This window comes from Acidovorax sp. K2F, from assembly GCF_025246485.1.
GTDB lineage: Bacteria > Pseudomonadota > Gammaproteobacteria > Burkholderiales > Burkholderiaceae_C > Acidovorax > Acidovorax delafieldii.
This window is the reverse complement of record NZ_JAOBSQ010000038.1, coordinates 1-56,074: the sequence shown is the minus strand read 5'-3', so window position 1 is coordinate 56,074 and position 56,074 is coordinate 1. Positions and strand designations below refer to the sequence as shown.

Sequence of the window (56,074 nt, the reverse complement as noted above, 5' to 3'; positions counted from 1 at the left end):
CTGGACCCGGCCTTTCGCCAGGCCGCGCACGAACGCATTCGCCTGTCCGACCTGACTTTGCCGCACGCCATGGTGCGGGTGTTGCTCATCGAGCAGCTGTACCGCGCCTGGTCGGTGAACGCCGGCCATCCTTACCACCGTGAATGAAGCAGACCCTTTGCGATGATGGTCTGTACTACTCCTGTTTTGATAGCTGCTAGCGCTTGATTAATAAGCGTATGGGATGTCCTGCATCACTCCCTGCGGTCTGTGATAGCGCGGCCTCGGGCAGTCCGCTGCGTTGCTTTTCTTGCCAATAGCCCGGCTATTGGCTGCAAAAAGACGCCTTACGGCCTATCCCGATCCGCACTACCACCGACTTGCGAGGGTGATGCAGGACATCCCTAGCCGATTTTTATTCAGAATCCGTTCATGCCCGACTTCATCTACCTCGCCTCCCAGAGCCCGCGCCGTCGCCAGTTGCTTGAACAGTTGGGCGTGCGCCACGAACTGCTGCTGCCCAACGTGGATGGCGACGAGCCCGAGGATGCCGAGGCCATCGAGGTGGTGCTGCCTGGCGAAGCGCCCACAGCGTACGTGGAGCGCGTGACGGCCCTCAAGCTCGACGCGGCCGTGGCCCGGCGCGCACGGCGCCAGTTACCGGATGCGCCCATCCTGTGTTCCGATACCACCGTGGCCTTGGGCCGCACCATCTACGGCAAGCCCGACGATGCCGCGCATGCGGCACGCATGCTGGCTGAACTGGCAGGGCACGAGCACCGCGTGCTGACCGCCGTGGCTCTTCAGGTAGGCACCAAACGGCTGACGGCCCTGTCGGTATCGCGCGTCACTTTCGCGCCCATGGCACCTGCGCAGATCGAGGCGTATGTGGCTACGGGCGAGCCGCTGGGCAAGGCAGGCGCCTACGGCATCCAGGGCCGGGCGGCGGCGTATGTGGAGCACCTGGCGGGCAGCTATTCGGGCATCATGGGGCTGCCGATGTACGAGACCGCGCACCTGCTGCGCGCAGCGGGCTTTGCGATCTGAGCGACGCCAACCAAAGACAACAACAACGCCATGCAACAAGACATCCTGATCAATTGGTCCCCCCAGGAAACCCGGGTGGCCGTGGTGGAGCACGGCGCCGTGCAGGAGCTGCACATCGAGCGCACGCTGGAGCGCGGTCTGGTCGGCAATGTCTATCTGGGCAAGGTCTCGCGCGTGCTGCCAGGCATGCAGTCGGCCTTCATCGACATCGGGCTGGAGCGTGCCGCCTTTTTGCACGTGGCTGACGTGTGGCAGCGCCAGCCCGATGGCGAGCCGCCCGCATTTGCCCGCAAGAACGAGCCGCAGGTACCGATCGAAAAGCAGGTGTTCGAGGGCCAGGCGCTCATGGTGCAGGTCATCAAGGACCCGATTGGCACCAAGGGCGCGCGGTTGTCCACGCAGATCAGCATTGCCGGTCGCCTGCTGGTGTTTTTGCCGCAGGACGACCATGTGGGCGTGTCGCAGAAAATCCCTCCCGCCGAGCGCGATGCGCTGCGCGCGCGGCTGCAGGCGCTGGTGGGCGACAAGTCCACGGGCGGTGGCGGCGGCTTCATCCTGCGCACCAACGGCGAAGATTCCAGCGATGCCGAGCTGGCCGAAGACATCGCCTACCTGCGCAAGACCTGGGCGCGCATCAAGGAGGCATCGCTCAAGCTGCCCGCCATGTCGCTGTTGCACCAGGACCTGGACCTGCTGCAGCGCGTGCTGCGCGATCTGGTGGGCGACCACACGCAGACCATCCGCCTGGATTCGATGGAGCAGTTCCAGCGCCTGCGCGCGTTCGGGCAGGAGTTCATGCCCGCAGCCGCTGGCAAGCTGCAGCACTACAAGGGTGAGCGGCCGATTTTTGACCTGTACTCCATCGATGAGGAAGTGGCCAAGGCGCTGGGCCGCCGCGTCGATCTCAAGTCGGGCGGCTACCTCATCGTGGACCAGACCGAGGCGCTCACCACCATTGACGTGAACACCGGCGGCTACGTGGGTGCGCGTAATTTTGACGACACCATCTTCAAGACCAACCTGGAGGCCGCGCAAGCCATTGCGCGCCAGCTGCGTCTGCGCAACCTGGGCGGCATCATCATCGTGGACTTCATCGACATGGTGCGGGACGACCACCAGCAGGCCGTGCTGTCGGAGTTCAAAAAGCAGCTGGCCCGCGACAGGGTCAAGACCATGTCATCTGGCACCTTCTCGCAACTGGGTCTGGTGGAGATGACGCGCAAGCGCACCCGCGAATCACTGGCACACATGCTGTGCGAGCCCTGCGAGGTGTGCCAGGGCAAGGGCAGCGTCAAAACTGCGCGCAGCGTGTGCTACGACATCCTGCGCGAGATCCTGCGCGAAGCCCGCCAGTTCAACCCGCGCGAGTTCCGCGTGGTGGCGTCCGCGCGGGTGGTGGAGCTGTTCCTGGACGAAGAAAGCCAGCACCTGGCCGGCCTCTCGGACTTCATCAAAAAACCCATCTCGCTGCAGGCCGAAAGCGCAATGGGGCAGGAACAGTACGACATCGTGCTGCTGTAGCAGCAGCGTTGATCGACCGCGCGCTCAGAGGCTGAGAGTTTTTTAGCCAAGCCCGAAAGGCGCGCGAAAACGCCTCGGATCGAGGCGCAAAGCACAGCCATAGCTCGGGCTATGGCGAGCATTTGCAACGAAGAGCCGGGGCGTTTTGGCGTGCAAGGCGGGCATGGATAGAAGACTCTTAGCCTCTCAGGCCTCGATTTGCATCGCAGGGCGCGCCTGCACCCGCGCCAGCCACGCCTGCACATGCGGGTGTGCATTGACGGGGGCACCCAGGTACACGCTGTAGCCCAGCACCGAGCCCACCACCAGATCCACCAGCGAATAGTCCGCGCCCAGCATCCAGGGCTGGGCGGCCAGGCGGGCATCCAGCAGGGTGAGCAGGTCGTTCAGCCCCGCTGTGGCTGCCTGTGCATGGGCAGGGCTGCGCAGCGCCTCTTCGCCCTGCGTGGCCAACTGCAGGCGCACCAGCACCGTGCCATAGGTCACGTACGCCCAGGTGCACCACGACAGCGCCTGCAACGCCTCGGGCGTGCCGGCGGCAGGCCACAGGCCACGCTCGATGCCGTAGCGGTGGCCCAGCCACAGGTGGATGGCCAGGGCCTCGAACATGGGCGCACCGTCCACCGTCAGCGTGGGGACCTTGCCGTTGGGGTTCAGGGCGAGATATTCGGGGCGGCGCTGCTCGCCGGTGCGGATGTCGATCTTCACGCGCTCGTGGGGCACGCCCAGCTCGGTGAGTGCGCAGGCAATCGGGGTGGCGCTGGACATGGGGTGCCAGTAAAGGACGATGGACATGGAAAACTCCTTGGTCGTGGTGGAAGAAAAGGTGGAGTCACTGTAAGAACCATTGCGGACAATTTCAGTCCTCGATTCAACGTACAGTGGCGGCATGCTCAGTTCTTCCACACGCCTGTTGCGCCTGCTGTCCCTGCTGCAAACCCGCAGCCACTGGATGGGCCCCGAGCTGGCCGAGCGGCTGGAAGTGCATCCGCGCACGCTGCGGCGCGACATCGACCGCCTGCGCCAGCTGGGCTACCCGGTGCAGGCCAGCAGTGGCGTAGCGGGCGGCTATGCCTTTCGCGCGGGGCATGCGTTGCCCCCGTTGCTGCTCGACGATGAAGAAGCCCTGGCCGTATCGATTGCGCTGCGCACCGCCACTGCGGGCGCCGTGGGCGGCATTGAAGAGCCCGCTCTGCGCGCCTTGGTGAAACTGGAGCAGGCCATGCCCCTGCGGCTGCGAGAGCAGGTGAACGCGTTGCGCTCCACCATCCTGCCGCTGGACCGCACCGGGCCCGTGGTGGAGGCCTCGCTGTTGGCCACGCTGGCATCGGCCTGCCGCGACCAGTTGCGGCTTGGCTTCTCGTACGAAGACGGCAAGGGGCGCGCTACCCAGCGCTCGGTGGAGCCACAGGGCGTGGTGCACACCGGCATGCGCTGGTACCTGGTGGCGTGGGACTGCGACCGTGGCGACTGGCGCACCTTTCGCATCGACCGCATGGTGGCAAAGCCCGAAGTCGGCGCGCATTTTTCACCGCGCCCCGGGCCGGACGGCGGCGACCTCAAGGCGTATGTGTCCCGCTCCATCACCGCAGCGCCGCACCCCGACCAAGCGCGGGTGGTGCTGCATGCCCCTTATGCAGAAATGGCGCGGCGCATTCCGCAGTCGGCCGGTGTGGTCACAACGCTGGCCTATGGGCAGCAGTGCCAGCTGGCATGCGCCGCCAGCGATGCACTGGTGTTCTGGCTCATGGCGCTGGATGTGGAGTTTGAGGTGCTGGCGCCCGCGTCGCTGCAGGAGCGGCTGCGCGTGGCGGGGGAGCGGGCGTTGCGTTGCACTGGTGCGCGCAGTTCGTGAGTTGGCGTCAGGGTACGAACCGGTACCCGATACCCGCCTCAGTCCGCAAGTGCCGAGGCATGGAGGCGTTGTCCTCCACCTTCTTGCGCAGGTTGGCCATGTGCACGCGCACGTAGTGCGTGTCTTCAGCATGGCCTGGGCCCCATACGGCCTTGAGCAGCTGGGCGTGGGTGATGACGCGGTCGGGCTGGGAGGCCAGATAGGTGAGCAGCTTGTATTCGATGGGCGTGAGGTGCAGGGCCTCGCTGCCATCGCCTTCGCCATTGCTTTGCGTGCGGCGCTCCACCGTACGGCGGGCAAGGTCCACAGTGATGGGGCCGAACTGGATGACGGGTGTGGCTTCGGCGCCGGATGTCCTTTGGCTGCGCCGCAGCTGCGCGCGTACGCGGGCCATCAGCTCGCCGGAGCCAAAGGGTTTGACCAGGTAGTCGTCGGCCCCTGCGTCCAGCGCCGCGATCTTGCTGGCTTCGGCGCTGCGGGCCGAGAGCACGATGATGGGCATGGCCGACCAGGTGCGCAGGTCGCGGATCAAATCGACGCCATCCCCATCGGGCAGCCCCAGGTCCAGCACCACCAGGTCGGGGCGGCGGGTGCCGGCTTCGATCAGGCCGCGCTGCAGGGTCGCGGCCTCGTGCACGGTGTGGCCTTCGGTCTCCAGCGTCAGGCGCACAAAGCGGCGGATATCGGCTTCGTCTTCAACGATGAGGATGTGCGTGGGCAGGTCGGTCATGGCATGGCATGGATGCAAGGGTGTCAGGCGTCGGCGTCATCGCCCAAGTCGGTGGGCGGTGTGCCGCGTGGCAGCAGCAGCGTAAAGCGCGCACCTGTAGGCTGGCCCTGTGCGTTGTGGATCGTATCGCCCCGGATGCTGCCACCATGCGCCTGCACGATGGCGCGGCAGATGGCCAGCCCCAGGCCGACGCCGGGCGTCGCGCTCTCGCGGGCGCCGCGCTCGAACTTTTCAAACAGCAACTCTTCGCGCCCTTTGGGCAGGCCAGGACCTTCGTCGGTGAGGGTCAGTGCCACCGCATCGCTTTGGGGCTGCGCGCTGATATGGATGGTGGTGCCTGCAGGCGTGTACTTGGCGGCGTTTTCCAGCAGGTTGACCAGCACGCGCTCCATCAGCACGGCATCGATCTGCAGCAGCGGCAGGTCGTCGGGTAGAGTCACTTCGACCCGGTGCGCAGCGATGGCTGGGGCGCTAGCGGCCAGGGCGCTGCCCACCACTTCTTCCAGCGGCTGCCAGGCCTTGCTGAGTTGCACGGCCCCAGCCTCCAGGCGGGCCATGTCCAGCAGGTTGTTGACCAGTGCGCTCATGCGCTGGGCCGATTGCTGGATGGCGCCGGTCAGCTCTTGTTGATGGGCAGGCAGGGGCGGCTGCACCATGGCCAGTGATTCGGTCAGGCCGACCAGCGAGGCCAGCGGCGTGCGCAAATCGTGCGAGATGGCCGACAGCAGCGAGTTGCGCAGCCGCTCGGACTCGATCTGTACCGTGCTCTTTTGTGCCACGTCGATGTAGTGGATGCGTTCCAGCGAGATGGCCAGCAACGAGGCGCAGGTCTGCAGCAGGCGGCGCGGTTCCACCCCAGGCACCTCTCCTTGGGGCATGGCCACCACCAGCACGCCACGGATGCGCATGGGCGCCTTGAGCGGCAGCACCAGCGTGGGGCTGGAGTGCAAGGTGTCGGTGCCCCGGCCTGCGGGCTCGCCGCGCTCAAACGCCCATTGCGCCACGGCCATGTCCACGGGGGCGGTGCCTCCGGGCAGCACCTGCAGGCGGTTGTCATCGTCGGCCACCACCAGCGTGCTGCCTGCGCTGAACTCGCCCGTGATGAAGCGTGCGCCAATCTCGGCCACCTGTTCGGGCAGCAGGGCGGCAGACAGGTCACGCGCCATGTCGTACAGGCTGCGCACACGGTGTTCGCGGTCGGTGGCGGCCTCGGCCTGCACCTTGAGCCCGGCGGTGAGCTGGCCCACCACCAGGGCCACCACCAGCATCACCGCAAAGGTGACGACGTACTGCGCGTCGCTCACCGCAAAGTTGAAGCGGGGCGGCACAAAGAAGAAGTCAAAAAACCCCACGCCCAGGAACGCCGCCATGATGGCCGGGCCGCGACCAAAGCGCAGCGCCACCCCCACCACCACCAGCAAAAACAGCATGACGATGTTGGTCAGCTCCAGCACGTTGGCCAGCGGTGTGGCAATGACGGCGGCAATGCAGCAGGCCAGGGCGGCGGCGATGTAGCCGGGCCAGAATGCAGCGCGGGGGGCTGCGGTGCTGGTGCGGGGGGCTTTCCGGTCTGTGGCGGCGTCCCGGCTAGGCAGTGTGCCCACCTGCAACAGGTCCAGGTCGCTGGCACTTTGTCCGATCTGCTCGGCCAGCGTGGCCTGCCACGGCCAGCGCCGGGTGCTGCGCCCCATGACCACACGCACCAGGTTGTGTTCGCGCGCATAGCGCACCAGGGCCTGGGCGGGCTGGGCTGCGGGCAGCACGGCGCAGGCGGCGGCGCCCAGTTGCTGCGCGATCTTCAGCGTGCGCTCCACCTGCGGGTGCAGGGTGGCCGACTGGCCTTGCTGCTCGGGCGTTTCCACATGCACGGCGTGCCACGGCAGGTCGAGCTGGGCGGCCAGGCGGGCGCAGCTGCGCACCACCTTTTCGGCGTTGTCGCCCGTGCCCACGCAGGCCAACAGGGCTTCGCGGTTGGGCCACACGGCCTCTGGCGTGGTGGTGCTGGCGCGCCGGTAGGCGCGCATTTCGTCGTCCACCCGGTCGGCGGTGCGGCGCAGGGCCAGCTCACGCAGGGCCAGCAAGTTGCCTTTGCGAAAGAAGTTGGCAGCGGCACGCTCGGCCTGCTGGGGCAGGTAGACCTTGCCGGCTTTCAGGCGCGCCAGCAGCTCGTCGGGCGGCAGGTCGACCACCACCACTTCGTCAGCAGCGTCAAAAAACTGGTCGGGCACCGTCTCCCACACGCGGATGCCGGTGATGCCGCTGACGATGTCGTTCAGGCTCTCCAGGTGCTGTACGTTCATGGTGGACCACACGTCGATGCCTGCGGCCAGCAGCTCTTCGGCGTCTTGCCAGCGCTTGGGGTGGCGCGACCCGGCCACATTGCTGTGGGCCAGTTCGTCCAGCAGCACCAGGCCCTCGGGGTTCGCAGCGCCCCAGGCCAGGGCGGCGTCCAGGTCAAACTCGGGCAGGGTGCGGTCTTTGTAGGGCAGGGCGCGCAGCGGCAGGCGCGGCAGGTGGGCGGTCAGCGCCTCGGTGTCGGTGCGGCCATGCGTTTCGACCACGCCGATGGTGACGGGCAGGCCCTGCGCCTGCGCCGCCCGGGCGGCGGACAGCATGGCAAAGGTCTTGCCCACCCCGGCGCAGGCGCCAAAAAACACCTTGAGCCGCCCGCGCTGCTGCTGGGCCTGCTCTTGCTGGATGCGCTGCAGCAGCGCGTCGGGGTCGGGGCGATCCTGCATGGGCACAGTGTATCCACCAATTTGATGTCGAATAGGCCTCAAGCGCTAGTATCAATTGAGCTGATAGCTATTTATTTGATAGCGAATCGAGTGCCAGATTCAAGGCCAGAACGTTCACACGCGGCTCGCCCAGCAGGCCCAGCCAGGGGGTGTCGGTGTGCTGCTGCACCAAGGCTTGCACTTGTCCCACGGGCAGGCCCCTGGCACGGGCCACGCGTTCGCTCTGGTAGGCGGCGGCTGCCGGGCTGATGTGTGGGTCCAGCCCGCTGGCCGACGCGGTGACCAGGTCGACGGGCACGGGGCGGGTGTTGCCCGGGTCGGCGGCACGCAGGGCTTCAATGCGGGCTTTGACCGCTTCGGCTAGCGCCGGGTTGGTGGGGCCCAGATTGGAGCCACCCGAGGCCGATGCGTTGTAGGGTATGGGCGCTGTGGCCGATGGGCGGCCCCAGAAGTGGCCAGGCTCGGTGAACGACTGGCCGATCAGCTCGGAGCCCACTGCCTTGCCACCCTGGGTGATGAGGCTGCCGTTGGCCTGGTGCGGGAAGGCCGTTTGTGCGACACCGGTCACGGCCAGCGGGTAGAGCAGGCCGGTGACGATGGACAGCACGACGAACAGCGTGAGGGCAGGGCGCAGCAGGCCGCCTGGGCTGGCGGGCACGTCGTCGCGGGGGATACGGATAGGCATACGATTTTCCTTGTCAGTGATTAAGGCGCTGTGTTGGCGAATGGGCAGCGATCAGGTCAACCCGGCTGCGGCCAACACCATGTCAATCAGCTTGATGCCAATGAACGGCACCACCATGCCCCCCAGCCCATAAATGGCCAGGTTGCGGCGCAGCAGCGCGGCGGCACCCACTGCGCGGTAAGCCACGCCCTTCAAGGCCAGCGGGATCAAAAAGATGATGATCAGAGCGTTGAACACCACGGCGGACAAGATGGCCGACGAAGGGCTGGCGAGGTGCATGAAGTTGAGCGCCGACAGCTGCGGGTAGGTGGTGACGAAGGCCGCAGGGATGATGGCGAAGTACTTGGCGATGTCGTTGGCAATGCTGAAGGTGGTAAGCGAGCCGCGCGTCATCAGCATCTGCTTGCCGGTCTCCACGATCTCGATGAGCTTGGTGGGGTTGCTGTCCAGGTCTACCATGTTGCCCGCCTCCTTGGCGGCCTGGGTGCCGGTGTTCATGGCCACGGCCACGTCGGCCTGGGCCAGAGCGGGCGCATCGTTGGTGCCGTCGCCGGTCATGGCCACCAGCTGGCCATTGGCCTGGTAGCTGCGGATGAGCTGCAGCTTGGCCTCGGGTGTGGCCTCGGCCAGGAAGTCGTCCACACCCGCCTCGGCCGCAATCGCGGCGGCCGTCAGGCGGTTGTCGCCCGTCACCATCACGGTCTTGATGCCCATGCGGCGCAGCTCGGCAAAACGCTCCTTGATGCCGCCCTTGACAACGTCTTTGAGCTCCACCACGCCCAGCACATGGGCACCATCGGCCACCACCAGCGGGGTGCTGCCACGGCGCGATACATCGTCCACTGCGGTCTGTACGGCGGTGGGGAAGCGCCCGCCCAGGGCTTCCACATGCTTGCGGATGGCGTCGGCCGCGCCCTTGCGCAGCAGGCGGGCGCCGGGCAGGTCTACACCACTCATGCGGGTTTGCGCCGTGAACGGCACAAACACCGCCTGCAGGCTGGAGAGATCACGCTCACGCAGGTTGAACTTCTGCTTGGCCAGCACCACGATGCTGCGGCCTTCGGGGGTTTCGTCGGCCAGCGATGCGAGCTGGGCGGCATCGGCCAATGCGGCATCGGTCACCCCGGGCGCAGACACGAACTGGCTGGCTTGCCGGTTGCCCAGGGTGATGGTGCCGGTCTTGTCCAGCAGCAGCACGTCCACATCGCCCGCAGCCTCCACCGCGCGGCCCGAGGTGGCGATCACATTGGCCTGCATCATGCGGCTCATGCCCGCCACGCCAATGGCGCTGAGCAAGCCTGCAATGGTGGTGGGGATCAGGCACACCAGCAGCGCCACCAGCACCACCAGGCTCACAGGCTCGCCCGCGCCGCTGGCCTGCACGCTGAACAGCGAGAATGGCAGCAGCGTAACCACCACGCCCAGGAACACGATGGTCAGCGCCACCAGCAGGATGGTCAGCGCGATCTCGTTGGGTGTCTTGTGGCGCTTGGCGTTTTCGACCATGGCGATCATGCGGTCGACAAAGGTCTCGCCGGGGTTCACGGCCACGCGCACCACGATCCAGTCGGACAGCACGCGGGTGCCGCCAGTCACGGCCGAGAAGTCGCCGCCCGATTCGCGGATCACCGGGGCCGATTCGCCCGTGATGGCACTTTCGTCCACCGACGCCACCCCGTCGATCACCTCGCCGTCGGCGGGAATGGTGTCACCGGCTTCCACCAGCACCACGTCGCCCTTGCGCAGGTGGGCGGCCTCCAGCGGCAGCCAGGTCATGGCCGTGCGTGGGGTGGTGCGGTCAAACTGGCCGTCCAGCTTTTTGGCCCAGGTCTGCTTTTTGAGGCCGCGCAGCGAGGCCGCCTGGGCCTTGCTGCGGCCTTCGGCCATGGCCTCGGCAAAGTTGGCAAACAGCACAGTGAACCACAGCCACAGCGCCACGGCAGCGGTGAAGCCCTCGGGCTTGCTGGCGGCCAGCGCGGTGGTGAAGGCGCTGCCCACGTACACCACAAACATCACCGGGTTGCGCCATTGCACGCGCGGGTCCAGCTTCTTGAAAGCCTCCAGCAGCGCGGGGCGTACCAGGGCGGGGTCGAACAGGGTCAATGTTTTGCGAGTCATCACAATCTCCCAGCCATTTCTTAACGGGGTGTGAGCACGAGATGCTCTACCACCGGGCCCAGCGCGAGGGCGGGCACATAGTTCAGCAAGCCCACCAGCAGCACCACGCCCGCCAGCAGCGCCACAAACAGCGGGCCGTGGGTGGGCAAGGTGCCATCGGTGGCGGTAGCGCGCTTCTTGGCGGCGAGGGACCCGGCCATGGCCAGCACCGGTACGATCACGCCAAAGCGGCCCAGCCACATGGCCACGGCCAGCAGCACGTTGTAGAAGGGGGTGTTGGCCGACAGGCCTGCGAAGGCGCTGCCGTTGTTGTTGGCGGCAGAAGACAGCGCGTACAGCACCTGGCTGAAGCCGTGTGCGCCGGGGTTGGAGAGGCCTGCGCGGCCTGCCTCGCTCATCACCGCCACGGCGGTACCGAGCAATACGAGCAACGGCGTGACCAGGATGGCGATGGAGACGAGCTTCATCTCATGCGTCTCGATCTTCTTGCCCAGGTACTCGGGTGTGCGGCCAATCATCAGCCCGGCGATGAACACGGCCATGATGGCGAACACCAGCATGCCGTACAGGCCCGAGCCGACACCGCCAAACACCACCTCGCCCATCTGCATCAGCGCCATGGGCACCATGCCGCCCAGGGGTGTGAAGCTGTCATGCATCGCAATCACCGCGCCGCAGCTGGCCGCCGTGGTGATGACGGCGAACAGGGCCGAGGTGGCGATGCCAAAGCGCGTTTCCTTGCCTTCCATATTGCCGCCTGCCTGCAGGGCGCTGGCGGCCTGGTCCACACCCAGCGATGAAAGCAGCGGGTTGCCCTGCTGCTCGAAGGCGGTGGCTGCTACTACTGCGACCACGAAGAGCAGACTCATCGTTGCCAGAATCGTCCAGCCCTGGCGCTCATCGCCCACCATGCGGCCAAACACCAGGCACAGCGCGGCGGGGATCAGGAAGATCGCCAGCATCTGCAACAGGTTGCTCGCGGCCGAGGGGTTCTCGAACGGGTGGGCCGAGTTGGCGTTGAAGAAGCCGCCACCGTTGGTGCCCAGCATCTTGATGGCCAACTGCGAGGCCACGGGGCCCATGGCCAGCGTCTGGGTGGTTTGTGTGGCGGGCTCGGTGACCGGAGCGCCTTGTGCGTCGAGCACGGGATGGCCTGCGCTATCGAGCTTGGGGGCGTCGTAGTGCACGGGCTCCAGCGTCTGTACCTCGGTATAGGACGACAGGTTCTGAATCACCCCTTGGCCTGCAAACACCACGGCCAACACCAGCGACAGGGGCAGCAGCACCCACAGCGTGGCGCGGGTCAGGTCGGCCCACACATTGCCGATGGATTGTGCAGAGTGCCTTGCAAAACCACGCACCAGCGCAATGGCGACCACCAGGCCCGTGGCGGCAGACAGAAAGTTCTGCACCGTCAGCGCCAGCATTTGCGTGAGGTAGCTCATGGTGCTCTCGCCACCATAGCCTTGCCAGTTGGTGTTGGTGACAAAGCTGATGGCGGTGTTGAAGGCCGAATCGGGTGCCACCGCAGCCATGCCCTGAGGGTTGAGCGGCAGCACGGCTTGCCAGCGCTGCAGCGCATACACCGCCAGCACGCCCAGGCCATTGAACACCAGCAGGCCCAGCGCGTAGCGCAGCCAGCCAGTTTCTTCGTTGGGCCGCACGCCAGCCAGTTTGAACAGCGGCCCCTCCAGCCGCCGCCCTAAGGTAAAGCGGCCTGCCATCACGGTATCAATCCAACGCGCCAGCGGCCATGCCAGCGCCAGCAGCAGTGCGATAAACACTGCCAATTGCAGCCAGGCACCGGTGCTCATGAAAAGTCCTCCGGCCGCAGCAGCACGGCGATCAGGTACACCAAAAGCGCAGCGGCGAGCACGGCCGCCAGAATCATCCAGCCGCTGGTCATGACCGCCCCCCTTGTGCTTGGTGATGCAGCAGCGCGCAACCCTTGGCCAAGCCATAGACGGCCAGCCAGAGCAGGCCTCCCACCGCCATCAATATCCAGTCCATAGCGTCCTCCTTGAGACATGGACCGATGCTAGGAACGGCCGCATCAAGATGGGCGCAAGAGTGCGGTGTGGGGTATCAAGATCGCATCAAGATGCGCGGGCGCCAGGCTTGGTTGGCAGAAAGATGTATGGCAATTTGCTATTGAATTTATAGCTATACGCACATGATATTCAAGCGCTACAGACCATTTCTATTCAAAGTTTTGCCCTGTAGCGCGGGTTTGCCGGTTCTCGCACTGGTTGCGGGCGTCAGCACGCTCGGCAGGTGTGGCGCCCCTTGAGGTCTGTCCCTTCTTCCAACGGGTCATTAGAGAACGCTCACATTGGCCTGCAGCAAAAGCGCTCGCAAGCTGCGATCATCCCCACCCTGCATCACGCTTCTGTTCTCCATGACCCAGGCCACACCGCTCCGCCCCAGCGCTTCCAATCCGCTCGATTCCCTCGTCCCCCTGCTGTTTGTGGCGCTCTGGAGCACCGGCTTTATTGGCGCCAAGCTGGGGCTGCCGTATGTGGAGCCGCTGACCTTTCTGGCGCTGCGGTTTGCCATCGTCATCGTGCTCATGCTCGCGGTGGTCGCCGTGGCGCATGCGCCGTGGCCTCCTTCGGGCAGGGCCTGGCTGCACATCGGGGTGTCGGGCTTGCTGGTGCACGGTGTGTACCTGGGCGGGGTGTTCATGGCCATCGGGCACGGGCTGCCGTCGGGCATTACAGCGCTGGTGGTGGGCTTGCAGCCGCTGCTGACAGCCCTGGTGGCCGGGGCTTTGCTGGGCGAGAAGGTGCGGTCAGCCCAATGGGCGGGCCTGGCCCTGGGCTTCACCGGCGTGGCGCTGGTAGTGGCCGGCAAGGTGGCTACCGTGCCGGCGAGTGCTTTGCTGGGCATGCTGCTGCCGGCGGTGGTCGCGCTGCTGGGCATCACGGCGGGCACGCTGTACCAGAAGCGGTTTTGCCCCTCGTTCGACTTGCGCACGGGCTCGGTCATTCAGTACCTGCCCTGTGCGGTGGCCATGGCCGCCGTCGCCTACGCCACCGAATCCATGGCCATATCGTGGACCGGCGAGTTTGTGTTTGCGCTGGGCTGGCTGGTGCTTGTGCTCTCACTGGGGGCCGTGAGCCTGTTGAACCTGCTCATCCGCCGGGGCGGCGCGGTCAATGTGGCCAGCCTGTTCTACCTGACCCCGCCCACCACAGCGCTGATCGCCTGGGCGATGTTTGGCGAGACGCTCAGCGGCTGGGCGCTGGCGGGGATGGCGCTGGCGGCTGCGGGGGTGTGGCTGGCGCGGCAGACGAAGTAAGAGCCCTGGAGGGCCCTGCGGATCACAGCTTGCGCAGCCGCTCCAGCGCCGCCCGCAGCGTCTCATCCTTCTTGGCGAAGCAGAACCGCACCACACGCTGGTCAAACCCGTCGCCATAAAACGCCGACAACGGAATCGCCGCCACGCCCACCTCGCGGGTGAGCCACTGGCAGAAATCAGCCTCGTTCAAATCACTGATCGCCGAGATGTCCACGCACTGGAAGTAGCTGCCCGTGCTGGGCAGCAGCTTGAAGCGCGAGCCTGCCAAGCCCTCGCGGAACAGGTCGCGCTTGGCCTGGTAGAACGCGGGCAGCTGCAGGTAGGGCGTGGGGTCTTGCAGGTAGGCGGCCAGGCCGTGCTGCACGGGGGTGTTGACGGTGAACACATTGAACTGGTGCACCTTGCGGAACTCGGCCGTCAGTGCTGCAGGGGCGGCCACGGTGCCGACCTTCCAGCCGGTGACATGGAAGGTCTTGCCAAAGCTCGACACGATGAACGCACGCGCGGCGAGGACGGGAAAGCGCGCGGCGCTCTGGTGCTCGACACCGTCGAACACCATGTGTTCGTACACCTCGTCGCTGATGAGCAGGATGTCGGTGGGGGCGAGCAGGTCTTCCAGCTGGCGCATTTCCTCGGCCGTCCAGATGGTGGCGCTGGGGTTGTGCGGGCTGTTGATGAGGATGGCGCGAGTGCGGGGCGTGATGGCCGCGCTGATCTTGGCAAAGTCGGGGCGGAAGGTGCCGGGTGTGAGCGGCACGCGCACAGCCTTGCCGCCGGCCAGCTCGATGTTCGGCACATAGCTGTCGTAGCACGGGTCGAGCACGATCACCTCGTCGCCCGCGTGCACGATGGCCAGGATGGCGGTGATGATGGCCTGCGTGGCGCCTGCCGTGATGGTGATTTCGGTGTTGGGGTTGTAGGTGCGCCCGTGCAGCGCCTCGATCTTGCGGGCCACGGCTTCGCGCAGGGCGGGCACACCGGTCATGGGCGGGTACTGGTTGTGGCCGGCTTGCATGGCGGCGGTGACGGCGTTCACCAGCGCGGGCGCGCATTCAAAGTCAGGAAAGCCCTGGCCCAGGTTCACCGCCTTGTGTTCGGTGGCCAGCGCCGACATCACGGTGAAGATGGTGGTGCCGACGTTGGGCAGCTTGCTGGGGAAGGCGGGTGTGCGGGCGGTGGTGGAGGTCATGGCGCAGCAGCGTGGAAAACGAGGAAATTCTGGAAGGGTTCAGGGTGCTTCTCGGGCTGAACGGAGGTCACAGCTCGTAGTCGTTGACATGGCCCGTCATCGCGCGGGCAATCAGCTCGCGGCTCAGGCGGTCGCTGAGCAGCTCGGCAAACTTGTAGACAAAGTTGCGCAGGTAGGCGCCGCGCTTGAAGGCCACGCGGGCCACGCTCTGCCCAAACAGGTGGCCCACGGGGCGCACGGCCAGGTCGCCCACCGGGTCGTCGCGCATGGCCATCTCGGCCACGATGCCGATGCCCAGGCCCAGGCGCACATAGGTCTTGATCACGTCAGAGTCGATGGCTTCGAGCACGATGCGGGGCGTGAGCTTGCGCGCTGCGAAGGCGTGATCGATCTTGCCGCGCCCGGTGAAGGAGGGGTGGTAGGTGATCAGCGCTTCGTGCGCAAGGTCGTCCAGACCGATGCGTTCCTTTTGCGCCAGAGGGTGGTCGTTGGGCACCACCAGCACGTGCTGCCATTCGTAGCAGGGCAGGGTGACAAGTTCGGGGTAGTCGGCCAGGGATTCGGTGGCCATGCCGATCTCGGCCACCTCGTCGATGATCATGCGGGCCACTTCGTGCGGTGTGGCCTGGTGCAGGCTCACGTTGACCTTGGGGTAGGCCTCGCGCAGGCGGGCCACAGGCACCGGCAGCACGTAGCGCGCCTGGGTGTGGGTGGTGGCGATGCTGAGGGTGCCGCTGTCTTGCGCGCTGAACTGCTCGCCAATGCGCTTCAGGTTGCCTACCTCGCGCATGATGACTTCGATGCTTTTGAGCACATGCTGGCCGGGTTCGGTGATGCGCTTGAGGCGTTTGCCGTGCCGGGCGAAGATGTCCACGCCCAGTTCTTCTTCCAGCTCGATGATGGCTTTGGAGACGCCTGGCTGCGAGGTATGCAGGGCCTTGGCGGCCTCGGTCAGGTTGAGGTTGCGGCGCGCAGCCTCTTGAACGAAGCGGAATTGGTGCAGATTCATATCGAATATCGCCTAAAGGATTGCATCATTATGCTGCAATCGTCTAAGCGAATGAACCGCACCCCAGAAATTTCAGATCGGCGGGCTTTCGCAGGCGATATCTGCCATCAAGGCCGTCATGCGTGGATCCTCCCCGATGGCGGCCTGGACGTGGAATTGCACGGCGGGGTGGGCGGTGCGCAGCTCCTGCACCAGCAGGGGCAAATCCTCCCGGGCGTGCTTGCCGGTGCCCAGAAACATCGGAACCACTGTGACGGCGGTGGCCCCATCGGCCACCAATTGACGGACGGCGTCCGGCAGGGCGGGTTCACACAGTTCCAGGTAGGCACAGATGGCCCGGCGGTCCGGACTTTGCGCTGCAATGCGCGTTGCGACTGCCTCCATAGGGGCGCGCCACAGGGGGTCTCGGGACCCGTGGGCAAACAGGACGATGGCGTGGGTCATGGGGCGGGGCGAGGTCAGGGTGTCAGCGTCTCAGCACCAGCCAGCCAAAGGCCGCCAGCGAGAGCAGGGAGTAGATCAGGCCGGGCGCTGCCGCTGTCAGCCATGGCGACCAGTTTTGCAGGTTGCCTGCATAACCAAAGACGTTGTTGAGCAGGAAGAAGCTGATGCCCGCCATCACGCCGCCGAACACGTAGCCCGCGATGCCGCCCGAGCGGAAATGCAGGTACGCAAAAGGCAGCGCCAGCACCACCATCACCAGACAGCTCAAGGGGTAGAACACCTTGCGCCAGAACTCGATCTCGTACTTTTGGGCGGACTGGCCGTTGGCGTTCAGGTGCCGAATGAACTGAAAGAGGTCCAGGGTGGCCATGCGATCGGGCTTGAGCAAAGAGGCCGCCACCATGTCGGCACTGATCTTGGTCGGCCACTGCAGGGAGGGGCTTTCCAGGTGCTCCACGCGGGCCTCGTTCTTGTCGCTTTGCTGTTCAAAGTGACTGCGCTGCACCTTCTCCAGGGTCCACGCTCCATCCGAGCCGAACTGCCCTGACGCGGCCCGCGTCTGCGAAGCCAGGCGGCCCTTGTCGTCAAACTCGAAGATGCGCACGTCCAGCATGCCGCCATTGGGGGTGAGCGCGCGCACGTTGACGGCAAAGGAGTGGTCTTCCTGCCGCTCTTTGAGCCATGCGCCCGTGGCGCCTGCTGTCAGCCGCCCCAGGTAGCGCACCTTGATGAGCTGGGCGGTGCGGTCCGTCAGGGGGGCCAGGTAGTCACCGACAGCAAAGGTCAGCAGCACGAAGACGCCACCCAGCGTGAGCAGCGTGCGCAGCGCCCGCCAGGGGCCCATGCCGCTGGTGCGCATGATGGTGAACTCCGAGCTTTGGGCCAGGCGGGCCATCACAAAGATGGTGCCGATCAGCACGGTGATGGGCAGCAGTTCATACAGATGGCTGGGAATGCTGAGCACCACAAACAGCAGCGCGTGCGATAGCTGGTAGCCATCCTCCCCCGCACGGCCCACCCAGCGGAGTTCATCCACCAGGTCAAAAAAGAAGAACAGGGCCAGAAAGCCCACGGTGACGAAGGTGACGGCGCCCAGCGCCTCACGGTGGATCAGGCGGCGGATGGTTTTCATGCGGACTGCCCTCCGGTGCGCAGGGACTGCCATAGCCGGCCCGTCCTCCATTGGTTGTGTCGGACAGCAAGCACCAGCAGTGAGGCCGCCAGCATGCCGCCGTGCAGCAGCACCATGAAACTGGTCAGGCCCAGCCGGTCCGCGCCCACCCAGCTCTGGCCCAGGGTCATGAGGTTGTAGTAAACGATGAAGGCAAACAGCGCAAACACCATGCTCGTGCTGCGCGCTGCGCGTGGGTTGACGCTGGCCACGGCCAGACCCAGCAGCACAAAGTTGAGCGCGGCCAGTGCCAGGCCGAGGCGCCAGCCCAGCTCGGCGCGGTAGGCCGGCAGCGGCCGCATCACGAGGTCGTAGGTCGTGCGTGTCTTCACCGCCAGTTCTTCCGCCGCACCTGGGGCTGCACTACCGATGCGGGTGCCGTACAGGCTGAACTCGCTGATCTTCACGCCGGGCTTGTCCCGCGAGGTCTCCAGGCGCTGACCGTCGCTCAGCAGGGCCATGCGTTCACCGCCCTGGGTCTCCAGCCGGGCGCTGCGGGCGGAAGTGACGGATTCGCGTTTGCCGTCATTGGCGGCAATGAAGACGTTGTTGGCGGCCTGCGTGTCGGGGGTGTCCTTGTCGATGAAGAACACCCGGCTGCCGTTGGACGACTCCTGGAACTCGCCCGGTGCAATGCGGTCGATGTCGCTGCGCTGCTCGTAGCGGGTCTTGAGTTCCTGGATCTGGGAGTTGGCCCAGGGCCACACCAGCAGCGACAGTACGGCAATCACCACCATCACCGGCCAGGCGAAGCGCAGCAGGGGGCGCACCAGACTGATGAGGCCGCGCCCGCTGGCGAACCAGATCACCATTTCGCTGTCGCGGTACATGCGCGACAGCGTGCCGACCACCGCAATGAACAGACTGAGGCTGAGAATGGTGGGCAATTGCCCCAAGACGGTGAAACCCATGACGAGCATCACGTCGGACGGGCTGACACTGCCCTTGGAGGCCTGGCCCAGCGTGCGGATGAGCATCATGGTCATGACCACGGTCACCAGCACCACAAGGGTCGCGCCGAAGCTGCGCGCCAGCTCCTTGCGGATGGATGAATCGAATAACATTGGCTGGAAGGAAAACACCAATTATGAACTTTGATCTCAAGACCCTTGAACTTGCTGCGGCAGCCTCGGAGAAATGCGACCTGCTGATCGTCCTGCTTCCCGAGGGCTTCAAGCCGGGCAAGGACGCGCTTTCTGCCCTGGCGGCCTTGGCACTCAAGAACGGAGATCTGACCACCAAGGCGGGCAAACACCTGCAGCTGTACCAGGTGCCTGCCGTTGCAGCCCGCCGCGTGGTGCTGGTGGGGTTGGGCGATGGGTCGGCGCGCGCAACGCGCCAGGCGCTGCAGGCACTGGGTGGTGCCATCAAGGCGCCCCTGACCAAGCGCGTGGTGCTGTGTTTTGCCGGCGCAGCCCCGGCGGCGTCTGTCAGCGCGGTTGTGCAGGCGGTGGCAGACGTGAGCTATGTCTACACCACCACCAAGACCAAGGTGGAAGCACGCAGCCTGAGCCGCTGTGTGGTGGGTGTGCCGGATGCTGCCAGTGCGCGTGACGGGTTTGACAGCGGGGTCGCCCTGGTCGCTGGTGTGGAGTTTGCCAGGGAGTGGGGCAACCGCCCAGCCAACCACGCAACCCCCAGCCTGCTGGCGGATGCAGCCAAAACACTGGCCAAGCTGCCACGCATCCAGTGCAAGGTCCATGGCCCGGCAGAGGTGGCGCGTCTGGGCATGGGCGCCTTCATGGCTGTGGCAAAGGGCTCTGAAGAGCCCCTGCGTTTCATCGAGCTGCGCTACAACGGCGCTGCCAAGGACCAGGCACCCATCGTGCTGGTGGGCAAGGGCATCACCTTTGACACCGGCGGCATCTCGATCAAGCCCGCGCCCGAGATGGACGAGATGAAATTCGACATGTGCGGCGCTGCCAGCGTGCTGGGCACCTTCCGCGCGCTGGGCGAACTGCAGCCGGCCATCAATGTGGTGGGCCTGATTCCCGCCTGCGAAAACATGCCGGACGGGCGTTCTGTCAAACCTGGCGATGTGGTCACCAGCATGAGCGGCCAGACCATCGAGATTTTGAACACCGACGCGGAGGGGCGCCTGGTGTTGTGTGATGCGTTGACCTATGCAGCGCGATTCAAGCCTGCCGCCGTGGTGGATATTGCGACGCTGACCGGCGCCTGCGTGATCGCTTTGGGGGGCGTACGCAGTGGTTTGTTTGCCAATAACGACGGTCTGGCGGAGTCCTTGCAGGCAGCTGGTGAGGCCGCGCAAGACCTCTGCTGGCGCATGCCGCTGGACGATGACTACGCAGACGGCCTCAAGACCAACTTTGCCGATATGGGCAACGTGGCGGGCCGTGCGGGTGGCTCCATTACCGCTGCCAAGTTCTTGCAGAAGTTCGTCGGCGACATGCCCTGGGCTCACCTGGACATTGCGGGTACTGCCTGGAAGGGAGGCGCGACCAAGGGTTCCACAGGACGCCCGGTCGGCCTGCTGGTGCACTATGTGCTGGAGCAGTCCAGGTCGCAGGTCCGACAAGCCAAGGCACCCAAGTCCGCGTCACGCTCTGTGACCAGGACGGCCGCTGCTGGAGCTGTGGGCAAGCCAGCCGCCAAGCGGTCCTCCAGCACCAAGGCTGCGTGACGCGTCATGACCGAGGTAGCCTTTCACTTCAACGCACCCGACAAGCTGGCCTACGCATGCCGGTTTGCGCGCAAGGTGCAGCGCAGCGGGGCTCGTTTGGTCATTGCCGCGCCTGCGGATGCGCTTCAGGCGCTGGACCGCATGCTCTGGTTGTTGGCCCCCCAGGACTTTGTGGCCCATTGCCACGCCGACTCGGACGAGGAGCTGGTTCAGGGCTCTCCGGTGTTGCTGGCGCAGGATGCACGCCTGGCACCGCATCACGAAGTGCTGTTGAACCTGAATGCGGAAGTCCCGGAAGGTTTTGGCCGGTTTAACCGTCTGGTCGAAGTGGTGAGCGCCCAGGACGAAACCGACCGCGCCCAGGCACGTGCGCGCTGGCGCCACTACGCGTCCCGGGGCTACGCCATTACCCGCCATGATCTGGTGTTGAAAGCGGGCTGATGGCGCTCCCACCCAAAACCCCTCCGCGGTTTGTACCCACGCTCACCGAAGTGGTGCAGGTGCCTGGCGTGGCGCCCCTCGCGCCGGGGGCTTCAAATCCGGCGGTCCGCACCACCGTCCTGTCGCCGTCGCAGTCTGTGGCGTTGGCCAGGCCTGCATTGCCCAGTGCGCGACCGGCTGGTGCGGCGCAGGTCGCTGCGCCCCCCGCCAAAGAGCGTCCTGTGGCCTCTCCGGTGGCTGCGCCAATCCCTGTGGCCGCTCCCCCGGCATCACGTTCTACGTTATCCCATGTCCAACCTCGCCCGGCGGTTCATGCTGCCACCCCTGCTGGCCCAAAGCCAGGGGCTGCGCCCGTTGCGGCCCGCGCCTTGCCAGATGGGATGGAGGAGTACATGGTGCACCGCGTCATGCAGCGCGTGGATGTAGTGCTGGACCAGCGCTTGCGCGAAGCAATCGCCACAGTGGTGCAGGAGCAGACGCGGTCAGTGCTTCCGCGTCTGCGCGAAGAGATCGAATCGGTGGTACGGCATGCGGTGTACGAGGCGGTGGCGGACGAGCTGGCCAGTGGTGCGCCCCCTGTGGCCAAGGGATGACAGGGTATTCCCCTGTGGTTTCTCTTGCGTTTAATCGTGTTCCCTAATGATCTGGCCCGTAAATTGCGATATGTTCGCCTGCGTTGAGACACAAGAAGATTCTCAGCGTTTATCTTTACTGGAGATTTGATATGCAATTGAAGTTGAAACTGACCGTGGTTGCTGCTATCGCGGCTGTTGCTGGTGTGGCCTCTGCACAAGAGCAGGTGGTCAAGATCGGCCACGTGGCTCCGGTTTCCGGCGCCCAAGCCCACTACGGCAAGGACAACGAAAATGGCGCCCGTATGGCCATTGAAGAGCTGAACGCTCAAGGCGTCACCATCGGCGGCAAGAAGATCAAGTTCGAGCTGCAGGCTGAAGATGACGCTGCCGATCCAAAGCAGGGAACTGCCGCCGCACAAAAGCTGTGCGACTCCAAGGTCGCTGGCGTTGTCGGCCACCTCAACTCCGGTACCACGATCCCCGCCTCCAAGGTGTACAACGATTGCGGCATCCCCATGGTGACGGGCGCTGCGACCAACCCCAACCTGACCAAGCCTGGCTACAAGACCACGTTCCGTATCATCGCCAACGACAACGCCCTGGGCGCTGGTCTGGCCTTCTACGCTGTGGACACCCTGAAGCTCAAGACCGTTGCCATCATCGATGACCGTACTGCTTACGGCCAAGGTGTTGCCGACGTGTTCAAGAAGACCGCTACGGCCAAGGGCATGAAGGTGGTGGACGAGCAGTTCACCACCGACAAGGCCACTGACTTCATGGCCATCCTGACCGCCATCAAGGCCAAGAACCCTGATGCCGTGTTCTACGGTGGTATGGACCCTCAAGCCGGCCCCATGCTGCGCCAGATGGAACAGCTGGGCATGGCCAACGTCAAGTACTTCGGTGGTGACGGCGTCTGCACGTCCGAAATCGCCAAGCTGGCTGCCGGTGCCAAGACCCTGGCTAACGTGATCTGCGCGGAAGGCGGCTCCTCGCTGGCCAAGATGCCTGGCGGTACGGCCTGGAAGGCCAAGTACGACGCCAAGTACCCCAACCAGTTCCAGGTTTACAGCCCCTACACCTACGACGCCACGTTCCTGCTGGTGGACGCTATGAAGCGCGCCAACTCCGTGGACCCCAAGGTGTACGTGAACGAACTCGCCAAGTCCAACTTCAAGGGCGTGACCTCCACCATCGCCTTCGAACCCAACGGCGAAATGAAGAACCCAGCGATCACGCTGTACGTCTACAAGGACGGCAAGAAGACACCTCTGTAATTGGAGTGTTGCTTTCAGCTGCGGGGCATTTCGGTGCCTTGCAGCGATAGTAAAAATGGCTTCCCTCGGGAAGCCTTTTTTAATTCCGCGGTGTAGTCAGCGTTGCCAACGCCGCGATGGTTTGATCTGTTAGCGTTTGACTTGCAGCGAGCCTGGATTCACGATGTTGGTAGGCGTGCCTTTGATGAAATTCACCACATTGTCGAAAGCTGCACCAAAGTAGAGCTCGTAGCTGTCCTGCTCCACGTACCCGATGTGTGGTGTGCAGATGCAGTTTTCCAGGCGGAGCAGGGCGTGGCCTTGCAGGATGGGTTCGCTCTCAAACACGTCCACGGCCGCCAGGCCCGGGCGACCCCGGTTGAGTGCTGCGATGAGCGCGTCGGGTTCAATCAATTCTGCACGTGACGTGTTGACCAGCAGCGAGGTGGGCTTCATGCACGAGAGGTCTTCAAGCGAGATGATGCCGCGCGTTTCGTCGTTCAGGCGCAGGTGCAACGAGATCACGTCGCACTGCGAAAAAAACTCTTCGCGCGTAGCGGCGGCCTGGTATCCATCCGTCAGCGCCTGCGCGCGCGAGGCTTCACGCCCCCAGACGCGCACGTTCATGCCAAACGCCCGTCCATAGCCGGCCACCAGTTGTCCGATGCGGCCGTAGCCCCAGATACCCAGTGTTTTACCCCGCAGCACGCTGCCGACTCCGAAGTTGGGGGGCATGGACGCGGTCTTGAGACCGGACTGCTGCCAAGCGCCATGCTTGAGGTTGGAGATGTACTGTGGCAGGCGGCGCATGGAGGCCATCACCAGGGCCCAGGTCAGCTCGGCGGGAGCCACAGGGGAGCCGACCCCTTCTGCCACGGCGATCCCCCGCTCGGTACATGCCGCTACATCAATGTGGCTCCCAATCTTGCCAGTTTGGGCGATGAGCTTGAGCCGCGGGAGCTTTTCAACCAGTTGGCGTGTGATCTGGGTCCGTTCGCGGATCAGCACAATGATGTCGGCGTCTTTGAGTCGCACCGAAAGCTGCCCCAGCCCTTTGACCGTGTTGGTGTACACCTTGGCGGTGTATGCGTCGAGCCGAGAGGCGCAATGCAGCTTGCGCACTGCATCCTGGTAATCGTCGAGGATCACAATATTCATGCCGACATTGTGCCTTGACGGGCGCAGGGGAATGCCACAGGGGCCGTGCTGGGCATACCAAAGCCTGCGGTTTTTTGGTGACTGAGTGCTGCATGAGCCCCGTGGACGCACTTCTTGCCCTGCGCGTGCACGGAAGTCCGGACTCAGAGAGTGCCATGCACCACGACTGCTGCAGCTCGGTGCAGAGTTTTGGACCTGCCGGTGCCCCGGTGTTAGACGTTTGCGGATCGAGCACTGCCTGACATTGCCGCAGCCTTGGTGCGCGGGGCGTAGAAGAGGGCTTGGCGCTCGTGGCGCCTGCTGCGCTCTGCGAATCAGGCCCGGAGCGCCTCGGATGCTGCCAGGCGGTCCAGCTCTGCGCACACATCGGCCATTCGGCCGGCAATTACCAGGCGGCAGGTGCCTGCGTCAGAGGCCCGGCGCAGCACCCGGGTGGATTGTGGTGGGCAGTTATCTGCACCCACTGACGCCAAAAAGGCCTGACGTTTGCTGCCGGCCATGTGTGTTGGCAGGAAGGAGCGGTGGGTGGCAGCGGATCTGGTCGGGCTTTCTGGCGTTCGTACTGGAGGTTTGGCGGTAAAGGGCCAATTTCCGCGCAATGGACGTTGTGCCAGTGGCTCTGTGGAGTTGCTGGGGACCAGGGTTTGGGCGTCGTCGCTGCGGGAGGCCGATGCTGGGGCGTTGCCTGGCCTGGCATGTCTCATGCCGACTGGCAGTGCCTGCAGGTCCAGTCGGTCTTTGGGTGCACTGGCTGGGTTGGCAAGCAGCTTTTTAAGACTGCGAAGAGGGTTCTGCACAGCAGACAGGGTGAACAAAGCAATTCCCATGTGAAAACTCCGAAAGTCGGGGGTTGAACATAGGCAGGATTGCAAAGTGGTCGAACACCAGTGCAGACAGACGCAGTGCGAGTTGATCCCTCGACCGTGCAGACAGCTGCTCCGCCGATCCATCAAGCATTGCGTGAGAGGCCTTGGCATTCAACGGGACCTGCACCGCAGGGCTGGTGAATCGGTTGTATCCGTTCACCAAACGCCCGCCACCCACGGTGCGGCCCCTGGGGCACACGCTACATCAGCATGGTGTTGCGGATAAGTCCCACTGCCAGTCCTTCGATTTCGAAGGGCTCGCCGGGCTGCACCACGATCACGGGATAGTCGGGGTTTTCGGGCAGCAACTCGATGGCAGTGGCCGTGCGGCGAAGTCGCTTGACGGTGACATCATCGCCCAGGCGGGCCACGATGATCTGACCATTGCGAGCCTCACGGGTGGACTGCACGGCGAGCAAGTCACCATCCATGATGCCGGCGTCGCGCATGGACATGCCCCGCACCTTGAGCAAGTAGTCGGGCTTGTGTTGGAAGAGGCTGTTTTCCACGCTGTAGGTCTGGTCCACATGTTCCTGCGCGAGAATGGGCGACCCAGCAGCCACCCGACCTACCAGGGGCAAGACCAGCTGCGACAGACCCGGGATGGGCAGACTGAATTGGTTGCCACGGGCTGCGTTGATGGAGCGCACTGTGTCTCCGCGCAAGCGGATGCCGCGCGAGGTGCCGCTGACCAGTTCGATCACCCCTTTGCGGGCCAGGGCCTGCAGGTGCTCTTCTGCCGCGTTGGCTGACTTGAAACCCAGCTCGGCCGCGATTTCTGCGCGGGTGGGAGGCGCGCCGGTGCGTGCGATGGCGGTCTGGATGAGATCCAGAATCTGCTGCTGGCGGGCGGTGAGTTTGGGGTTGTCGAGCATGGTGGTTTCCGGTGCAGGCGGTTACAGTGGCGAACAACTGTTTTTTAATCCAGTAACTGTATTTTTCACCAGTTTTTCGGAGTATGCAAGTGAGTGGGCAAAAAATTGTGGTTTTGGGCACCGGTGGCACGATCGCGGGCACCTCTGCACAGGCGGGAGACAACATCGGCTACACCGCGGCCCAGGTGGGGGTGGAGCAACTTCTGACGGCCGTGCCAGGCTTGCAGGCACTGGCAGGGGGCGCCTTGGCTGCAGAGCAGGTGGCGCAGATCGACAGCAAGGACATGGATTGCGAGGTGTGGCGCACGCTGGCACTGCGGTGCGCGCACCATTTGAGCGACCCGGAGGTGAGAGGTGTGGTCATCACCCATGGCACGGACACCCTGGAAGAGACCGCGTGGTTTTTGCACGAGGCGCTGGATGCGCGCAAGCCCGTGGTGCTGACCTGCGCCATGCGGCCCGCCACAGCCCTGACCCCCGATGGACCCCAGAATCTGCTGGACGCTGTGGCAGCGGTATTGGCACCCGGTGCCACAGGTGTGCTGGCTGTTGCGGCGGGTGAAGTGCATGGCGCACGGTATGTGCAAAAGGTGCATCCCTACCGCGTCAATGCCTTCAGCTCGGGCGAGGCCGGTCCTTTGGGATGGGTGGAAGAGGGCGTGGTCCGCTGGGCATGCAGTAGCCTGGTAGCGCATGTAGATCATGCCGATAGCGCTATGAATAATATAGTGAACGCTGTGGCTTGGCCGTGGGTGGAAATCGTCATGAACCATGCGGGGGCATCGGGCAGGGCGGTAGATGCGCTGGTGCGAGAGGGCGTGCAGGGCCTGGTGGTGGCCTGCACCGGCAATGGCACGATCCACCACGATCTGGAGGCTGCCCTGGTGCGCGCGCAGAAAGCCGGGGTGCGGGTGGTGCGCTCCACCCGCTGCGCCGAGGGACAGGTGCTACCCAAGCCGGGTGATGCGCTGCCTGCCTCGCAAGGCCTGTCGCCAGTCAAGGCGCGGGTCGCTCTGATGCTTGATTTGCTGCGGGCGGATTGATCGAAAAGGACTGCCAGCCGTGTTCACCGCACTCAAGACACACGCCTGGGCTTATCCCGCGCTCGAAGTCGTCCACATTGTGGGCATTGCGCTGTTGCTGGGCAATCTGGTGTTGCTGGAGTTGCGGGTGTTTGGGCGCGGTGCGGCCTTGCCGATGAAAGACCTCGCCCGGCTGGGTCTGACTTTGGCCGGGTGTGGCTTTGGATTGGCGGCAGCGTCGGGTCTGTTGATGTTTGCTACCCAGCCATCAGAGTTGCTCAGCAACCGCGCCTTTACCTTGAAGATGCTGTTGTTAATGCTTGCGGGCTGTAACGCGGCGTGGTTCCATGCACGTGATTCCCTCACGCGCCTGGACGGGCTGGCCCGCCTTCAGATGCTGGCATCCACCATGGTGTGGCTGGCGGTGGTGGCTTGTGGCCGCTGGATTGCGTATCTTTGAGATCGCCCCCTTTTCATCAGGAGTCTGTATGAGCCTGCAACGTCGCCATGTGCTGATCGCCGCCAGTGCCTTGCCTTTGGGGGTGCACGCCCACCATGGCTGGAGCAGTTTCGATGCAGACCGACCGCTGTATCTTGAGGGCACAGCGCGCAAAGTGCGCTGGCAAAACCCGCACGCAGAGCTGGAGCTGGAACTGCCCACTGCGCTCCAGTTGCCAGCGGACCTTGCGCAACGCGCCATCCCCGCGCAGACAGCGCCCGTGGATGGCCGCGCGCTGCTGGCCAAAACGGTGCTGCCCACCCGCAAGGACCGTGTCTGGGAGATTGAGCTGGCGCCTCTGACCCGCATGCAGGCGTGGCAGGTGCCAGAGATCAAGCCAGGCACCGCCGTATCAGTCGTGGGTTTTGGCCTGCGGGACGAAAAGGGCGAGGCGGTACTGCGTGCCGAGTACCTGTTTGTGGACGGCAAAGCCTACGGCCTGCGGTCCAGTCCTGCCTGAGTCAAAGCACATGCCCGCAGCAGGCGGCTGTCGCGGCTGCCGTGTTTCAAGGCGGCCCATGAAAAAAGCGACGCCCTGGTGCGGTGCGTCGCTTGGATGGGGCTTGACCGCCCAACGTATGTCAGGCGGTTTTTTGCTCCTGGTTCAATGTATCAGCTGGCCAGCGCCTGCAGCGCACGTGCAGTGATCTCGTCCACACTGCCGGTGCCGCTGATGGCGCGGTACTTGGGTGCCACAGCGGGTTCGTCCTTGGCCCAGTTGCTGTAGTAATCCACCAGAGGGCGCGTCTGGTCGCTGTAAACCTGCAGGCGCTTCTTGACGGTTTCTTCCTTGTCGTCTTCGCGCTGGATCAGTTCTTCGCCGGTCACGTCGTCCTTGCCTTCCACCTTGGGGGGGTTGAACTTGACGTGGTAGGTGCGGCCGCTGGCGGGGTGCGAGCGGCGGCCGCTCATGCGCTCAATGATGGCGTCAAAGGGCACATCGATTTCGAGCACATAGTCCAGCTTGACGCCTGCGGCCTTCATGGCGTCGGCCTGGGGAATGGTGCGGGGGAAACCGTCGAACAGGAAGCCGTTGGCACAGTCTGCCTGCGTGATGCGCTCCTTGACGAGACCGATGATGATGTCGTCACTGACCAGGGCGCCCGAATCCATCACTGCCTTGGCTTGCAGGCCCAGGGGGGTGCCGGCCTTGACCGCTGCGCGCAGCATGTCGCCGGTGGAGATCTGGGGGATGCCGTACTTCTGGCAGATGAACGTGGCTTGCGTGCCCTTTCCGGCGCCAGGCGCGCCCAACAGAATCAGTCTCATGGATGTCCTCGAAGGTTAGAAATCGGGTGGCGCCGCTGGCGGGGACGTTCGAAGGGCGCCTGAAGCCGTTCTGTGCGCCCGGGATGCGGTGCTCTCGTTACAGTTGAGGATAGCATGTGACCACCTTGCGCTGACTTACATGGGTGACCGTTTCTAGGTCGGCGCCTCCACGTGCCCACCACGGCGCCCCGCTGTACGTCCCCAGTGCGTTGAAAGTGCGCCCGCAGCGCACACCGCATGGCGGCGCCAGAGAGCTTTCAGCGAAACAGCGCGCGCACCCGCTCCAGGTCCTCCGACGTATCCACGCCAGGGCCGGGCGCTGCGTCTGCCAGGTGCACGGCGATGTGGTGGCCATGCCAGAGTGCGCGCAGCTGCTCCAGGGCCTCCACCGCCTCGGTCGGTGCTGGCGCCAGCTGCGGAAATTTCCGCAAGAACCCTGCGCGATAGCTGTAGATGCCCACGTGCCGCAGCGGTGCAAAGCCTTGCAGTGCCTTGACACCGGGCTGGGCGGCCTGTGCCGCGCCCTCCCACCAGGCCGTGCCCGCGTGGTCGCGGCCAAAAGGGATGGGTGCACGGCTGAAGTAATGGGCCAGACCCCGCGCGTCCAGCACCACCTTCACCACATTGGGGTTGGTGTAGTCGGCCAGGGACGCAATGGCATGGGCAGCGGTGCCCATGCTGGCTTCTGGGCGCTTTCCATCTCGGTCTTGCAGCAGGCTTGCCACGGCATTGATGAGGCCGGGGTCTATCAGCGGCTCGTCACCCTGCACATTGACGACGATGTCGTCGCCGTCCTGCCCCAGCTGTAGGCAGGCCTCGGCCAGCCGGTCGCTGCCGCTGGCGTGGTCGGCGCGGGTCATGACGGCATCCACGCCATGCACTGCGCAGGCTTGCAGGATGCGGGCGTCGTCGGCCGCCACCACGACGCGGGTTGCGGCGCTCTGCGCAGCACGCCGGGCCACGCGCACCACCATGGGCAGGCCCGCAATGTCGGCCAGAGGTTTGTCTGGCAAGCGGCTTGAGGCCATGCGTGCCGGGATCAGCACGGTGAAGGGGGTGTGGGCTACGGCGGGCACGGGTGCGCTCACTGCTCCAGTTCCTCATCGGTCAGGGTACGGGCTTCGTTTTCCAGCAACACCGGAATTCCGTCGCGCACCGGGTAGGCCAGCCGAGCGCTGCGCGAGACGAGTTCCTGCGCCTCGCGGTCATAGGTCAGGGGGCCTTTGGTGACGGGGCAGACCAGCAGTTCAAGCAGTTTGGGGTCCATGGGGGAGGAGCTTTCCGGGAGGGTTCGTTCAGGCAGGGGCAGATGATAGCGGCGGCCTTTGGGCTCCTGGGCCGGTCGCAACTCGATGGAGCCAGGCATCGAGGGCAGTAAAAAATTGCGGGTCCATCTGCGCGACCAGGGGAACAGCCAGTGCGTCAGGATGGCGGGTCCAGAGCTTCACGGCGTCTTTTTCAGTGCAAACAAGCTGCATGCGCTGTTCGGATATGCGCTGCCAGCTATCAAAATCATAGTGATCTGGCAGGGCCTCGGTGCGCTCCAGCGCCAGGCCCTGGGTGCGCAGCATGGCAAAAAACTCGCTGGGTCTGGCCACGGCTGCCACCGCATGCAGCGGTTGCCCCTGCAATTGGGCCAGTGGCAACTGCTGGCCGTTCGACCGCAGGGCAAAGGGCGCCAGGCTACGCTGTAGCTCAAATGCAGGCGCCGTGGTCCCGTGCGGCGGCGCACTGCCTGCGTGCAGCACGATGTCCACGGCGCGGGGCCAGGGCTCCCGCAGCGGGCCGGCAGGCAGCAGCAATCCGTTGCCGATGCCCTGGTCATTGAAGATACAGATCTCCAAGTCCCGCTGCAGCGCCAGGTGCTGCAAGCCGTCATCGCAAATGAGAACGTCGGTGGCAGGGTGCGCGGCCAGCAGCGCGCGTGCGGCAGCGATGCGGCGCGGGGCCACAAACACAGGCACTGTGCCACCCGCCGCCACGCTGCGGGCAATCAGGGCGGGCTCGTCGCCCACCTCACTGGCCAGGCTGTCAGGCAGTACCGCACGGCAGTCGTGCGTGCTGCGGCCATAGCCGCGCGAAATCACGCCCACGCGCAGGCCGCGCGCCTGCAGGTGTTTGGCGAGTGCGATGACTACCGGGGTCTTGCCGGCGCCTCCGGCAATCACGTTGCCCACCACGACGACGGGGCGGCCCGGGTGTTCGGAGCGAAGCCAGCCCCTGCGATACAGCCAGCGGCGCAGCGCCACCAACGCGCCATACATCAGGGAAACGGGCCACAGTGCCCAAGCCGCTGGACCCCGGGACTGCCAGATGTTGTGAAGCCGTTGTTCGGCCGTGGGCAGAGAGACCTGCGGGGCCGAAGCCCGGGGCGGCTGCGGCCCGGAAGCGGCCATGCCCGTCAGCGGCTGGCCGCGCGTCCCGACGCGGACGACTGCGTGGCAAACGTGATCTGCGTGAGGCCCACGCGGCGCGCGGCTTCCATCACGGTGACCACGGACTGGTGTGGCGACATGGCGTCGGCGCTGATGATGACCACGCTGTCGCGGCCTGCGGTGGCAGCACTGCGCAGAGCCTGGGCGATGGCATCCACACTCTTGCCTTCCACGCCGGTCTTGTTGACGGCGTAGCGGCCGTCTGCGGCCACCGACACGATCACTTCCTTGGGATGGTCGCGCTGCTGCTCGGCATCGGCCACGGGCAGGGTGAGTTGCAGCTCCGTGAACTTGCTGTAGGTGGTGGTGAGCATCAGAAAGATGAGGATCACCAGCAGCACGTCGATGAACGGTATCAGGTTGATCTCGGGCTCATCCTTGGCGCGGGGACGAAAGTTCATGGCGCTTACTTGGCTTTGCGCAGGCGCAGGATGTGGCGAACGAATTGCTCCGACGCCAGCTCCAGCGTGAGCAGATATGCGTCCACGCGGGCCCGGAAGTAGCGCCAGAAGATCAGCGAGGGGATCGCCACGATCAGGCCAAACGCGGTGTTGTAGAGCGCGATGGAGATGCCATGCGCCAGCTGGGCCGGGTTGCCGCCACCCATGGCCTGGCCCACACCCCCGCCGCCAGCCTGCGAGCCAAAAATCTCGATCATGCCGATGACGGTGCCCAGCAGGCCCAGCAGCGGTGCGGCTGAAGCGATGGTGGCCAGGGCCGACAGGTACTTCTCCAGCCGGTGCGCTACCGCGCGGCCGGTGCCTTCCATGGCGGCGCGCAGGTCGGTTTCGCTGCACTGGGGGTTGCTGTTGAGGGTGCGCAGGCCGCTGGCCAGCACTTCACCCAGGGCCGAGTTCTGGGCCAGCTGGTTCACCACGTCGGGGGTGGGCAAGGCCTTGGACGACACCGTGATGGCTTCGTCGAGGAGTTTGGGGGGGGCCACGCGGGCCGTTTTCAGGGCCAGAAAACGTTCAAAAATCAGTGCCAGTCCCAGGACGGAACACGCGATCAGGGGCCAGATGGGCCAGCCTGCGGCTTGTATGATGGACAGCAAATCTCTCTCCGCGCAGATGAAAGCAATCGGCGATTATGGCCTAGCTTGCGGCGGCCACCGCGTCACAAACCGTTACGTTATCGCGCACGCCACCCATCACCGCGCTCACCCACAAAAACTGTGGATAACTTTGTGGGCAACCCACATCCACAGCCTCGCAAAGTGGCTTCGCGCCGTGCTTGCAACAGATTGATGAAAAATTGTGCAGTGAAAAAGGTATATAAATCAACAGCTTGCACGTGCTCTCGTGTTTTGCGGCCGATTGGGGTGCCCAGTTTGAAGGCGACTCCCGCTGGCTCGAAACTGTGGAGTACTCGCAGGGGGGGCGCGGCGCCAACGCGCGCCGTTTCTCATGTTTGACCGCTCAAGCCCAGCAGCGGCGCCCCGTATCTGGGAAGTTGGCGCGCTGTGCCGCGCCATTGCTGATGCCCTGGAGGCGCGCTTCAATCCTGTCGCGGTGCGCGGTGAGATTACGGGCTTCTCGCGCGCGTCCAGCGGGCATTGTTATTTTTCGATCAAGGACGCCAACGGGCAGTTACGCTGCGCCATGTTCCGACGCGCAGCCACGTTGCTTGACTTTTCGCCGCGCGATGGTGAATTGGTGGAAGTGCGCGGGCGTCTCGGTGTGTATGAGGCGCGGGGCGACCTGCAGTTCATCGTGGAAAGCATGCAGCGGGCGGGGCAGGGCGCGTTGTTCGAACAGTTCCTGCGGCTCAAGGCGCAGCTTGACGCCGAAGGCCTGTTCGACACGGCGCGCAAGCGCCCGCTGCCGCTGCAGCCCCGCGGCATTGGCCTGGTCACGTCAGCCGGCGCAGCCGCGCTGCACGATGTGGTCACGGCGTTGCGCCGGCGTGTGCCGCACATTCCGGTGGTGCTGGTGCCCGCGCAGGTCCAGGGTGTGGCCGCCCCGCCGTCGATCATTGCGGCGCTATCAAAACTGTATCTGCTCGCGCAAGCGGGGCAGGCGCCTGGGGCTGATTCGAACCGGCATCCGCCCATTGACGTGATTTTGCTGGTCCGTGGAGGCGGCTCCATCGAGGACCTGTGGGCCTTCAACGACGAGCAGCTGGCCCGCTCCATCGTGCAAAGCCCGGTGCCCCTGGTCAGCGGCGTGGGGCACGAGACCGATTTCACCATCGCTGACTTTTGCGCCGATCTGCGCGCTCCCACGCCCACCGCGGCGGCCGAGCTGGTGGCCCAGCCGCGCGAGGTCTGGCTGGGCGCGCTGGATTTGCTGGCAGGCCGCCTCAGCGATGGTGTGCAGCGCCAGCTCGATACCCGCCACCAGCGGCTGGACCAGGCCGCAGCCCGCCTCGGCCGTCCCTCGGGCCTGGTGGCGCGCCAGCAGCTGCAACTGGCGCGCCTTGCGCAGCGCATGCGCCATGGGGTGCTCCTGAAAATGCAGCGCCTGGCGCAACGCCAGCAAACACTGGAAGCCCAATTGCCCCAGGCTTTGCAACGCAGTTCTGCGCAGCACGCCGAGCGGCTGGACCGTGCTGCCTTGCGGCTGGAGTTGCTGGACCCACGCTTGGTACTGCAGCGCGGTTATGCGCTGCTGACCGACACCAGCGGCCAGGCGGTGACCAGCGTGCGCCAGGCCCAGCCGGGCGACGCGCTGCGGGCCACGCTGGCCGACGGCGCCGTGGATGTGACGGTGTCGCAGCCACGGTTGCTGTGAGCGGATTGCGGAGGGCGAGGGCTGCAGGGCTTTTTTGTAGGACAGCGGCGGTTTGTGGCGTTGTGGGTGGGGAACCGGGAGCCCACATGCTGCACAGGTCACCTGATGTTCCTACAATGCCCCCTTCGCGCTGTGTCCGACTGCATTGCTCAGGAAAGCCCGCGTTGCAGACGGCGTCCCAGAATTTCAAACCACGAGGAAACACCACCATGGAACACACCCTTCCCCCGCTGCCCTATGCCATCGACGCCCTGGCCCCGCACTACAGCCAGGAAACCCTGGAGTACCACCACGGCAAGCACCACAACGCCTACGTGGTGAACCTCAACAACCTGCAAAAGGGCACCGAGTTCGAATCCCTGACGCTGGAAGAGATCATCAAGAAGGCCAGCGGTGGCATCTACAACAACGCTGCGCAAATCTGGAACCACACCTTCTTCTGGAACTGCATGGCTCCCCAGGGTGGCGGTGAGCCATCCGGCGCGCTGGCCGCAGCCATCAACGCCAAGTGGGGCAGCTACGCCGCCTTCAAGGAAGCCTTTGTGAAGTCCGCCGTGGGCAACTTCGGTTCGGGCTGGACCTGGCTCGTGAAGAAGGCTGACGGCAGCGTGGACATCGTCAACACCGGCGCCGCTGGCACGCCCCTGACCACCGCCGACAAGGCCCTGCTGACGGTGGACGTGTGGGAACACGCGTATTACATCGACTACCGCAACATGCGTCCCAAGTTCGTCGAAACCTTCCTCGACAAGCTGGTGAACTGGAAGTTTGCTGAAGCCAACTTCGCCTGATCGACCCGCGCAGTCGCGGTGTGGCGCTCACACCGCGCAGGCAACAAAAAACGGCCCGAGGGCCGTTTTTTGTTGCACGACAGAAAATTTGAACTGTTTTCGACTGGATGCGCTAGTGAATCATGGTTTTTTTGCTATTGAATATATAGCATCAGCAGCCCTTGGCGTCACTGCCGGGCAAACGGAGTCCCACTGAGTTTGGCCCCGGCTTTGATGCCCTTCTTGGCAAACCAGCCCTGATTCATCTCCAGCACGTAGCGCACGGGCTTGGCCGAACAGTGTGAATCCAGTGTCTGGGGCTTCATGTCCTCCAGGTTCACGATGGTGCCGTCATCGGCAACGAAGGCCGCAGTGAGCGGCAGCAAGGTGTTCTTCATCCAGAAGCACTGCTGGGAGGGCTGCTCAAACACAAACAGCATGCCTTCATGCGCGGGCATTTCCTTGCGGTGCATCAGGCCGGTCTGGCGCTCCTGGGGGGTGAGGGCGACCTGGGCGTCGATGCGGTGCATGCCGGCCGTCAGTTCCACGCGCCGCAGGTTCATCTGCGGGCCTTCTTGCGCCTGGGCGACCCCAGCGGGCGCTGCCAGTGCACATGCCGCCAGCCAAACCCCCCAGGTCCCGACTGCGCGGCGGGCACGGCTGGGAACACCGGTCGCCCCGCGCAGGGCGGCGAGCGGGAGGGCTGGGAGGGCGCGTGAGGCGGTCATGGGCGGGACTTTCTGGCAAAAAAGACAACACAGGGTGCGGCAGCTGCGCCAGGGACGGACTGCAGTGCTCGCAAAAAGTTCAGGCGGTGCGCAGAGCATGCGCAGCACCAAAGAAAACGCCCGCAGGAGCGGGCGGTTTTTGAATCAGCGAAGGCCTGAGGGCCCCGTGGTGGGTATGTCAGGCCTTGCGATGTTTCAGGCGGCCTTGTGGGCGGTTTTCTTCTTGGCGACCTTTTTGGTGGTCTTTTTCTTGGCGACCTTCTTGGTGGCCGGTGCTGCTGCCTGGGCCGTCATGGGAGCGGCTGCGGGAGCGGTGGTGGCAGGGGCGGCTGCGGGTGCCTGTGCAAAAGCACCAGCAGTGAACAGACAGGCCACGAGGACAGCGAGGAGTTTTTTCATATATGCCGTTTCCAGTGTGAACGAAGGTTGAAGGGCCGGACGAATTCCGTACGGCTCCACTCGCAACGATAGCAGCGCGCGGCCCGTTGACAGGGTCTTGGACGAAATTTTTTGTCATTAGAATGGTTTGAAACCACACTGGCGCGCCTGCGGCGGTGCTTCTTTTCCTCGCTTTGCCCCTCATCGACCGAATCAGACTCGGCGCACACCGGAGACTCCCCACCCATGACCACCTACCAGCACATCGTGGTGCCTGCCGAAGGCCAGAAAATCACCGTCAACGCCGACATGTCCCTGAATGTGCCGGACGAGCCCATCATTCCCTTCATTGAGGGTGACGGCACCGGCTTGGACATCACGCCCGTCATGATCAAGGTGGTGGACGCAGCCGTGGCCAAGGCCTACGGCGGCAAGAAGAAGATCCACTGGATGGAGGTGTACGCGGGCGAAAAGTCCACCAAGGTGTACGGCCCCGATGTGTGGCTGCCCGATGAAACCCTGCAGGTGCTGCGCGAGTACGTGGTGTCCATCAAGGGCCCGCTGACCACGCCCGTGGGCGGCGGTATCCGCTCGCTGAACGTGGCACTGCGCCAAGAGCTGGACCTGTATGTGTGCCTGCGTCCCGTGCAGTATTTCAAGGGCGTGCCCTCGCCGCTGAAGGAACCCGAAAAGACCAACATGGTCATCTTCCGCGAGAACTCGGAAGACATCTACGCCGGCATCGAGTTTGAGGCTGAGTCGGACAAGGCCAAGAAGCTCATCAAGTTCCTGCAGGACGAGATGGGGGTGAAGAAGATCCGCTTCCCCAACACGTCCGGCCTGGGCGTGAAGCCCGTGTCCATCGAGGGCACGGAGCGCCTGGTGCGCAAGGCCATCCAGTACGCCATCGACAACGACAAGCCCAGCGTGACCATCGTGCACAAGGGCAACATCATGAAGTACACCGAAGGGGGCTTTCGCGACTGGGCCTATGCCCTGGCACAGAAGGAGTTCGGTGCCGAGCTCATCGACGGTGGGCCCTGGTGCCGCCTCAAGAACCCCAAGAACGGCAAGGAAATCACCATCAAGGACAGCATCGCTGATGCCTTCCTGCAACAGATCCTGCTGCGCCCGGCCGAGTATTCAGTCGTGGCCACGCTGAACCTGAATGGTGACTACATCTCTGACGCGCTGGCGGCACAGGTGGGCGGCATTGGCATTGCCCCTGGCGCCAACATGTCCGACTCGGTGGCCTGCTTTGAAGCCACCCACGGCACGGCGCCCAAGTACGCGGGCAAGGACTACGTGAACCCCGGCTCCGAGATCCTGTCGGCCGAGATGATGCTGCGCCACATGGGCTGGACAGCGGCTGCCGACCTGATCATCAGCTCGCTGGAGAAGTCGATCGCATCCAAGAAGGTGACCTACGACTTTGCCCGCCTGATGGAAGGTGCCACGCAGGTCAGCTGCTCGGGGTTTGGGCAGGTCATGATTGACAACATGTAGTCGCATCCGCCTTGGCTTCGGGGCGGTTCAAAACGTCTCCATAAAAGAAGACCCCTGGTGCGTCATTCGGACCAGGGTTTTTTGTTTGCGCCTCAGCGTCCCAGCGCGCGTACCAGATAGTCAATGAGCACCCGCACCCGCAGGGGCATGTGCCGGTTGCCTGGGTAGATCAGCGAAAACGGGCGTGACGCGCCCGCATGCCCCGCCAGCACTTCGACCAACTGGCCGTTGCGCAGATCCTCCTCCACCAGAAAACGGTACGTTTGTACCAGGCCTGCTCCTGCGCGGGCCAGCGTGACCTGACCCAGGATGTCATCAGCACAGCGCAACTTGCCCTGGGTCGGCCATTCCATGGTCTGGCCCTCGTGCACCAGCAACCAGGGAACGACCTGCCCGCTGCTCGGCAGCACGAACTGCACGCATTCATGTCGTTCCAGCTCGTCTGGCGTAGCGGGTGCGCGGTGGCGTTTCAGGTAGGCCGGGGCTGCGACAACGATCAAGGCCGCGTCCTCCAACTTGCGAGCCACCAGGCTCGAATCTGGCGGTGTTCGGCCACGGATGGCGAGGTCAAAACCTTCCTCGGTGAAGTCCACGTTACGGTTGGACAACTGCAGTTCTATCTCTATGTCGGGGTACTTCTTGCTGAACGCGGGCAAGAGAGGCAGTACGCGATGGTGGCCGTACGAAGTGGGCAGGCTCATCCGCACAAGGCCTGCTGGCTTGAGTTGCTGGCCCGACGCCTCACGCTCTGCCTCGCTGAGTTGCGTCAGCGCCTGGCGGCATTGGTCGTAATAGCGCTGCCCAACCTCCGTCAGGTGCACTTGGCGCGTAGTGCGCATGAGAAGGCGCACGCCCAGACGCTCCTCCAGCCGTGCCACTGAACGGCTCACGGCAGCCGCCGTGAGTCCTGTGGCCTTGGCTGCCGCAGTGAACCCCTGGTGCTGCGCCGTCAGGCAGAACAACTCAATGCTGCCCAGGCGAAGGTTGTCGAATTGCCGGTTCATTGTTGATTCTTATGTAATTAGTGATTTGAAATGAATCTAGTTTATTGTCAATTTCATCGCAAATACAGTCACTGCATCACCAACCACGGACATAAGGAGTCCCCAGATGCAGAACTCGATCAAGCTTTACTACTCTCCCGGCGCATGCTCACTGGCGACGCACATTCTTCTGCGCGAAACCGGCACGCCATTCACGCTGGAGAAGGTGGATACCCACAAACACACCACCAGCACTGGCGGCGACTTCTATGCCATCAGCCCCAAAGGCCAGGTGCCTGTGATCGAACTTGCTGATGGAACGCGGATCACCGAAGGGCCGATAGTTGCTCAATATGTGGCGGACCGGGCGGGCGCACGCACCCTGATGCCCCCCGCAGGCAGTCTGGAGCGCTACCGGGTCATGGAGTGGCAGAACTACGTGACGGCGGAACTGCACAAGTCTTTCACCCCGCTGTTCCACAGCGATGTGGATGCCAATGCCAAGAAGGCGCTGGCTGCTGTGCTTTACAAGAAGCTGGTCTGGCTCGACGGACAACTGGCTGGCAAGAGCTACCTCACGGGCAGCGATTTCACTGCCGCCGATGCCTATCTGTTCGTGGTGCTGGGCTGGGCCAAGTTTGTTCAGATCGACTTGGGGGAACTGCAGCACATCGGCAGCTTCATGGCGCGTGTGGCAGCCCGCCCCGAGGTCCGTGCCGCGATGCAGACAGAAGGCCTCGTAGCCTGAGGAATACTCCCATGCCTTACATCAAGATCCAGATCACCCGCGAGGGTGCATCGCGCGAGCAAAAGGCCCAGCTGATTCGGGGCGCTACCGACCTTGTCGTGCAGGTGCTCGACAAGAACCCAGCCACTACTTTTGTTGTGATCGAAGAAGTGGATACCGACCACTGGGGCATCGCTGGCGAAACCGTGACCGTGCTGCGTGAGCGGGCGAAGAAAGGCGGTGCGCAATGAGTAGCGCCGCTGACTTTGCCGCCATCCATTCGGTGCTGGAGCTGTACCTCGACGGCCTTTACCACAGCGACACAACGCGCCTGGCCAAGGTGTTTCATCCGCAGGCCCTGTACGCCACGGCGGTGGGAGAGCAACCCATCTTCTGGCGTATGAACGAGTACTTCCCGGTGGTGGATGCTCGCCCAGCCCCTGCGGCGAGCGGCCAAGGGCGCACCGACCGCGTGCTCTCCATCGACCTGGTAGGCCCCGTCACGGCACTGGCCAAACTCCAGTGCTCCATTGCGCCCAAACATTTCATCGACCTACTGACGCTGCTCTGGCTGGACGGACGCTGGCAGATCGTCTCCAAGGTCTTTCATTACGACATCAGAGATTGACATGAATATTCTTCGACCTTTCTACAAGCCGTTTCTCTCTTCAGTGGGCGGGCTGGCGCTGTATTGCGTCACTGCATTGCTGCTGGGTTTTTCTGCCAGCGCATCGGCTCACCAAGAGTGCGCGGCCCCAGGGTGTGCTGCTTCGGAGCCGTACCATGGAATGCCCGCGATTGCGACCATTGGAGCGCGCACCGGCAAGTACATGGAAATCCCCGAAGCTGCCAAGGGACCCACCATTGACCCCGCGAAGGGTTATCGAATCCAGGAACTGGGGCGCGGCCTGTACATGGTGACCGACAACGTCTACCAGGCGATGTTCGTGGTGCACGAAAAAGGCGTAGTGCTGGCTGACGCACCGCCCCCGCTGGCCGGATTTATCGCGAAAGCCATCCGTGAAGTCACGGGCAAGCCGATCACACACATCATTTACAGCCATGCCCATGTTGACCACATCGGTGCAGCAGGGGAGTTGCTAGCCACGCTGCCGCGCCGACCTGTGATCATTGCGCACGAAGAAACCCAAACCATCCTGGCGCGTGCACGTGATCCCAAACGCCCGCTGCCCGGCGTCACCTTCCGCGACAAGTACACCCTCAAAGTGGGCGGGCAGCGCCTGGACCTTTCGTACCACGGCAATGGTCATGAGCCGGGGAACATCTTCATCCTGGCACCTGAGCAACGTACGTTGATGGTGGTGGACGTCATCTTTCCCGGATGGATGCCGTGGAGACGCCTTGCGCTGGCGCAGGACATCCCGGGCTACTTCAAGCAGGTCGAGAAGATCAAGTCGATGGACTTCGACTGGCTGGTTTCTGGCCATGTTGCACGCGCCGGTACCAAGGCCGACGTCGCCATGCAACACGAGTTTTTGCAAGATCTCAAAGAGGCTGCCGGCAAGGCACTGCAGAACACTGCCTTGGGCGAGGGCATGGATGCCCGCGACCAATCCAACCCCTGGGCCGTCTTTGACAATTACATAGACCGCGTGGCGGCCCAATGTGTGAACGCGTTGACACCCAAGTGGGCTTCTCGCCTGGCGGCTTTTGATGTGTACATCTGGGACCAGTGCTTCACCATGGAGCAGAGCCTGCGGCTGGATTGAACATGGCACTCAGAAACTACATCTACCTTATGTTGCTTACGCTGGCCGTTGGGCAGCCGATGGCGGTAGTAGCCCAACCATTGACAGAGTCTGTGGACGCATTGGAGGCGTTGTTTGGCAAACACGCTGGCGTGCGTCGTACGCAGACGAAGGGGCTGTGTGCGAAGGGCTTCTTCATCGGAACTGCCGAGGCACGAGCACTGAGCAAAGCGACTGCTTTTTCGGGAGCCCAAGTGCCAGCCCTCGCTCGGTTTTCGGTGGGTGGGGGCAATCCCGGCGCGTCGGACAAAAGCCGCTCAACACGTGGTCTGTCGCTCAAGCTGGACCTTCCCGATGGGGCAGTCTGGATGCAGGCCAACCTGTCTGCTCCGGTATATTTTGTGAAGGACCCGGCGGACTTCGCTCCGTTTGTCCGATCCCGCGTCCCGGACCCGGTGACCGGTAAACCGTCTCCAGAACGCTTGGCAGCATTCAACCTGGCTCACCCCGAGTCGTTGCGCCAGGGGAAATATCTGGCCGAGCGTTCTGCGCCTGCGAGTTATGTCACGACTCCTTATTGGGGCGTGAACGCATTCATCTTCCGGGCTCCGGATGACCAACGCCGCTTTGTGCGTTGGCGCTTTGAGCCGGAGGCGGGAGAGCAGCGGCTGAGTGAGGAGCAGAGCATGCAGCTACCCGACGATTTTCTCGCGGCAGAGCTGAAGGAGCGACTTGCCAGAGGACCCGCTTCCTTCCGGTTTTTGGTGCAGTTGGCTGAAGACATCGACGATCCCAGCGACCCGACCGTCGCGTGGCCAGAACAGCGTCGGCAGGTCACTGCAGGGCGTCTGGTGATTGAGAGCTTGTCCGAGTCTTCGACCTGCGAGCCCGTCCTTTTCAATCCCCTGGCTCTGCCGGATGGCATCGAACCTTCTGCCGACCCGGTGCTGCTGGCGCGTCCAGCCGCATATGGGATTTCATTCGGGCGCCGAATGGCGGAGCGCCAATGAACGCCGCCGCCAGCGAGCGACACCGCTTGGTGTTTGTGGGAGACCCCATGTGTTCATGGTGCTACGGCTTCGGACAAGAACTGTCCGAGGCACTGGCCCGGCGGCCCGAAATGCGGCTCGACATCGTCACTGGTGGTCTGCGTGCAGGGGCTACTGAGGTATTGGACGATGCCGGCAAGAGCTTGAGGTTGTTTCACTGGGCGAAGGGGGAAGCACAGACAGGCGTGAGCTTTGACCGAGAGGCCCTCCTGGCTCGGCGAGGCTTTGTATACGACACAGAGCCTGTCTGTCGCGCGGTAGTTGCCGCTCGGCTCAGTCAGCCGGGTGCAAACCTGTTGGCCATTTTTCGGGCGCTGCAAAAGGCTTTTTATGCCGACGGCTTGGACACGACCGATCCAGAAGTGCTGGTCGCCGTAGTGACTCAGGCTCTGTCGGTACAGGCGTTGGATGCCCAAGGGCTGCAGGAGTGCTTCGTGGCCGATGCAACCCTCCAGGTGACTCAGAGGGACTTTGCGCAAGCGCGTCGCTGGGGCATCACCAGCTTTCCCGCACTTCTGGGCAAACATGGCGAGCACCTGGTCCGCCTGGTGGATGGTTTTGCCAAAGCGCCCGCGTTGCTTGCGACCATAGATCGTTGGATGGATCAGACATCCATGACAGTCACACCCCGGGGCTAGCGGGGGAAAGTGTATGCAACGCCACAGATGGTGAGGCCCACTTTGTGCAGCAGCGCTATTGATCAGCCCCTGTTGCATGCTTCCCGATTTTTCCCACAGCCTGCATGATCGCGCTGGCAATTCAGAGTTGGCTTTTTGAATCTTTCCCTCCTAAGATGGCCTGACGCTTCGGCATTGCTGGCATAAGCCTGATGTGTGCTTTGCCGAATGTGGCGAGCGTTGAAGGTCCCTGGAGCAGCTGACTCTCCAGGAAGCAGAAAGCGAGAGGGCTGCATGGCGACTGACTTTTCTGCCGGGTACTGGGAGCAAAACCCCGATGCATTGCTGGTGCTATCACCCCAGGGCGTGGTGCTGGAGTGGAACCCGGCGGCCGAGCTGATCTTTGGCTATTCGCAGGCCGAAGTGCAGGGGCGCTCCATCCTCGACCTGATCGTGCCCCAGGGCCGCGCACACGAAGAGGACCTTTTCCGTGCCGAGGCCCTGCGACTGGGCACTTCGGTGCAGGAGGCTGTGCGCCGTCGCAAGGACGGCTCGCTGGTGCATGTCAATGTATCGACCAAGGCCGTGTGCGATGCGGCCGGGCAGGTGCTGTACTTCTTGTCGAGCAAGAAGGATGTCACCCAGCTCAAGGTGCAGCGCGATGCCAAGCTGCTGGAGGCGCGGTTTCGCGACCTGCTCGAATCCACCCCCGACGCCATCGTGATGGTCAACGTGACCGGGCGCATCGTGCTCGTCAACTCGCAGGCCGAGCGCGTGTTTGGCTACCCCCGCTCCGAGTTGTTGGGCCAGGCGGTGGAAGTGTTGTTACCCCACCGCTACCGGGGTGCCCACCTGGGCCACCGCAGTGGGTTTTTTGGCCAGCCGCGCACGCGCACCATGGGCGCGGGGCTGGAGCTGCATGGCCTGCGCAAGGACGGTGGCGAGTTCCCGGTCGAGATCAGCCTGAGCCCCATCGACACCGAAGAGGGCACCATGGTGATGAGCGCCATCCGCGACATCACCGACCGCAAGCGCGCAGACCAGAAGTTCAAGGACCTGCTGGAGGCCGCACCCGACGCCATGGTCATCGTCAACCGCGAAGGGCGCATCGTGCTGGTCAACTCCCAGGCGGTCAAACTGTTTGGCTGGAGCCGCGATGAGCTGCTGGGCCAGCCCATTGAGTTGCTGGTGCCCCAGCGCTTCAGCGCCCGCCACCCCGACCACCGGCGCAATTTTTTTGCCGAACCACGTACCCGATCCATGGGCGCCGGGCTGGAGCTGCACGGTTTGCGCAAAGACGGCAGCGAGTTTCCGGTCGAGATCAGCCTGAGCCCGCTGGAGACGGAGGAAGGCCTGTTTGTCTCCAGCGCCATCCGCGATGTGACGGAGCGCAAGCGCATCGAGCAGGTGCTGCGCGACAAGAACCTGGAGCTGGAGAACGCAGCGCTGGTGAAAGACCGTTTTTTGGCCAGCATGTCCCACGAGCTGCGCACACCGCTCAACGCCATCATTGGCTTTACCGGCACGCTGCTCATGAAGCTGCCCGGCCCGCTCAATGCTGAACAGGACAAGCAGTTGCGCATCGTGCAGACCGGCGCCAAGCACCTGCTTTCGCTCATCAACGACCTGCTCGATGTGGCCAAGCTCAGCGCCAACAAGGTCACACTGAATCTGGAGCCCGTGGACTGCAAGACCCTGATCGAAGAAGTGTCTGCGACACTGGAACTGGAGGCGCGGCGCAAGGGCTTGGCCTTTGCCGTGCATGCGCCGCCGGTGGATGTCTTGCTGCTCACCGACCGGCGCGTGCTCAGTCAGATTCTCATCAACCTCGTGGGTAACGCCATCAAATTCACGCAACAGGGGAGGGTGGATGTGGTGCTGCAGGAGTTGCTGCTGCCCACCGGCCGCGCCGTTCAGCTGCGGGTGCAGGACACCGGGCCAGGCATACCGCTGCAGGAGCGGCCCCGGCTGTTCGAGGCGTTTTCGCGGGTCGAGAGTGCGGACCGCCGCCACCATGAGGGCACAGGCCTGGGCTTGCACCTGAGCCGCAAGCTGGCCGAAGCACTGGGAGGCACCCTGGGTTTTGACAGCACCGAAGGCCTGGGCAGCACCTTCACCCTGCAATTGCCGGAGCCCCTGGCATGACAACCACCATCCATCCCGCCACCATTCTGGTCATCGAGGACGATGACGCAAGCCGCCTGCTGGTCACCTACCTGCTGGAAGCCGCTGGCCACCGCGTGCTGGCGGCCGAAAACGGTGCCGTGGGGCTGGACCTGGCCCTCGCCGAGAGTCCGGACATTGTGTTGTGCGACCTGCAGATGCCGGTGATGAACGGGTACGAGGTGGCCCGCGGCCTGCGCGCCAGCCCACGCTGGCGGGTGGTGCCACTGGTGGCGGTGACTGCGTTCTCGATGCCCGGTGACCGCGAAAAGGCCCTCGAAGTCGGCTTTAATGAACACCTGTCCAAGCCCATCACGCCCGAGACGTTTGTGCAGCAGATCGAGGCGTTTTTGGCTGGTGCCCACCCGGCTCCGCCCCAATCAGGTTGAACATCCAGCACGTACAGCATGGCAAAGATCCTCGTCGTCGATGACCTCCCCGCCAACCGCGCCCTGGTGGTGACCCTCATCGGGCACAGCGGCCACCAGGCGCTGGAGGCGGCCGATGGCGCCGAGGCGTTGGCTGTAGTCCGTGCCGAACGCCCCGACCTGGTGATCTCCGACATCCTGATGCCGACCATGGACGGCTTTGAGTTTGTGCGGCAACTGCGCTCAGAACACGGCCTGGCGGCCACGCAGGTGATCTTTTGCAGCGCCCACTATCACGAGGAAGAAGCCCTGCACCTTGCTAAGGCCTGCGGCGTGACCCAGGTGCTGTTCAAACCCTGCGAGCCGCAGGACATTCTGGCCGCCATCGAGCAGGCGCTCACGCAGATCCGCCACCAGCCCTCGGTCGCGTTGGAGCACAGTTTTCAGACCCACCACCTGCAGTTGGTGACCGACAAGCTCACCGGCAACATGGCCGAGCTAGAGGCCATGAACCGGCGCCTGTCCGCGCTGACCGATCTGAACCTGCAGCTGGCCTCCGAGCGCGACCCGCAGGTGCTGCTGGCCAATGTGTGCCGGGGTGCGCGCGAGCTGGTGGGCGCGCAGTACGCCGTGTTGTGTGTGGTGCGCAAGCACAGCGACGGTGCCATCACCTGCACCAGCGGCATAGACCCGGCCCGGCAGAACGGACCGCTCGATCTGCCTGTGGTGTCGCATGGGCTGTTGGGGCAGCTGCGGGCCGAACGCCGCCCGCAGCGCCTGGTCAATGCCGACGGCGACCCTGTGGCGCTGGGTTTGCCCGCAGGCTATCCCCCGGTGCACACGGCGGTGATCGCACCCATCGTGTCGTTGTCGTTCTCCTATGGCTGGCTGTGTCTGGCCAACAAGCTGGGGGCCGATGCCTTCAGCGCCGATGACGAAAAAGTCCTCGCCATCCTGGGTGCGCAGGTGGGCCGCATTTACGAGAACGGCAGCCTCTACCTGGAGATCCAGCAGCACGCCGACCAATTGCAAGTGCAGGTGCAAGAGCGCCAGCGGGCCGTGGATGCCCTGCGTGCCAACAAGGCCAGCCTGCGCCGGGCCCAGGCGCTGGCCAAGATATCCCACGTCATCAGCGGGCCCGATGGCGCCTTCGAAAGCTGGCTCGATACCTTGCCCGACATGCTGGGCCTGGACGAGAGCGCCATGCCCCGCTCGGCCCGCGAATGGCTGGCACTGGTACACCCCGATGACCGCGACATGTTCCGCCGCCATGCGCTGCAGGCCGCCCACCTGGGCGCGCGCATGGATTTCACCTACCGGGTTCTGCGTGGCGACGGCCAGCCGCTGTACTTGCGCCAGGTGATGGAGCCGCTGGAGGACGAGGCGGGCCGTGGGGAGCAGGGCCGCTGGTTCAACACCATCCAGGACATCACCAAGGAAAAGCGCGCCGAAGAAGAACTGCACGAAAGCGACCGCCGCTTCAACGACATGCTCGACAAGGTCGAGATGATCTCGCTGATGCTTGACTGCGAAGGACGCATCACCTACTGCAACGACTACCTGCTGCGCCTGACGGGTTGGCAGCGCGACGAGGTGTTTGGCCGCAACTGGTTCGATCTGTTCGTTCCACCCGAGATGGGCGATGTGCGCAGTGTTTTTGCGGACGTGCTGGCCGATCGGCCGTCGGCCTGGCACTACGACAACGAGATACTGACCCGCTCTGGCGGGCGGCGCCTGGTGCACTGGAACAACACCGTGTTGCGCTCGGTGGGCGGGCAGGTGACCGGGGTGGCAGCCTTGGGAGAAGACATCACGGCGCGCCGGGATGCCGAGCGGCGCATCAAGCGCCTCAACCGCGTGTACGCCGTGCTCAGCGGCATCAACACCTTGATCGTGCGCGTGCGCCAGCGTGACGAGCTGTTCCGCGAGGCCTGCCGTGTCGCGGTGGAGCAGGGCCAGTTCAAGATCGCCTGGATCGGCCGCGTGGACCATGCCCTGCAAGAGGTGGTGCCGGTGGCGCTCGCCGGGGCCGGGGCGGAGTTCCTCATGCATGTGCGGCGCCGGTTGTGGCTCAGCGAAACCCCCAGGGAGGGCGAAAGCCTGAGCGCCAGCGTGGTGCGCACCCAGCAGGCCGCGGTGTGTGAAGACATTCAGAGCGACCCGCGCATTCTGGTGCCGCAGGAGCTGGCTGCGCGCGGCGTGGCATCCATGGCGGTGCTGCCCTTGCTGGTGGCGCACGAGGTGGTGGGCGTGATCGCCCTATTTGCAGACGAAGCCGGGTTCTTTGACGATGACGAGATGCACCTGCTGACCGAGCTGGCGGGGGACATCGGCTTTGCCATGGACCACCTCGACAAGGAAGAGCGGCTGAACTACCTGGCGTACTACGACGACATCACCGGTCTGCCCAACCGTACCCTGTTTCTGGAGCGCAGCGGCCAGCACCTGCGGCCGCGCGAAGGGGCCAAGGCGCTGTTGGGCATGGGGCTCATGGACATCAGCCGGTTTCGGTTCGTCAACGACACCCTGGGGCGCCAGGAGGGGGACGAACTGCTCAAGCAGGTGGCGCAGCGCCTGCAACAAGCGGCGGGCGACGCGTACGACGTGGCGCGCATTGGCGTCAACAGCTTTGGCATCGCCGTGACCGACGCGCGGGATGCGGGCGCAGTGGCGCTGGCGCTGGACGGGTTGATGCGGGCCTGTTTTGATTCGCCCTTTGTGCTGGGCGGCACGGAGCTGCGCATGGCGGCCAAGGCCGGTGTCGCGCTGTACCCCATGGATGGTGCCGATGCAGAGACCCTGCTGCGCAACGCGGAGGCAGCCCTCAACAAGGCCAAGGCCTCGGCCGACAGCCTGCTGTTTTACACCTCGGAGATGAACACCCGCGTGGCGGAAGCCCTGAGCCTGGAAGGCCGCCTGCGCGACGCATTGGAGCAGGGCCAGTTTTTGCTGCACTACCAGCCCAAACAGCACCTGGCCACGGGTGCCATCGCCGGGGCCGAGGCCCTGATCCGCTGGAACGATCCCCGCCGGGGACTGGTGCCACCCGCACAGTTCATCCCCATTCTGGAAGAAACCGGCCTGATCTACGACGTGGGCCGGTGGGCGTTGCGCCAGGCCCTGGCCGACAACCTGCGCTGGCGCCAGGCGGGGCTTGCGCCCCTGCGGGTCGCCGTCAATGTGTCGTTCTTGCAGCTGCGGCACCGGGGCTTCATTGCCGAGGTGCGCGACGCCGTGGCCCACGACGCAGGGGCGGCCGCTGGGTTGGAGCTGGAGATCACCGAAAGCATGGTCATGGACGATGTGCAGCACAGCACCGCCAGCCTGCATGCACTGCGCGAGATGGGCATCACCATTGCCATCGACGACTTTGGCACAGGTTTCTCGTCACTGAGCTACCTGGCCAAACTGCCGGTCGATACGCTCAAGATCGACCGGTCCTTCATCCTGAACATGGCCTCAGGCCCGCAGGGCGTGGCGCTGGTCTCCACCATCGTCAACCTGGGGCACTCGCTGGGCCTCAAAGTAGTGGCCGAAGGTGTGGAAACCGAGGACCAGTCCCGGCATCTGGCGCTGCTGGGTTGCGACGAGATCCAGGGGTATCTGCTGAGCAAGCCGGTGCCTGCCGAGGTGTTTGAGGCGCAGTTTCTTCAGTCAGCGGTGGCCGATTGACAGAGCATGTCTTCGGCGTGTTTGCGCTTTAGTCCACAACGGGCTGTCTGGTCATTTGTTAAGGCGATTCGCGCATATGCAGCGTGTGCGTTGCAACGACATTTGCCAGCACCTCATCATGGGTAACCAACACTAAAGCAGCCCCGGATTCGTGTACGGCATCTAGCAGTACCTGTATAGCCTCTTGCTGCGTGATGGGGTCCAGGCGCGAGGTGGGCTCGTCGGCAAACAGCAGCGCTGGTTGCGCCACCAGCACGCGCGCCAGCGCAATGCGCTGCAACTCGCCGCCCGAGACTTGGTCGGGCCTGCGCGCCAGCAGGTCCTCGGGCACGCGCAGCTGCGCCAGGCGCTGCTGCACGGCCTTCCAGTCGCAGCGGTGCAGCCGGGCGGCGTCGCGCAGCGACTGGGCCAGGCTGATGTGCGGAGCAAACGAACTGACCGGGTCCTGGTACAGCTTTTGGAACGCATACGGGCGCAGCCGGGCGCTGCGCTCCACACGGCCTGTGTCGGGCGCCACCAGGCCCAGCAGCACATTGCCCAGTGTGCTTTTGCCGGTGCCGCTTGGGCCTTGCACGGCGATGCGTTCGCCGCTGCGCAGTTCCAGGTCCAGCGGCGCAAACAGCTTCTGCGCACCATAGGCTTTGGAGATGCCATGCGCCTGTACGACGGGCTCACCCAGCGTGGGCTCGGCAAACGGCAGCCAGCGGGCCGGGTCGGCCTGCAGCAACTGGCGGGTAAAGGCGTGCTGCGGCGCGGCGGCCACGGTGTGGATGTCGCCTTGCTCCACCGCCTGCCCGTGGCGCAGCACGATGACCTGGCCGCCCAGCGCCTGCGCCACCTGCATGTCGTGGGTGATGGTGAGCAGGCAGCCGCCTGTCTTCAGCACGCCCTGGAACAACTCCACCATGCGGCCGCGCCAATGTGCGTCCAGGCCCTTGGTGGGCTCGTCCACCATCAGCACCGGGGCGCCCCCGGCCAGGGTGATGGCGGCCACCGCGCGCTGGGCCATGCCGCCCGACAGTTGCCAGGGGTAGTGGTTGCCCGCGCCGCCCAGGCCCGCAGCGCCCAGCACCTGTTCGGCCTGTGTGCTGGCGGCGCTGGGGGGCTGCTGGTGCAGCAGGCGGTACACCTCGGCCAGCTGCGGCGCCACGCGGGCCAGGGGGTTGAGTGCCAGCGAGGGCTCCTGCGGCAGCAGCGCCAGCTTGCGGCCCCACAGGGCGCGGCGCGCGGCGGCGTCCTGGGCGCGGGTGGTGGTGCCATCCAGCGTGATCTGGCCCGTGGCCTGCAGCGCAGGCGGCAGGTTGCCCATGATGGCCTGGGCCAGCAGCGACTTGCCCGCGCCGCTTTCGCCCACCAGCGTGAGCGCCTCGCCCGGCCGCAGGCTGAAGCCGATGTCGCGCAGCAGCCGCTTGCCGCCCACATGGATGCCCAGCCCCTCCACGGCCAGCAGAGCGTCGGATTTCAAAGGCGTGGTCATGCGGTCTCCCGGTCGGGGTTGAGCAGCATCATCGCGGCCACCAGCCACACCAGCAGCGCGGTGGGGGCGGCAATGAGCCACGGGGCTTCTTCGTAGTAGGGCATGGCCTCGGTCATCATCAGGCCCAGCTCGGGCGTGGGCGGCTGCATGCCCACACCCACAAAACCCAGCGCGGCCAGCGCCAGCACGGCCTGCGACGTGGTGAAGGCCAGCAGCGTGCCCAGCGTGGGTGCCAGCGCGGGCAGCAGGTGGCGGCGCAGCACATAGCCGCGCCCAAACCCCAGCAGGCGCGATGCCTGCACCGCGTCGCCCGCCAGCACGGGCCGGGCCACCGCACGGCTCACGCGAAAGTACTCCACCCACAGCGCAGCCGACAGGCCCGCATACAGCGCCCACAGCGCGCCGGGGGCGAGCGCCGCAATCAGCAGCACCAGCAGCAGGCCCGGAATGGCCAGCACCGAGTCCGACAGCATGAGCAGCGCCCGCTCGGTGCGCCCGCCGCACCACGCGGCGGCAATGCCCAGCAGCGTGCCGGGCACGGCGGCGCTCACGGCCGCCAGCAGTGCCATGCCCAACGAGAGCTGCGCCGCATGCGCCAGCCGCGCCAGCGCCGAGCGGCCCAGCACATCGGTGCCCAGCCAGTGCTGGGCGCTGGGGGGCGCCAGGGTGTTGCGCAGGTCTTGCACCACCGGGCTGGCGCCCACCAGCCAGGGGCCGAGCAGGGCAAACAGCGCCAGCAGGCCGAGCATGGCTAGCCCCAAGGTGGTGCGCAGCGGCCAGCGGGGCTGGGCCACTACGGCGCCTGTGGGCGATGAAAGGGTGGAAGGCACGGCACTCATGCAGCCACCTTTTGTGTGTGTCGGGGGTCCAGCGCGAGGCACGCCGCATCCACCAGCAGGTTGAAGGCCACAAACAGCACGCCCATGCACAGCGCCGTGCCTTGCACCACAGGGATGTCGCGCCCGAACACGGCGTGCACCAGCGCATGGCCAATGCCGGGCCAGGCAAACAGCGTCTCCACCACCAGCGCGCCCTCCACCAGAAACAGCGCCTGCACGCCCAGGTAGGCCGTCACTGGCACAGCCGCATTGCGCAGGCCGTGGCGCACCAGCGCCTGCCAGTCGCTCAGGCCCTTGGTGCGCGCAAATTCAAAGAAGGGCGACACCACCACCTCCAGCATCGCAGCGCGGGTCACGCGCGCCAGCCCGGCGGCCAGGCCCAGCCCCAGCGTGAGCGCGGGCAGCGCCAGGCTGGCCTGGCTCTCGTCACCGCCCGCCGGCAAAAACCCCCACTGCACCGCCACCAGCAGGATGAGTAGCACCGACAGCAAAAACGGCGGCAGCGCGCGCAGCACCACGGCCATCAGCCAGCTGGCCTTGTCCACCCAGCCCTGGGGGCGCAGTCCGGCCCACACGCCCAGTGGCACACCCACGGCAAAGGCAATGGCCAGCGCGGCAGCCGACAGGCGCAGCGTGGCGCCCAGGTGGTGCGTGACCTCGTGCCACACCGATCGCTGCGACACCAGCGACTGGCCCAGGTTGAAGCTGGCCATGTCGCGCCACCAGTGCAGCAGCGCCAGCCAGCCGGGTCGGTCCAGCCCCAACTCCGCGCGCACCGCGTCGGCGGCAGCGTTGCTCACCAGGTCATAGCCATAGCGGCCCGCCGCCACGCGCATGGCCAGGTCGCCCGGCAGGGCACGCACCATCAAAAAGCACAGCGTGCCGATCAGCAGGGACACGGCCAGCACCTGCACCAGCCTGCGGCCGAGCAGGGCGGCCCAGGGTTTTGACATCAAGGGGTTCATGGGTTGTTCCACTCCATGCCGGTCAGGCGGTAAGAACGCTCCAGCGGGTCTAGCGTGACGCTCGCCAGCCGGGGGGCCACGGCCACATGCTGGCGGTACCACGCCACGGGGATCACGGGCAGCTCCGTTTGCAGGGTGTGCGTGATGGATTGCCGCAGCGCGCGCGTGCGCTCGGGCGGCGTCTGGGTGCGCGTCAGCTCCTGCAGGGCCTGCACCACGGTGTCGCTGTGCCAGCCCATGGCGCCCCAGTCGCCGCCCTGCGCCGCAAAGTCGCCCGCCAGCGTGCCTGTGGGGTCGGGCACGTTGGCGTAGTTGCGCGCCGCCAGGGCCAGTTGCAGGCTGCCGTCGCGGTGGCCCCGGGGCACGTCGCCCGAGTTGCCGATGCTCACCTTCACCGCCATGCCCGCCAGCCGCCACTGTTCCTGCAAGGCGGTGGCAATCAGCGGCAGCTCGGGCCGGTCCACAAAGGTGCGGATCACCAAGTGCAGCGGCTGGCCATCGGCATCGCGCAGGCCGTCGCCGTGGCGCTGCCAGCCTGCGGCGCGCAGCAGGCGCGCGGCGGCTTCGGGGTCGTGCTGCAGCGCGGGCAGGTCGGGGTTGTGCCACGCACCCAGCGTGGGCGGCAGCAGCTGCGTGGCGGCCAGCGCCTCGTCGCCCATCAGCGCCAGCGCAATGCCCGCGCGGTCGATGGCCAGGCTCAGCGCCTGGCGCACGCGCACGTCGCGCAATGCGGGCAGGCCCGCATTGAGCTTGACGATGACGGTGCGCGGCAGCGTGACCGATGCAATGCGCACGGTGGTGCGGCGCGCCAGAGCCGGGTTTTTGGCATGGCGCTGCAGCCGCCGCAGGCTGGCTGGGTCCAGCCCATAGGCCAGGTCGGCCTGGCCGCTCTCGGCCATCAGCGCGCGGGTTTCGGCGCGGCTGGCGGCCAGGTAGCGCACGGCGGCAATGGCGGGGCGCGGGCCGTCGTAGGCGTCAAACACCACGGTCTCCACCTGCTGCGGCGGCACCAGCAGCGCAATGCGGTAGGGGCCGCTGCCAATGATGCTGCGCACCTTGCCGTCGGCCCCGTAGCTGGCCGGGGCCAACACCATGGTGCTGGAATGCGCCAGCAGCGCGGGCAGGGCGGTGTGGGGGCGTTGCAGGCGAATCAGCACCGTGCCCACGTCGGGCGCAGAAATGGATTCGATGGGTGCCTGGCTCAGCAGCGCGGGCGCCACCTGAGCGGCCTGCAGGCTGCGCACCACGGCGGCGGCCGTCACCGGCGTGCCATCATGAAAACGCGCCCCGGGCCGCAGCTCAAAGTGCCACACCAGCCCATCCGCCGACCGGCGCCAGAGCCGCGCCAGCGCGGGCCGTGGCTGGCCATTGTCTGCAGCGTCCAGCAGGGTTTCGGTGACCTGCAGGCGTGTGAACACATAGCCGCTGCTGGCGGGTGCCAGGCCGCTGATCTCCCACGGGCCGACGATTTGCAGCGGTGCGGGGGCGGACGCGGGCGGTGTGCCCTGCGCCCACGCAGCGGGCAGGGCGCCTGCCGCCAGCGCGGCCACGGGGGCCTGCAAGGCGCGGCGTCGCGTCAAGGGTTTTGGGCCGGTTGAAAGTGTTGTCATGCAGGTCACCGGCACCACTCAGAACTTCGCCTGCAGCCCGACGGTGACCGTGCGCGCCGCCCCCGGTGCCACCCACACGCGGCTGTACGAGCTGGTGTAGTGCACCTTGTTGAACACGTTGTCCACGTCCAGCGACAGGTTCAGCGTGGGGCTCAGGCGCCAGTACGCCATCAGCTTGGCCGTGGTGTAGCTGGGCAGCTCAAACGCGGCGGTGCCCGCATTGGCCTCGGCCTGCGTGCGGGCCTGGCCCAGGCGTTTGCCCACGTGCGTCACGCCGCCGCCCACGCCATAGCGCTGGCCGTTGGCGAGCTGGTTTTCGTACACCGCCAGCACGCTGCCGTTGATGCGCGGCACGTTCAGCAGGCGGCCGCCCACCTCCAGCGTGTTGTCGCGGGTGACCTCCACATCGTTGATGACCAAGCTGGCATTCACGCGCCAGTGGGGGCTCACGCGGCCCGCCAGGTCCAGCTCCAGGCCCCGGCTGCGCACCTCGCCTGCGGCCACCGAGAAGCCCGCATTCAGCGGGTCGCTGGTCAGCACATTGCGCTTGGTGATGTCGAACAGCGCCGCCGTGGCGCCCAGGCGCTGGTCGGCGCTCTCCCACTTGGCGCCCAGCTCCAGCGCACGGGATTTTTCGGGATCAAAGCCATTGCCCGCCACATTGCTGCCCGTGTTGGGGCGGAAGGAACTGCCCGTGTTGGCATACACCGTCCACCCCGGCGTGGGCAGCCAGCTCACGCCCAGGCGCGGCGACACGGCCGATGGGCTTTGCGCCGTGGTGCGGTTGGTGATGCGGTTTTGCAGGCTCTGGTCGTAGTTGTCGGCCCGCAGCCCGGCCATCACGCGCCACTGCTCGCCCAGCTTCAGAGTGTCTTGCACATACAGCGCGGTGTTGCGCTGCTTTTCCAGCGTGTCGGTGTTGCGCCCCGGCGTGGGCTGCGCCTGGCCGTACACGGGGTTGAAGATGTCGATGGCATAGGGCGCGGCGGCGCTGGGGTTCACCCGCAGCATCACCGAATCCATGCTGAACCGGTAGCTTTCCACCCCCACCAACAGCTCATGCTCCAGCCCGCCCGTGCGCAGGTTGCCCTGCAGCTCGGCCTGCACGGCCACATCGTCCGACTGAAAGTCGCGATACCGCCGCTGGCGCGTCAGCGTGCGGCCATTGGCCTGCAGCGCCGTGGCCTCGGTCGAGAAGCCCTCCATCCCCGTCTCACGGTACGACAGCCCCACGCGGCTGCGCCAGTCGGGGTTCCACTCGTGCGACAGCACCAGCTGGTGCGTCTGGTTGGTCACCGTCACATCGCCATCGGCAGGCTCGCCCAAAAAGCGGCTGGCGGGTACGGCCCCAAGGCGGTTGTTGACCGCCACCACACCCCGGTCCAGCGGCGTGGCGTGGCGCAGAAATTCGGCCGTGTACTCCAGCACCGTGTCGGGCGACAGCTTCCAGGTCAACGCCGGTGCCACCACCTGCCGCTGCGCGCGCACATGGTCGCGAAAGCTGCCCTTGTCTTCCACCGCCACGTTCAGGCGGTAGGCCAGCCGGTCGTTGATGGGGCCGGTGGTGTCCAGCGCCGCACGGCCCAGGCCGTAGCTGCCCGCATAGGCCTCCACCGAATGGGCGGCCTTCCACAGCGGTTTCTTGCTCACGATGTTGAGCGTGCCGCCGGGCTCGCTGCTGCCATACAGGGCAGCCGCCGGGCCTTTGAGGAACTCCACCCGCTCCACCCCCGCCAGGTCGCGCGGCGCATTAAAGCCCCGGTTGGACGAAAACCCGTTGAGCAGCGTCGCCATGCCCGTGTTCTCGTTGCCCGGCAGGCCCCGGATGGCAATGTTGTCCCACAGCCCGCCAAAGTTGTTCTGGCGCGAGACACCGCCCACATAGTCCAGCACATCATCGAGCCGCGTGGCGCCCAGGTCGTCCAGCGTCTGGCGCGACATCACCCGCACGGATTGCGGCAGCTCGCGCAGCGGCAGGCTGGTCTTGGCGCCCTCGGCCTCGTCGGCGTAATAGGTGCCCGAGGCACTGCGGCCCACCACGTCCACGGCAGACAGGGTGGGTGGGGTGACCACATCGCCGTCTGCGGCCCAGGCGGGGTGGAGGGAGGCCAGCAGCGCGGCGGCCGCCATGGCCGTCAAGGTGGGGCGCGGCAGGGGCGCAGGGCGTGAAGAAGAAACAGAAGAAGAGGAGGAGCGCATGGCTAACCAGTCCAAAAAAACATGAACGCAAAACGAGGCCCGGCGCGCCTGGAGATGGGGCGCACGAGGTTGCGTGCCTGCACACACCCACGGGGGTGAGTGCAAGGGCGAAAACGAAAAAGGGGATGCGCTAAAGAGCGCAGGCTGGCTGGGGTCTGACGCGTGTCAGGCCCGCTGGGCTGGCGGAGGATCGCGTGCAGCAAACGGCCAGCGCACCTGCTGGGCCGTGAAGGGGGCTATGCTACGCGGCGCGATGGCGCCGGGTTCTGCGGGGAGTTGCGGTGGGCGGGCGGGTGCATGCGCCAGCCCCGCCTCCAGTGCGTGGGTTAGGCACCAGGCGCAGGGGGTGTGTGTCTCTTCGCTGTGCTCGTCGCTGGCTGCGGAGCTGGTTGCCAACGCATCCACATCGACTGCGGTTGCCGAGGCCGTGGTTCTGCCCACCAGCTCTTGGATGTGCCGCGCCTCATGCAAGGGCGCGCCCGCCAGCGCGTTGAACAACGCCACCAGCAGAAGCACGATGTGGAAAGGCAGGGCGGGGATGGTGCGGCGCAGCATGACGGGATGCGAATCATACTCAACTGCGGGTGGCAGCTTACTGAACGGGTCTCGTCGGGAGTTGAAGCAACGCCACCCAACGCCGCAGAAGATGGGGCTTTTGGCCTTTTTCAGGGAACAGTCCAAATGGGCAGCGAACGTGAAGTTGCAACCTCCGTGACTCCGTAGGTATGGCCAGGAACCCTTCCGCCGGGCACTAG

General features: G+C 65.0%; 53 protein-coding genes (1 of these 53 cut by a window edge). 24 read left to right on the top strand and 29 right to left on the bottom strand.

Annotated features, from left to right (window positions below; translation table 11 throughout):
- The 3 genes from rlmH to rng form a co-directional block, all read left to right on the top strand.
- Positions 1-147, top strand: partial view of a 23S rRNA (pseudouridine(1915)-N(3))-methyltransferase RlmH gene (gene rlmH / locus N4G42_RS14600; protein WP_007858784.1) — the final stretch only. Its footprint begins 321 nt before the window's first position; 147 of the gene's 468 nt are visible here — the last part of the coding sequence; the start codon falls outside the window, past its left edge; the stop codon is at positions 145-147.
- A 264-nt stretch (positions 148-411) separates the two neighbouring features.
- A complete protein-coding gene (locus N4G42_RS14595) occupies positions 412-1,026 on the top strand; it encodes a Maf family protein (protein ID WP_260667695.1) in 615 nt (204 codons plus the stop codon).
- Positions 1,027-1,056: 30 nt separating this feature from the next.
- Entirely contained in the window at positions 1,057-2,547 is a 1,491-nt protein-coding gene (gene rng, locus N4G42_RS14590; RefSeq protein ID WP_260667694.1) for a ribonuclease G, read from the top strand.
- Between the two features lie 186 nt (positions 2,548-2,733).
- Here rng and N4G42_RS14585 read toward each other — a convergent pair whose 3' ends face one another.
- The gene (locus tag N4G42_RS14585) at positions 2,734-3,342 is read right to left on the bottom strand and encodes a glutathione S-transferase family protein (protein WP_056746038.1); all 609 of its coding nucleotides are present in this window, start codon (positions 3,340-3,342) and stop codon (positions 2,734-2,736) included.
- Between the two features lie 94 nt (positions 3,343-3,436).
- On the opposite strand from N4G42_RS14585, the gene N4G42_RS14580 reads away from it, so the two are divergent.
- A complete protein-coding gene (locus tag N4G42_RS14580; RefSeq protein WP_260667692.1) occupies positions 3,437-4,402 on the top strand; it encodes a helix-turn-helix transcriptional regulator in 966 nt (321 codons plus the stop codon).
- 7 nt (positions 4,403-4,409) lie between these two features.
- Here the strand turns inward: N4G42_RS14580 and N4G42_RS14575 are convergent, their stop codons facing one another.
- From N4G42_RS14575 to kdpF, 6 genes are all read right to left on the bottom strand, one after another.
- Complete coding sequence (locus tag N4G42_RS14575; RefSeq protein WP_108499364.1) at positions 4,410-5,132, bottom strand: response regulator; 723 nt, start codon at positions 5,130-5,132, stop codon at positions 4,410-4,412.
- 23 nt (positions 5,133-5,155) lie between these two features.
- Positions 5,156-7,870: a DUF4118 domain-containing protein gene (locus tag N4G42_RS14570; RefSeq protein ID WP_260667691.1), complete on the bottom strand. Its 2,715-nt coding sequence runs from the start codon at positions 7,868-7,870 to the stop codon at positions 5,156-5,158.
- Between the two features lie 67 nt (positions 7,871-7,937).
- Entirely contained in the window at positions 7,938-8,555 is a 618-nt protein-coding gene (gene kdpC, locus N4G42_RS14565) for a potassium-transporting ATPase subunit KdpC (protein ID WP_260667690.1), read from the bottom strand.
- A gap of 51 nt (positions 8,556-8,606) precedes the next feature.
- A complete protein-coding gene (kdpB, locus tag N4G42_RS14560) occupies positions 8,607-10,673 on the bottom strand; it encodes a potassium-transporting ATPase subunit KdpB (RefSeq protein ID WP_260667689.1) in 2,067 nt (688 codons plus the stop codon).
- Positions 10,674-10,693: 20 nt separating this feature from the next.
- Entirely contained in the window at positions 10,694-12,487 is a 1,794-nt protein-coding gene (gene kdpA, locus N4G42_RS14555) for a potassium-transporting ATPase subunit KdpA (protein ID WP_260667687.1), read from the bottom strand.
- The gene (gene kdpF / locus N4G42_RS14550; protein WP_056062349.1) at positions 12,484-12,579 is read right to left on the bottom strand and encodes a K(+)-transporting ATPase subunit F; all 96 of its coding nucleotides are present in this window, start codon (positions 12,577-12,579) and stop codon (positions 12,484-12,486) included. Before kdpF ends, kdpA begins: the two co-directional genes overlap by 4 nt.
- A 492-nt stretch (positions 12,580-13,071) precedes the next feature.
- Between kdpF and N4G42_RS14545 the strand changes: the two genes are divergently transcribed.
- Positions 13,072-13,974 (top strand): DMT family transporter, encoded by a 903-nt coding sequence (locus tag N4G42_RS14545; protein WP_260667686.1) that lies wholly within the window; start codon positions 13,072-13,074, stop codon positions 13,972-13,974.
- 22 nt (positions 13,975-13,996) lie between these two features.
- Here N4G42_RS14545 and N4G42_RS14540 read toward each other — a convergent pair whose 3' ends face one another.
- The 5 genes from N4G42_RS14540 to lptF form a co-directional block, all read right to left on the bottom strand.
- Positions 13,997-15,163, bottom strand: coding sequence for a pyridoxal phosphate-dependent aminotransferase (locus N4G42_RS14540; protein WP_260667685.1), 1,167 nt, complete (start codon positions 15,161-15,163; stop codon positions 13,997-13,999).
- A 67-nt stretch (positions 15,164-15,230) separates the two neighbouring features.
- Positions 15,231-16,172, bottom strand: a complete 942-nt coding sequence (locus N4G42_RS14535; protein WP_056062356.1) for a CysB family HTH-type transcriptional regulator — start codon at positions 16,170-16,172, stop codon at positions 15,231-15,233.
- Between the two features lie 72 nt (positions 16,173-16,244).
- Positions 16,245-16,616 carry a sirohydrochlorin chelatase gene (locus N4G42_RS14530; protein ID WP_260667684.1) on the bottom strand — a complete coding sequence of 124 codons (372 nt, stop codon included), beginning with the start codon at positions 16,614-16,616 and terminating at the stop codon, positions 16,245-16,247.
- A gap of 22 nt (positions 16,617-16,638) precedes the next feature.
- On the bottom strand, positions 16,639-17,748 hold the full coding sequence (gene lptG / locus N4G42_RS14525; protein ID WP_056062363.1) for an LPS export ABC transporter permease LptG: 1,110 nt from the start codon (positions 17,746-17,748) through the stop codon (positions 16,639-16,641).
- Entirely contained in the window at positions 17,745-18,851 is a 1,107-nt protein-coding gene (lptF, locus tag N4G42_RS14520; RefSeq protein WP_260667683.1) for an LPS export ABC transporter permease LptF, read from the bottom strand. Before lptF ends, lptG begins: the two co-directional genes overlap by 4 nt.
- 23 nt (positions 18,852-18,874) lie before the next feature.
- On the opposite strand from lptF, the gene N4G42_RS14515 reads away from it, so the two are divergent.
- From N4G42_RS14515 to N4G42_RS14500, 4 genes are all read left to right on the top strand, one after another.
- Positions 18,875-20,431, top strand: coding sequence for a leucyl aminopeptidase (locus tag N4G42_RS14515; RefSeq protein ID WP_260667682.1), 1,557 nt, complete (start codon positions 18,875-18,877; stop codon positions 20,429-20,431).
- Positions 20,432-20,437: 6 nt separating this feature from the next.
- Positions 20,438-20,872: a DNA polymerase III subunit chi gene (locus N4G42_RS14510; RefSeq protein WP_260667681.1), complete on the top strand. Its 435-nt coding sequence runs from the start codon at positions 20,438-20,440 to the stop codon at positions 20,870-20,872.
- The gene (locus tag N4G42_RS25670) at positions 20,872-21,465 is read left to right on the top strand and encodes a hypothetical protein (RefSeq protein ID WP_409557828.1); all 594 of its coding nucleotides are present in this window, start codon (positions 20,872-20,874) and stop codon (positions 21,463-21,465) included. Before N4G42_RS14510 ends, N4G42_RS25670 begins: the two co-directional genes overlap by 1 nt.
- A 131-nt stretch (positions 21,466-21,596) precedes the next feature.
- Positions 21,597-22,724 (top strand): branched-chain amino acid ABC transporter substrate-binding protein, encoded by a 1,128-nt coding sequence (locus N4G42_RS14500; protein WP_056062370.1) that lies wholly within the window; start codon positions 21,597-21,599, stop codon positions 22,722-22,724.
- A 129-nt stretch (positions 22,725-22,853) separates the two neighbouring features.
- Here N4G42_RS14500 and N4G42_RS14495 read toward each other — a convergent pair whose 3' ends face one another.
- Positions 22,854-23,861, bottom strand: a complete 1,008-nt coding sequence (locus tag N4G42_RS14495; protein WP_260667680.1) for a D-2-hydroxyacid dehydrogenase family protein — start codon at positions 23,859-23,861, stop codon at positions 22,854-22,856.
- 1,066 nt (positions 23,862-24,927) lie between these two features.
- A complete protein-coding gene (lexA, locus tag N4G42_RS14490; protein WP_056062380.1) occupies positions 24,928-25,602 on the bottom strand; it encodes a transcriptional repressor LexA in 675 nt (224 codons plus the stop codon).
- An 83-nt stretch (positions 25,603-25,685) separates the two neighbouring features.
- On the opposite strand from lexA, the gene N4G42_RS14485 reads away from it, so the two are divergent.
- From N4G42_RS14485 to N4G42_RS14475, 3 genes are read left to right on the top strand one after another with little or no spacing between them, the layout of a single operon-like run.
- Positions 25,686-26,645 carry an asparaginase gene (locus N4G42_RS14485; RefSeq protein ID WP_260667679.1) on the top strand — a complete coding sequence of 320 codons (960 nt, stop codon included), beginning with the start codon at positions 25,686-25,688 and terminating at the stop codon, positions 26,643-26,645.
- A 19-nt stretch (positions 26,646-26,664) separates the two neighbouring features.
- A complete protein-coding gene (locus N4G42_RS14480) occupies positions 26,665-27,084 on the top strand; it encodes a hypothetical protein (protein WP_260667678.1) in 420 nt (139 codons plus the stop codon).
- 28 nt (positions 27,085-27,112) lie between these two features.
- Entirely contained in the window at positions 27,113-27,583 is a 471-nt protein-coding gene (locus N4G42_RS14475) for a DUF6152 family protein (protein ID WP_260667677.1), read from the top strand.
- A 152-nt stretch (positions 27,584-27,735) separates the two neighbouring features.
- On the opposite strand, the gene adk is transcribed toward N4G42_RS14475, so the two are convergent.
- From adk to N4G42_RS14445, 6 genes are all read right to left on the bottom strand, one after another.
- Positions 27,736-28,392, bottom strand: coding sequence for an adenylate kinase (gene adk / locus N4G42_RS14470; protein WP_056062394.1), 657 nt, complete (start codon positions 28,390-28,392; stop codon positions 27,736-27,738).
- Positions 28,393-28,649: 257 nt separating this feature from the next.
- The gene (gene kdsB, locus N4G42_RS14465) at positions 28,650-29,480 is read right to left on the bottom strand and encodes a 3-deoxy-manno-octulosonate cytidylyltransferase (RefSeq protein ID WP_260667676.1); all 831 of its coding nucleotides are present in this window, start codon (positions 29,478-29,480) and stop codon (positions 28,650-28,652) included.
- Positions 29,477-29,659, bottom strand: a complete 183-nt coding sequence (locus N4G42_RS14460) for a Trm112 family protein (RefSeq protein WP_056062396.1) — start codon at positions 29,657-29,659, stop codon at positions 29,477-29,479. Before N4G42_RS14460 ends, kdsB begins: the two co-directional genes overlap by 4 nt.
- A 28-nt stretch (positions 29,660-29,687) precedes the next feature.
- Positions 29,688-30,788, bottom strand: coding sequence for a tetraacyldisaccharide 4'-kinase (gene lpxK / locus N4G42_RS14455; RefSeq protein WP_260667675.1), 1,101 nt, complete (start codon positions 30,786-30,788; stop codon positions 29,688-29,690).
- 5 nt (positions 30,789-30,793) lie between these two features.
- A complete protein-coding gene (locus N4G42_RS14450; RefSeq protein WP_056062402.1) occupies positions 30,794-31,228 on the bottom strand; it encodes an ExbD/TolR family protein in 435 nt (144 codons plus the stop codon).
- Positions 31,229-31,233: 5 nt separating this feature from the next.
- Entirely contained in the window at positions 31,234-31,881 is a 648-nt protein-coding gene (locus N4G42_RS14445) for a MotA/TolQ/ExbB proton channel family protein (protein WP_056062406.1), read from the bottom strand.
- A gap of 352 nt (positions 31,882-32,233) precedes the next feature.
- Between N4G42_RS14445 and xseA the strand changes: the two genes are divergently transcribed.
- Both xseA and N4G42_RS14435 read left to right on the top strand, forming a co-directional pair.
- Entirely contained in the window at positions 32,234-33,559 is a 1,326-nt protein-coding gene (gene xseA, locus N4G42_RS14440; RefSeq protein WP_260667673.1) for an exodeoxyribonuclease VII large subunit, read from the top strand.
- A gap of 209 nt (positions 33,560-33,768) precedes the next feature.
- Positions 33,769-34,350 (top strand): superoxide dismutase, encoded by a 582-nt coding sequence (locus N4G42_RS14435; protein WP_056062412.1) that lies wholly within the window; start codon positions 33,769-33,771, stop codon positions 34,348-34,350.
- 167 nt (positions 34,351-34,517) lie between these two features.
- Here the strand turns inward: N4G42_RS14435 and N4G42_RS14430 are convergent, their stop codons facing one another.
- Together N4G42_RS14430 and N4G42_RS14425 are read right to left on the bottom strand one after the other, a co-directional pair.
- Positions 34,518-35,057: a DUF192 domain-containing protein gene (locus N4G42_RS14430; RefSeq protein ID WP_260667672.1), complete on the bottom strand. Its 540-nt coding sequence runs from the start codon at positions 35,055-35,057 to the stop codon at positions 34,518-34,520.
- A 195-nt stretch (positions 35,058-35,252) separates the two neighbouring features.
- Positions 35,253-35,456: a hypothetical protein gene (locus tag N4G42_RS14425; protein ID WP_260667671.1), complete on the bottom strand. Its 204-nt coding sequence runs from the start codon at positions 35,454-35,456 to the stop codon at positions 35,253-35,255.
- Between the two features lie 225 nt (positions 35,457-35,681).
- Between N4G42_RS14425 and icd the strand changes: the two genes are divergently transcribed.
- The gene (icd, locus tag N4G42_RS14420; protein WP_015014237.1) at positions 35,682-36,941 is read left to right on the top strand and encodes an NADP-dependent isocitrate dehydrogenase; all 1,260 of its coding nucleotides are present in this window, start codon (positions 35,682-35,684) and stop codon (positions 36,939-36,941) included.
- A 92-nt stretch (positions 36,942-37,033) separates the two neighbouring features.
- Here icd and N4G42_RS14415 read toward each other — a convergent pair whose 3' ends face one another.
- Complete coding sequence (locus N4G42_RS14415) at positions 37,034-37,945, bottom strand: LysR family transcriptional regulator (RefSeq protein WP_260667670.1); 912 nt, start codon at positions 37,943-37,945, stop codon at positions 37,034-37,036.
- Between the two features lie 106 nt (positions 37,946-38,051).
- Here N4G42_RS14415 and gstA point away from each other — a divergent pair, with 106 nt between their 5' ends.
- From gstA to N4G42_RS14370, 9 genes are all read left to right on the top strand, one after another.
- A complete protein-coding gene (gene gstA / locus N4G42_RS14410) occupies positions 38,052-38,672 on the top strand; it encodes a glutathione transferase GstA (protein ID WP_233193738.1) in 621 nt (206 codons plus the stop codon).
- A gap of 11 nt (positions 38,673-38,683) precedes the next feature.
- The gene (locus tag N4G42_RS14405; RefSeq protein ID WP_056062421.1) at positions 38,684-38,902 is read left to right on the top strand and encodes a tautomerase family protein; all 219 of its coding nucleotides are present in this window, start codon (positions 38,684-38,686) and stop codon (positions 38,900-38,902) included.
- Entirely contained in the window at positions 38,899-39,279 is a 381-nt protein-coding gene (locus N4G42_RS14400; RefSeq protein ID WP_056062424.1) for a nuclear transport factor 2 family protein, read from the top strand. Before N4G42_RS14405 ends, N4G42_RS14400 begins: the two co-directional genes overlap by 4 nt.
- Before the next feature lies 1 nt (position 39,280).
- Positions 39,281-40,381, top strand: coding sequence for an MBL fold metallo-hydrolase (locus N4G42_RS14395; protein ID WP_260667669.1), 1,101 nt, complete (start codon positions 39,281-39,283; stop codon positions 40,379-40,381).
- A gap of 2 nt (positions 40,382-40,383) precedes the next feature.
- Positions 40,384-41,370, top strand: coding sequence for a catalase family peroxidase (locus tag N4G42_RS14390; protein WP_260667668.1), 987 nt, complete (start codon positions 40,384-40,386; stop codon positions 41,368-41,370).
- Positions 41,367-42,047 (top strand): DsbA family protein, encoded by a 681-nt coding sequence (locus tag N4G42_RS14385; protein WP_260667667.1) that lies wholly within the window; start codon positions 41,367-41,369, stop codon positions 42,045-42,047. Before N4G42_RS14390 ends, N4G42_RS14385 begins: the two co-directional genes overlap by 4 nt.
- A gap of 273 nt (positions 42,048-42,320) precedes the next feature.
- Positions 42,321-44,171: a PAS domain S-box protein gene (locus tag N4G42_RS14380; RefSeq protein WP_260667666.1), complete on the top strand. Its 1,851-nt coding sequence runs from the start codon at positions 42,321-42,323 to the stop codon at positions 44,169-44,171.
- Positions 44,168-44,578 carry a response regulator gene (locus tag N4G42_RS14375; RefSeq protein WP_056062437.1) on the top strand — a complete coding sequence of 137 codons (411 nt, stop codon included), beginning with the start codon at positions 44,168-44,170 and terminating at the stop codon, positions 44,576-44,578. The genes N4G42_RS14380 and N4G42_RS14375 overlap by 4 nt, the downstream gene beginning before the upstream one ends.
- Positions 44,579-44,596: 18 nt before the next feature.
- Complete coding sequence (locus N4G42_RS14370) at positions 44,597-48,229, top strand: EAL domain-containing protein (RefSeq protein WP_260667665.1); 3,633 nt, start codon at positions 44,597-44,599, stop codon at positions 48,227-48,229.
- 58 nt (positions 48,230-48,287) lie between these two features.
- Here N4G42_RS14370 and N4G42_RS14365 read toward each other — a convergent pair whose 3' ends face one another.
- The 6 genes from N4G42_RS14365 to N4G42_RS14340 form a co-directional block, all read right to left on the bottom strand.
- The gene (locus N4G42_RS14365) at positions 48,288-49,706 is read right to left on the bottom strand and encodes an ABC transporter ATP-binding protein (RefSeq protein WP_260667664.1); all 1,419 of its coding nucleotides are present in this window, start codon (positions 49,704-49,706) and stop codon (positions 48,288-48,290) included.
- Positions 49,703-50,545, bottom strand: a complete 843-nt coding sequence (locus tag N4G42_RS14360) for an ABC transporter permease (RefSeq protein ID WP_108499531.1) — start codon at positions 50,543-50,545, stop codon at positions 49,703-49,705. The genes N4G42_RS14365 and N4G42_RS14360 overlap by 4 nt, the downstream gene beginning before the upstream one ends.
- Positions 50,542-51,510: an ABC transporter permease gene (locus N4G42_RS14355; protein WP_108499532.1), complete on the bottom strand. Its 969-nt coding sequence runs from the start codon at positions 51,508-51,510 to the stop codon at positions 50,542-50,544. The genes N4G42_RS14360 and N4G42_RS14355 overlap by 4 nt, the downstream gene beginning before the upstream one ends.
- Positions 51,507-53,120 carry an ABC transporter substrate-binding protein gene (locus N4G42_RS14350; protein WP_260667663.1) on the bottom strand — a complete coding sequence of 538 codons (1,614 nt, stop codon included), beginning with the start codon at positions 53,118-53,120 and terminating at the stop codon, positions 51,507-51,509. Before N4G42_RS14350 ends, N4G42_RS14355 begins: the two co-directional genes overlap by 4 nt.
- Positions 53,121-53,138: 18 nt before the next feature.
- Complete coding sequence (locus N4G42_RS14345; protein ID WP_409557835.1) at positions 53,139-55,250, bottom strand: TonB-dependent siderophore receptor; 2,112 nt, start codon at positions 55,248-55,250, stop codon at positions 53,139-53,141.
- Between the two features lie 234 nt (positions 55,251-55,484).
- Entirely contained in the window at positions 55,485-55,874 is a 390-nt protein-coding gene (locus tag N4G42_RS14340; protein WP_260667661.1) for a DUF2946 family protein, read from the bottom strand.
- Positions 55,875-56,074 lie beyond the last annotated feature (200 nt).

Coding starts and splice junctions, on each gene's coding strand:
- N4G42_RS14580 (WP_260667692.1), top strand. CDS start 3,437: ATGCTCAGTTCTTCCACACGCCTGTTGCGCCTGCTGTCCCTGCTGCAA.
- N4G42_RS14545 (WP_260667686.1), top strand. CDS start 13,072: ATGACCCAGGCCACACCGCTCCGCCCCAGCGCTTCCAATCCGCTCGAT.
- gstA (WP_233193738.1), top strand. CDS start 38,052: ATGCAGAACTCGATCAAGCTTTACTACTCTCCCGGCGCATGCTCACTG.
- N4G42_RS14365 (WP_260667664.1), bottom strand. CDS start 49,706: ATGACCACGCCTTTGAAATCCGACGCTCTGCTGGCCGTGGAGGGGCTG.
- N4G42_RS14340 (WP_260667661.1), bottom strand. CDS start 55,874: ATGCTGCGCCGCACCATCCCCGCCCTGCCTTTCCACATCGTGCTTCTG.
- N4G42_RS14385 (WP_260667667.1), top strand. CDS start 41,367: ATGAACGCCGCCGCCAGCGAGCGACACCGCTTGGTGTTTGTGGGAGAC.
- N4G42_RS14495 (WP_260667680.1), bottom strand. CDS start 23,861: ATGAATATTGTGATCCTCGACGATTACCAGGATGCAGTGCGCAAGCTG.
- N4G42_RS14435 (WP_056062412.1), top strand. CDS start 33,769: ATGGAACACACCCTTCCCCCGCTGCCCTATGCCATCGACGCCCTGGCC.
- N4G42_RS14350 (WP_260667663.1), bottom strand. CDS start 53,120: ATGACAACACTTTCAACCGGCCCAAAACCCTTGACGCGACGCCGCGCC.
- N4G42_RS14375 (WP_056062437.1), top strand. CDS start 44,168: ATGACAACCACCATCCATCCCGCCACCATTCTGGTCATCGAGGACGAT.
- N4G42_RS14355 (WP_108499532.1), bottom strand. CDS start 51,510: ATGAACCCCTTGATGTCAAAACCCTGGGCCGCCCTGCTCGGCCGCAGG.
- icd (WP_015014237.1), top strand. CDS start 35,682: ATGACCACCTACCAGCACATCGTGGTGCCTGCCGAAGGCCAGAAAATC.
- N4G42_RS14425 (WP_260667671.1), bottom strand. CDS start 35,456: ATGAAAAAACTCCTCGCTGTCCTCGTGGCCTGTCTGTTCACTGCTGGT.
- lptG (WP_056062363.1), bottom strand. CDS start 17,748: ATGAAAACCATCCGCCGCCTGATCCACCGTGAGGCGCTGGGCGCCGTC.
- N4G42_RS14460 (WP_056062396.1), bottom strand. CDS start 29,659: ATGGACCCCAAACTGCTTGAACTGCTGGTCTGCCCCGTCACCAAAGGC.
- N4G42_RS14585 (WP_056746038.1), bottom strand. CDS start 3,342: ATGTCCATCGTCCTTTACTGGCACCCCATGTCCAGCGCCACCCCGATT.
- N4G42_RS14370 (WP_260667665.1), top strand. CDS start 44,597: ATGGCAAAGATCCTCGTCGTCGATGACCTCCCCGCCAACCGCGCCCTG.
- lexA (WP_056062380.1), bottom strand. CDS start 25,602: ATGCTCGACAACCCCAAACTCACCGCCCGCCAGCAGCAGATTCTGGAT.
- adk (WP_056062394.1), bottom strand. CDS start 28,392: ATGAGACTGATTCTGTTGGGCGCGCCTGGCGCCGGAAAGGGCACGCAA.
- kdpC (WP_260667690.1), bottom strand. CDS start 8,555: ATGCCTATCCGTATCCCCCGCGACGACGTGCCCGCCAGCCCAGGCGGC.
- N4G42_RS14395 (WP_260667669.1), top strand. CDS start 39,281: ATGAATATTCTTCGACCTTTCTACAAGCCGTTTCTCTCTTCAGTGGGC.
- N4G42_RS14405 (WP_056062421.1), top strand. CDS start 38,684: ATGCCTTACATCAAGATCCAGATCACCCGCGAGGGTGCATCGCGCGAG.
- N4G42_RS25670 (WP_409557828.1), top strand. CDS start 20,872: ATGGCGCTCCCACCCAAAACCCCTCCGCGGTTTGTACCCACGCTCACC.
- N4G42_RS14540 (WP_260667685.1), bottom strand. CDS start 15,163: ATGACCTCCACCACCGCCCGCACACCCGCCTTCCCCAGCAAGCTGCCC.
- N4G42_RS14380 (WP_260667666.1), top strand. CDS start 42,321: ATGGCGACTGACTTTTCTGCCGGGTACTGGGAGCAAAACCCCGATGCA.
- N4G42_RS14575 (WP_108499364.1), bottom strand. CDS start 5,132: ATGACCGACCTGCCCACGCACATCCTCATCGTTGAAGACGAAGCCGAT.
- kdpA (WP_260667687.1), bottom strand. CDS start 12,487: ATGAGCACCGGTGCCTGGCTGCAATTGGCAGTGTTTATCGCACTGCTG.
- xseA (WP_260667673.1), top strand. CDS start 32,234: ATGTTTGACCGCTCAAGCCCAGCAGCGGCGCCCCGTATCTGGGAAGTT.
- N4G42_RS14485 (WP_260667679.1), top strand. CDS start 25,686: ATGCAAGTGAGTGGGCAAAAAATTGTGGTTTTGGGCACCGGTGGCACG.
- kdpF (WP_056062349.1), bottom strand. CDS start 12,579: ATGACCAGCGGCTGGATGATTCTGGCGGCCGTGCTCGCCGCTGCGCTT.
- N4G42_RS14475 (WP_260667677.1), top strand. CDS start 27,113: ATGAGCCTGCAACGTCGCCATGTGCTGATCGCCGCCAGTGCCTTGCCT.
- lptF (WP_260667683.1), bottom strand. CDS start 18,851: ATGTTATTCGATTCATCCATCCGCAAGGAGCTGGCGCGCAGCTTCGGC.
- N4G42_RS14400 (WP_056062424.1), top strand. CDS start 38,899: ATGAGTAGCGCCGCTGACTTTGCCGCCATCCATTCGGTGCTGGAGCTG.
- N4G42_RS14530 (WP_260667684.1), bottom strand. CDS start 16,616: ATGACCCACGCCATCGTCCTGTTTGCCCACGGGTCCCGAGACCCCCTG.
- N4G42_RS14415 (WP_260667670.1), bottom strand. CDS start 37,945: ATGAACCGGCAATTCGACAACCTTCGCCTGGGCAGCATTGAGTTGTTC.
- N4G42_RS14510 (WP_260667681.1), top strand. CDS start 20,438: ATGACCGAGGTAGCCTTTCACTTCAACGCACCCGACAAGCTGGCCTAC.
- lpxK (WP_260667675.1), bottom strand. CDS start 30,788: ATGGCCGCTTCCGGGCCGCAGCCGCCCCGGGCTTCGGCCCCGCAGGTC.
- N4G42_RS14390 (WP_260667668.1), top strand. CDS start 40,384: ATGGCACTCAGAAACTACATCTACCTTATGTTGCTTACGCTGGCCGTT.
- N4G42_RS14430 (WP_260667672.1), bottom strand. CDS start 35,057: ATGACCGCCTCACGCGCCCTCCCAGCCCTCCCGCTCGCCGCCCTGCGC.
- N4G42_RS14570 (WP_260667691.1), bottom strand. CDS start 7,870: ATGCAGGATCGCCCCGACCCCGACGCGCTGCTGCAGCGCATCCAGCAA.
- N4G42_RS14360 (WP_108499531.1), bottom strand. CDS start 50,545: ATGAGTGCCGTGCCTTCCACCCTTTCATCGCCCACAGGCGCCGTAGTG.
- N4G42_RS14500 (WP_056062370.1), top strand. CDS start 21,597: ATGCAATTGAAGTTGAAACTGACCGTGGTTGCTGCTATCGCGGCTGTT.
- rng (WP_260667694.1), top strand. CDS start 1,057: ATGCAACAAGACATCCTGATCAATTGGTCCCCCCAGGAAACCCGGGTG.
- N4G42_RS14515 (WP_260667682.1), top strand. CDS start 18,875: ATGAACTTTGATCTCAAGACCCTTGAACTTGCTGCGGCAGCCTCGGAG.
- N4G42_RS14595 (WP_260667695.1), top strand. CDS start 412: ATGCCCGACTTCATCTACCTCGCCTCCCAGAGCCCGCGCCGTCGCCAG.
- N4G42_RS14345 (WP_409557835.1), bottom strand. CDS start 55,250: ATGGCGGCCGCCGCGCTGCTGGCCTCCCTCCACCCCGCCTGGGCCGCA.
- kdpB (WP_260667689.1), bottom strand. CDS start 10,673: ATGACTCGCAAAACATTGACCCTGTTCGACCCCGCCCTGGTACGCCCC.
- N4G42_RS14450 (WP_056062402.1), bottom strand. CDS start 31,228: ATGAACTTTCGTCCCCGCGCCAAGGATGAGCCCGAGATCAACCTGATA.
- N4G42_RS14535 (WP_056062356.1), bottom strand. CDS start 16,172: ATGAATCTGCACCAATTCCGCTTCGTTCAAGAGGCTGCGCGCCGCAAC.